Origin of the sequence: Pseudomonas putida (genome assembly GCF_028682395.1) — a bacterium.
In the GTDB taxonomy this organism is placed as follows: domain Bacteria; phylum Pseudomonadota; class Gammaproteobacteria; order Pseudomonadales; family Pseudomonadaceae; genus Aquipseudomonas; species Aquipseudomonas putida_AB.
Genome location: NZ_JANHLC010000001.1, coordinates 563,105 through 619,251, shown reverse-complemented (window position 1 = coordinate 619,251; position 56,147 = coordinate 563,105). Strand labels below are relative to the sequence as shown.

The 56,147-nt window shown below is 61.8% G+C and carries 50 protein-coding genes and 1 pseudogene (2 of these 51 running past the window's edge); 24 read left to right on the top strand and 27 right to left on the bottom strand.

Annotation, left to right across the window (positions count from 1 at the left end; translation table 11 throughout):
* From NPS46_RS02935 to bglX, 4 genes are all read right to left on the bottom strand, one after another.
* Positions 1–1,152, bottom strand: the 5' portion of a protein-coding gene (locus NPS46_RS02935) for an MFS transporter (RefSeq protein ID WP_425312676.1). It extends 171 nt beyond the left edge of the window; the window shows 1,152 of its 1,323 coding nt (coding positions 1–1,152); the start codon lies at positions 1,150–1,152; the stop codon falls past the left edge of the window.
* A 254-nt stretch (positions 1,153–1,406) separates the two neighbouring features.
* Positions 1,407–2,741: a sigma-54-dependent transcriptional regulator gene (locus tag NPS46_RS02930; protein ID WP_274104889.1), complete on the bottom strand. Its 1,335-nt coding sequence runs from the start codon at positions 2,739–2,741 to the stop codon at positions 1,407–1,409.
* Complete coding sequence (locus NPS46_RS02925) at positions 2,726–4,495, bottom strand: ATP-binding protein (RefSeq protein WP_274104888.1); 1,770 nt, start codon at positions 4,493–4,495, stop codon at positions 2,726–2,728. The genes NPS46_RS02930 and NPS46_RS02925 overlap by 16 nt, the downstream gene beginning before the upstream one ends.
* 105 nt (positions 4,496–4,600) lie before the next feature.
* Entirely contained in the window at positions 4,601–6,892 is a 2,292-nt protein-coding gene (bglX, locus tag NPS46_RS02920; protein WP_274104887.1) for a beta-glucosidase BglX, read from the bottom strand.
* A gap of 240 nt (positions 6,893–7,132) precedes the next feature.
* Between bglX and NPS46_RS02915 the strand changes: the two genes are divergently transcribed.
* From NPS46_RS02915 to NPS46_RS02895, 5 genes are all read left to right on the top strand, one after another.
* Entirely contained in the window at positions 7,133–7,741 is a 609-nt protein-coding gene (locus NPS46_RS02915; protein ID WP_274104886.1) for a LemA family protein, read from the top strand.
* A gap of 26 nt (positions 7,742–7,767) precedes the next feature.
* Positions 7,768–8,526 carry a TPM domain-containing protein gene (locus NPS46_RS02910; protein ID WP_274104885.1) on the top strand — a complete coding sequence of 253 codons (759 nt, stop codon included), beginning with the start codon at positions 7,768–7,770 and terminating at the stop codon, positions 8,524–8,526.
* A 27-nt stretch (positions 8,527–8,553) separates the two neighbouring features.
* A complete protein-coding gene (locus NPS46_RS02905) occupies positions 8,554–9,171 on the top strand; it encodes a TPM domain-containing protein (RefSeq protein ID WP_274104884.1) in 618 nt (205 codons plus the stop codon).
* A gap of 242 nt (positions 9,172–9,413) precedes the next feature.
* A complete protein-coding gene (locus NPS46_RS02900; protein ID WP_274104883.1) occupies positions 9,414–10,343 on the top strand; it encodes a hypothetical protein in 930 nt (309 codons plus the stop codon).
* A 334-nt stretch (positions 10,344–10,677) separates the two neighbouring features.
* Positions 10,678–11,895 carry a class I SAM-dependent methyltransferase gene (locus tag NPS46_RS02895; protein WP_274104882.1) on the top strand — a complete coding sequence of 406 codons (1,218 nt, stop codon included), beginning with the start codon at positions 10,678–10,680 and terminating at the stop codon, positions 11,893–11,895.
* Between the two features lie 90 nt (positions 11,896–11,985).
* On the opposite strand, the gene NPS46_RS02890 is transcribed toward NPS46_RS02895, so the two are convergent.
* The 3 genes from NPS46_RS02890 to NPS46_RS02880 all read right to left on the bottom strand — a co-directional run bounded on the left by NPS46_RS02890 (position 11,986) and on the right by NPS46_RS02880 (position 16,161).
* On the bottom strand, positions 11,986–14,550 hold the full coding sequence (locus NPS46_RS02890) for a TonB-dependent receptor (protein WP_274104881.1): 2,565 nt from the start codon (positions 14,548–14,550) through the stop codon (positions 11,986–11,988).
* A gap of 115 nt (positions 14,551–14,665) precedes the next feature.
* Complete coding sequence (locus NPS46_RS02885; RefSeq protein WP_274104880.1) at positions 14,666–15,625, bottom strand: FecR family protein; 960 nt, start codon at positions 15,623–15,625, stop codon at positions 14,666–14,668.
* A complete protein-coding gene (locus NPS46_RS02880; protein ID WP_274104879.1) occupies positions 15,622–16,161 on the bottom strand; it encodes an RNA polymerase sigma factor in 540 nt (179 codons plus the stop codon). Before NPS46_RS02880 ends, NPS46_RS02885 begins: the two co-directional genes overlap by 4 nt.
* A gap of 186 nt (positions 16,162–16,347) precedes the next feature.
* On the opposite strand from NPS46_RS02880, the gene NPS46_RS02875 reads away from it, so the two are divergent.
* A complete protein-coding gene (locus NPS46_RS02875; RefSeq protein ID WP_274104878.1) occupies positions 16,348–16,674 on the top strand; it encodes a YegP family protein in 327 nt (108 codons plus the stop codon).
* 73 nt (positions 16,675–16,747) lie between these two features.
* Here the strand turns inward: NPS46_RS02875 and NPS46_RS02870 are convergent, their stop codons facing one another.
* Entirely contained in the window at positions 16,748–17,635 is an 888-nt protein-coding gene (locus NPS46_RS02870; protein ID WP_274104877.1) for a dihydrodipicolinate synthase family protein, read from the bottom strand.
* 29 nt (positions 17,636–17,664) lie between these two features.
* Entirely contained in the window at positions 17,665–18,447 is a 783-nt protein-coding gene (locus NPS46_RS02865) for an aldolase (protein WP_274104876.1), read from the bottom strand.
* A 162-nt stretch (positions 18,448–18,609) separates the two neighbouring features.
* Between NPS46_RS02865 and NPS46_RS02860 the strand changes: the two genes are divergently transcribed.
* The gene (locus tag NPS46_RS02860; RefSeq protein WP_274104875.1) at positions 18,610–19,155 is read left to right on the top strand and encodes a helix-turn-helix domain-containing protein; all 546 of its coding nucleotides are present in this window, start codon (positions 18,610–18,612) and stop codon (positions 19,153–19,155) included.
* A gap of 1 nt (position 19,156) precedes the next feature.
* Here the strand turns inward: NPS46_RS02860 and NPS46_RS02855 are convergent, their stop codons facing one another.
* The gene (locus NPS46_RS02855; protein ID WP_274104874.1) at positions 19,157–20,164 is read right to left on the bottom strand and encodes a DUF4917 family protein; all 1,008 of its coding nucleotides are present in this window, start codon (positions 20,162–20,164) and stop codon (positions 19,157–19,159) included.
* 166 nt (positions 20,165–20,330) lie between these two features.
* On the opposite strand from NPS46_RS02855, the gene yiaY reads away from it, so the two are divergent.
* Complete coding sequence (gene yiaY, locus NPS46_RS02850) at positions 20,331–21,479, top strand: L-threonine dehydrogenase (RefSeq protein ID WP_274104873.1); 1,149 nt, start codon at positions 20,331–20,333, stop codon at positions 21,477–21,479.
* Positions 21,480–21,549: 70 nt separating this feature from the next.
* On the opposite strand, the gene NPS46_RS02845 is transcribed toward yiaY, so the two are convergent.
* On the bottom strand, positions 21,550–21,930 hold the full coding sequence (locus tag NPS46_RS02845) for a hypothetical protein (RefSeq protein ID WP_274104872.1): 381 nt from the start codon (positions 21,928–21,930) through the stop codon (positions 21,550–21,552).
* 310 nt (positions 21,931–22,240) lie between these two features.
* Positions 22,241–22,795, bottom strand: a complete 555-nt coding sequence (locus NPS46_RS02840; RefSeq protein ID WP_274104871.1) for a DMT family transporter — start codon at positions 22,793–22,795, stop codon at positions 22,241–22,243.
* Between the two features lie 77 nt (positions 22,796–22,872).
* On the opposite strand from NPS46_RS02840, the gene NPS46_RS02835 reads away from it, so the two are divergent.
* Complete coding sequence (locus NPS46_RS02835; protein ID WP_274104870.1) at positions 22,873–23,799, top strand: LysR family transcriptional regulator; 927 nt, start codon at positions 22,873–22,875, stop codon at positions 23,797–23,799.
* Positions 23,800–23,850: 51 nt separating this feature from the next.
* Here the strand turns inward: NPS46_RS02835 and NPS46_RS02830 are convergent, their stop codons facing one another.
* Positions 23,851–25,374 (bottom strand): fumarate hydratase, encoded by a 1,524-nt coding sequence (locus tag NPS46_RS02830; protein WP_274104869.1) that lies wholly within the window; start codon positions 25,372–25,374, stop codon positions 23,851–23,853.
* Positions 25,375–25,697: 323 nt separating this feature from the next.
* Here NPS46_RS02830 and NPS46_RS02825 point away from each other — a divergent pair, with 323 nt between their 5' ends.
* From NPS46_RS02825 to NPS46_RS02815, 3 genes are read left to right on the top strand one after another with little or no spacing between them, the layout of a single operon-like run.
* On the top strand, positions 25,698–26,804 hold the full coding sequence (locus NPS46_RS02825; protein WP_274104868.1) for a GGDEF domain-containing protein: 1,107 nt from the start codon (positions 25,698–25,700) through the stop codon (positions 26,802–26,804).
* Complete coding sequence (locus tag NPS46_RS02820) at positions 26,797–27,732, top strand: iron-sulfur-binding ferredoxin reductase (RefSeq protein ID WP_274104867.1); 936 nt, start codon at positions 26,797–26,799, stop codon at positions 27,730–27,732. Before NPS46_RS02825 ends, NPS46_RS02820 begins: the two co-directional genes overlap by 8 nt.
* A gap of 41 nt (positions 27,733–27,773) precedes the next feature.
* Positions 27,774–28,523 carry an enoyl-CoA hydratase-related protein gene (locus NPS46_RS02815; protein WP_274104866.1) on the top strand — a complete coding sequence of 250 codons (750 nt, stop codon included), beginning with the start codon at positions 27,774–27,776 and terminating at the stop codon, positions 28,521–28,523.
* 108 nt (positions 28,524–28,631) lie between these two features.
* Here NPS46_RS02815 and pyk read toward each other — a convergent pair whose 3' ends face one another.
* Positions 28,632–30,083 (bottom strand): pyruvate kinase, encoded by a 1,452-nt coding sequence (pyk, locus tag NPS46_RS02810; protein WP_274104865.1) that lies wholly within the window; start codon positions 30,081–30,083, stop codon positions 28,632–28,634.
* Positions 30,084–30,244: 161 nt separating this feature from the next.
* Between pyk and NPS46_RS02805 the strand changes: the two genes are divergently transcribed.
* Together NPS46_RS02805 and NPS46_RS02800 are read left to right on the top strand one after the other, a co-directional pair.
* Positions 30,245–30,616, top strand: a complete 372-nt coding sequence (locus NPS46_RS02805; RefSeq protein ID WP_274104864.1) for a tetratricopeptide repeat protein — start codon at positions 30,245–30,247, stop codon at positions 30,614–30,616.
* Positions 30,617–30,787: 171 nt separating this feature from the next.
* Positions 30,788–31,147, top strand: coding sequence for a PilZ domain-containing protein (locus tag NPS46_RS02800; protein WP_274104863.1), 360 nt, complete (start codon positions 30,788–30,790; stop codon positions 31,145–31,147).
* Between the two features lies 1 nt (position 31,148).
* Here NPS46_RS02800 and NPS46_RS02795 read toward each other — a convergent pair whose 3' ends face one another.
* The 6 genes from NPS46_RS02795 to NPS46_RS02770 are packed head-to-tail and all read right to left on the bottom strand — an operon-like array spanning position 31,149 to position 37,918.
* Positions 31,149–32,480, bottom strand: coding sequence for a DUF58 domain-containing protein (locus tag NPS46_RS02795; RefSeq protein ID WP_274104862.1), 1,332 nt, complete (start codon positions 32,478–32,480; stop codon positions 31,149–31,151).
* A 13-nt stretch (positions 32,481–32,493) separates the two neighbouring features.
* Positions 32,494–33,510 carry an AAA family ATPase gene (locus tag NPS46_RS02790; protein WP_274104861.1) on the bottom strand — a complete coding sequence of 339 codons (1,017 nt, stop codon included), beginning with the start codon at positions 33,508–33,510 and terminating at the stop codon, positions 32,494–32,496.
* The gene (locus NPS46_RS02785; RefSeq protein ID WP_274104860.1) at positions 33,507–34,670 is read right to left on the bottom strand and encodes a DUF4350 domain-containing protein; all 1,164 of its coding nucleotides are present in this window, start codon (positions 34,668–34,670) and stop codon (positions 33,507–33,509) included. The genes NPS46_RS02790 and NPS46_RS02785 overlap by 4 nt, the downstream gene beginning before the upstream one ends.
* A complete protein-coding gene (locus NPS46_RS02780; RefSeq protein ID WP_274104859.1) occupies positions 34,667–36,211 on the bottom strand; it encodes a DUF4129 domain-containing protein in 1,545 nt (514 codons plus the stop codon). The genes NPS46_RS02785 and NPS46_RS02780 overlap by 4 nt, the downstream gene beginning before the upstream one ends.
* Positions 36,198–37,178, bottom strand: a complete 981-nt coding sequence (locus tag NPS46_RS02775) for a stage II sporulation protein M (protein ID WP_274104858.1) — start codon at positions 37,176–37,178, stop codon at positions 36,198–36,200. The genes NPS46_RS02780 and NPS46_RS02775 overlap by 14 nt, the downstream gene beginning before the upstream one ends.
* Entirely contained in the window at positions 37,175–37,918 is a 744-nt protein-coding gene (locus NPS46_RS02770) for an RDD family protein (protein WP_425312691.1), read from the bottom strand. The genes NPS46_RS02775 and NPS46_RS02770 overlap by 4 nt, the downstream gene beginning before the upstream one ends.
* A gap of 135 nt (positions 37,919–38,053) precedes the next feature.
* On the opposite strand from NPS46_RS02770, the gene sbcB reads away from it, so the two are divergent.
* Positions 38,054–39,481, top strand: coding sequence for an exodeoxyribonuclease I (sbcB, locus tag NPS46_RS02765; protein WP_274104857.1), 1,428 nt, complete (start codon positions 38,054–38,056; stop codon positions 39,479–39,481).
* A gap of 110 nt (positions 39,482–39,591) precedes the next feature.
* Here sbcB and mvaT read toward each other — a convergent pair whose 3' ends face one another.
* Positions 39,592–39,969, bottom strand: a complete 378-nt coding sequence (gene mvaT, locus NPS46_RS02760) for a histone-like nucleoid-structuring protein MvaT (RefSeq protein ID WP_274104856.1) — start codon at positions 39,967–39,969, stop codon at positions 39,592–39,594.
* A gap of 342 nt (positions 39,970–40,311) precedes the next feature.
* Between mvaT and purU the strand changes: the two genes are divergently transcribed.
* Both purU and NPS46_RS02750 read left to right on the top strand, forming a co-directional pair.
* Positions 40,312–41,160, top strand: coding sequence for a formyltetrahydrofolate deformylase (gene purU / locus NPS46_RS02755; protein ID WP_274104855.1), 849 nt, complete (start codon positions 40,312–40,314; stop codon positions 41,158–41,160).
* A gap of 33 nt (positions 41,161–41,193) precedes the next feature.
* Positions 41,194–41,358 carry a hypothetical protein gene (locus NPS46_RS02750; RefSeq protein WP_274104854.1) on the top strand — a complete coding sequence of 55 codons (165 nt, stop codon included), beginning with the start codon at positions 41,194–41,196 and terminating at the stop codon, positions 41,356–41,358.
* A 25-nt stretch (positions 41,359–41,383) separates the two neighbouring features.
* Here the strand turns inward: NPS46_RS02750 and NPS46_RS25240 are convergent, their stop codons facing one another.
* Both NPS46_RS25240 and NPS46_RS25235 read right to left on the bottom strand, forming a co-directional pair.
* The gene (locus NPS46_RS25240; RefSeq protein ID WP_425312690.1) at positions 41,384–42,148 is read right to left on the bottom strand and encodes a methyl-accepting chemotaxis protein; all 765 of its coding nucleotides are present in this window, start codon (positions 42,146–42,148) and stop codon (positions 41,384–41,386) included.
* Between the two features lie 93 nt (positions 42,149–42,241).
* A pseudogene (locus NPS46_RS25235) lies at positions 42,242–43,273 on the bottom strand (HAMP domain-containing protein); the annotation flags it as partial.
* Positions 43,274–43,458: 185 nt separating this feature from the next.
* On the opposite strand from NPS46_RS25235, the gene NPS46_RS02740 reads away from it, so the two are divergent.
* The gene (locus NPS46_RS02740) at positions 43,459–44,946 is read left to right on the top strand and encodes a helicase HerA-like domain-containing protein (protein WP_274104852.1); all 1,488 of its coding nucleotides are present in this window, start codon (positions 43,459–43,461) and stop codon (positions 44,944–44,946) included.
* On the opposite strand, the gene NPS46_RS02735 is transcribed toward NPS46_RS02740, so the two are convergent.
* Positions 44,943–45,407 carry a DUF721 domain-containing protein gene (locus NPS46_RS02735; protein ID WP_274104851.1) on the bottom strand — a complete coding sequence of 155 codons (465 nt, stop codon included), beginning with the start codon at positions 45,405–45,407 and terminating at the stop codon, positions 44,943–44,945. The genes NPS46_RS02740 and NPS46_RS02735 overlap by 4 nt on opposite strands.
* Positions 45,408–45,714: 307 nt before the next feature.
* Here NPS46_RS02735 and secA point away from each other — a divergent pair, with 307 nt between their 5' ends.
* The 4 genes from secA (at position 45,715) to NPS46_RS02715 (ending at position 51,476) form a co-directional block, all read left to right on the top strand.
* Positions 45,715–48,450, top strand: coding sequence for a preprotein translocase subunit SecA (secA, locus tag NPS46_RS02730; protein WP_274104850.1), 2,736 nt, complete (start codon positions 45,715–45,717; stop codon positions 48,448–48,450).
* A gap of 123 nt (positions 48,451–48,573) precedes the next feature.
* Positions 48,574–49,791, top strand: coding sequence for a bifunctional glutamate N-acetyltransferase/amino-acid acetyltransferase ArgJ (gene argJ, locus NPS46_RS02725; protein WP_274104849.1), 1,218 nt, complete (start codon positions 48,574–48,576; stop codon positions 49,789–49,791).
* Positions 49,792–49,902: 111 nt separating this feature from the next.
* Positions 49,903–50,535, top strand: a complete 633-nt coding sequence (locus tag NPS46_RS02720) for a glutathione S-transferase family protein (RefSeq protein WP_274104848.1) — start codon at positions 49,903–49,905, stop codon at positions 50,533–50,535.
* Positions 50,532–51,476: a Nudix family hydrolase gene (locus NPS46_RS02715; protein WP_274104847.1), complete on the top strand. Its 945-nt coding sequence runs from the start codon at positions 50,532–50,534 to the stop codon at positions 51,474–51,476. Before NPS46_RS02720 ends, NPS46_RS02715 begins: the two co-directional genes overlap by 4 nt.
* A gap of 63 nt (positions 51,477–51,539) precedes the next feature.
* Here NPS46_RS02715 and NPS46_RS02710 read toward each other — a convergent pair whose 3' ends face one another.
* The 3 genes from NPS46_RS02710 to NPS46_RS02700 are packed head-to-tail and all read right to left on the bottom strand — an operon-like array spanning position 51,540 to position 55,121.
* Positions 51,540–52,118, bottom strand: a complete 579-nt coding sequence (locus tag NPS46_RS02710; RefSeq protein WP_274104846.1) for a cob(I)yrinic acid a,c-diamide adenosyltransferase — start codon at positions 52,116–52,118, stop codon at positions 51,540–51,542.
* 2 nt (positions 52,119–52,120) lie between these two features.
* Complete coding sequence (locus NPS46_RS02705) at positions 52,121–54,157, bottom strand: sensor histidine kinase (RefSeq protein ID WP_274104845.1); 2,037 nt, start codon at positions 54,155–54,157, stop codon at positions 52,121–52,123.
* Positions 54,158–54,203: 46 nt separating this feature from the next.
* Positions 54,204–55,121, bottom strand: a complete 918-nt coding sequence (locus NPS46_RS02700) for a putative 2-dehydropantoate 2-reductase (RefSeq protein WP_274104844.1) — start codon at positions 55,119–55,121, stop codon at positions 54,204–54,206.
* A 149-nt stretch (positions 55,122–55,270) separates the two neighbouring features.
* On the opposite strand from NPS46_RS02700, the gene NPS46_RS02695 reads away from it, so the two are divergent.
* Together NPS46_RS02695 and NPS46_RS02690 are read left to right on the top strand one after the other, a co-directional pair.
* The gene (locus NPS46_RS02695; protein WP_274104843.1) at positions 55,271–55,756 is read left to right on the top strand and encodes a YajQ family cyclic di-GMP-binding protein; all 486 of its coding nucleotides are present in this window, start codon (positions 55,271–55,273) and stop codon (positions 55,754–55,756) included.
* A 134-nt stretch (positions 55,757–55,890) separates the two neighbouring features.
* On the top strand, positions 55,891–56,147 hold the start of the coding sequence (locus tag NPS46_RS02690) for a mechanosensitive ion channel family protein (protein ID WP_274104842.1). Its footprint extends 586 nt past the window's final position; the window shows 257 of its 843 coding nt (coding positions 1–257); it begins with the start codon at positions 55,891–55,893; its stop codon lies off the right edge, out of view.

The window sequence follows — 56,147 nt, the reverse complement described above, 5'->3', positions numbered from 1 at the left end:
GGCATACGGCAGGCCGACGCCCAGCGCACGGATCTCGGTGGGGAACAGCTCGGCTTTCACCACGGCGTTGATCGAGGTGTAGCCACTGACGATGATCAGCGCCGCCATGATCAGGAAGAACGCGCCCCACCAGGTTTCGATGGTGTGCAGGGTGGTGAGGATCGGCACGGTGAACAGGGTACCGAGCACGCCGAAGGCGATCAGGATCGGTCGCCGGCCAATCTTGTCCGAAAGGGCGCCGACCAGTGGCTGAATGCACATGAACAGGAACAACGTGGCTGCCGAGATGGTGGTCGAGTCGGAAATGCTCATGCCGACCGTGTTCACCAGGTATTTCTGCATGTAGGTGGTGTAGGTGTAGAAAGCCAGGGTGCCGCCCATGGTCAGGCCGACCACGGTCATCAACTCCTTGGGATGGCGCATCAGGGTGCGCATCAGGCTTTCCTTGGGCTTGTCCTTCTTCTGGGTGAACGACTCGGTTTCTTCCATGCCGCGTCGTAGGTACAAGGCGACGACCGCGCACAGTGCACCGATGGCAAACGGGATCCGCCAGCCCCAGCTGTGCAACTGCTCAGTGGTCAAGGTCTGTTGCAGGATAATCAGCACCGCCAGCGCGATGAGCTGGCCGGAAATCAGGGTCACGTACTGGAAGCTGGAGAAGAAGCCGCGACGTTCCTTGGTCGCCATCTCGCTCAGGTAGGTGGCCGAGGTGCCGTACTCGCCGCCGACCGACAGGCCCTGCAGCAGGCGCGCCACGACCAGCAGGATGGGGGCTCCGACGCCGATGGTTTCATAGCCAGGAGTCAGGGCAATGATCAACGAGCCGAAGCACATCAACAGCACCGATACCATCAAGGCGGCCTTGCGGCCCTTGCGGTCGGCGTAGAGCCCCATCAGCCAGCCACCGATCGGGCGCATCAGGAAGCCCACGGCGAAGATCGCGGCGGTGTTCAACAGTTGAGCCGTGGTATCGCCCTGGGGGAAGAAGACTTTGGCGAAGTACAGCGAGAATGCGGCGTAGACGTACCAGTCGTACCACTCGACCATATTGCCGACGGAACCACTGAAGATCGATTTGAGGCGGCTGGCGGTGGTTTTTTGCGCAGCAGGCGCAACCGCCGACCCAGCAGGCAGGGTTTGGGAGTTATCCATGACGGATCCTTCGATTATTTGTTGTTGTGGAGCGCGCCGAAACGCAACCTGGCGGGGTAATAGCAGGAGCCGTGCCAGGCGCTGAAGGCCCGGTCTAGAAGGGTTTTGTCAGTGGGTTAAGCAAAAAACCGCTGATTATAAAAAATCCATAGGCAAGAATCCGCCGATCATCGGTGACGAGCTTGTTGGCGATTTTGACGAAGCGCCTGGCCGTCAACGCGCTCCTACGGGAGGGCGGGAGTGGCGGGTATCACTCACTGTTCCTGGAGAAACATTTCCCGCGTCAGCCCATGGCGTTGCATTTTTTCGTTGAAGGTACGCCGCGGCAGTTGCAGTTCGGCCAGCACGGCCTTGATGTCGCCCTGATGCCGAGTCATGGCCGCGCGCAGGCATTGCACCTCGAAGGCCTCCTGCTGGGCCGCCAGGGACTGTCCCGATTCAAGGTGTTCTGGCAGCGGTTCTTCCAGGCCCAGCACTCGGCGCTCGGCGGTATTGGCCAGTTCGCGGACATTGCCCGGCCAGTCATGGCTCAGGAGCTGCGCCAGTTGGGCGCCGCTGAGGGGCTGGTAACGACGCCCCAGGCGCTCGGCGGCGGCCTGGGCAAAGTGCTCGTACAACAGCGGGATATCTTCGCGCCGTTCGCGCAAGGCCGGCAGGCGCAGTTCGGCGACATTCAGGCGATAGGCCAGGTCTTCGCGAAAACGCCCGGCCCGGGCTTCTTCGAGCAGGTCGGGCTTGGTCGCGGCAATGATGCGCAGATCCACGGCGATACTCTGGTTCGAGCCCAGGCGTTCTATCTTCTGCTCTTGCAGCACCCGCAGCAGCTTGGCTTGCTGGGCCAGTGGCAGGCTTTCGATTTCATCGAGAAACAGCGTGCCGCCATGGGCGTATTCCAGCTTGCCGATCCGCTTGCCTTGGGCGCCGGTAAAGGCGCCGCTTTCATGGCCAAAGAGTTCGGCTTCGAACAATTGCTCGGGGATGGCCGCGCAGTTCAGGGCGACAAACGGCCGGGCGCTGCGTGGGCCGAAATCGTGCAGGCAGCGGGCGACCAGTTCCTTGCCGCTGCCGGTTTCGCCGCGCAGCAAGACATTGACCGGCACGCTGGCCAGGTCGAGGACTTGCCGGCGCAGGGTCTGCAAGCCGCGGGAAACGCCGAGCAGGCTGGCCTCGATCCGCGTCCGCGAGTCGGCCAGGCGATGCAGGCGGCGGTTTTCCAGGACCAGCCGGCGTTTGTCCAGGGCCCGGCGCAGGCTGACCAGCAGGGCATCGGGGCTGAAGGGTTTTTCGAGAAAATCATAAGCACCGTCACGCATGGCTTCCACCGCCATGGGCACGTCGCCGTGGCCGGTCAGCAGGATCACCGGCAGGTCGGCGTCGAAGGCTTGCAGGCGTCCCAGCAGCTCCAGCCCACTGATTCCCGGCATACGCACATCGCTGAGAATCACCCCGGGAAAATGTTCCGGCAATGCGCCCAGACAGTCCTCGGCGCGGCTGAACAGCTGGACGTCGAAGCCGGACAGGCTCAGCCATTGCTGCACTGCGCTGCGGATACCAGCTTCGTCATCGACGACCATCACGTGGTTGAGCATGTGACCTCCACGGCAATGGGCAGGGTCAGGGTGAAGATTGCGCCCTCCGGACCGTTGCTGGCCACCAGGCGTCCGCTCAGTTCATGGACGATGGCATAGGACACGGCCAGGCCCAGACCGAGTCCTTCGCCTACCGGCTTGGTGGTGAAAAAGGGATCGAAGACATGGGGCAGATGTTCGTCGGCGATTCCGCTGCCATTGTCGGTAACGCTGAGATGCCAGAGTTGCTGATCGGCCTCGATACGGATCGTCAGCCGCTTGTTCGGCGTATTGGCCATGGCGTCGAGGGCGTTGCGCAGCAGGTTGATCAGCACCTGTTCGAGGCGAATCGCATCGCCATGGACCCAGGCCGGGCGAGTCAGGTGCAGGGACACGCTGACATGCTCGTCGCGTAGCCGTGGCCCCAGGAGGTCCAGTGACTGGTCGACCACGTTTGCCAGGTCGATGCGTTCGCGCAAGCCGCTGGGGCTTTTGCGGGCATAGGTTTTCAGGTGCCCGGTCAGGGCGGCCATGCGTGCCAGCATTTGCTCCAGTGGCCCCAGTGCTTCGTAGGCGGCGTCGATCCGTCCGTGGTCGAGCAGCAGGCGCAGGGTGGCCAGTTGCATGCGTTGGGCGGTCAGTGGCTGGCTGATTTCATGGGCCAGGGCCGCGGACATCTGCCCCAGAGCCGCCAGTTTTGCCGATTGCACCAGGCCTTCCTGGGCGGTGCGCAGCTCGCGGGTGCGCGCTTCGACCAGGCGTTCCAGTTCTTCGCGGCTATGCTGGCGCAGACGGGCCAGGCGCCAGCGCTGGTTGAGAAACAACCCGAGAAACACCAGGGCCAGCCATAGGCCCACCGCCGCGAGCGCGGCATTGCGGCTGTCTTGCGCGGCGTTCTGTGGGCGGCGCAGCAAGTGCAGGGTCCAGCCTTCGGCGGCCAGCGGCAGGGATTCCCAGAGGTAGTTCGCGGCGCCGTCCGGGCCTTCGACGTGCATCAGTCGGCTGCTGTCGTCGAAACGGCGCAGTTCACGGTGTGCAAGCGGGCTCAGAGGCTGGCGATCGTACTGACGGGTCCGGTCCAGCTCGGCGAGATCGCTTGGGGACAGTGGCTGCAATTCCCGATAGCGCCAGCCGGGCTGGTTGGCGATAAATACGATGCCGCGTGCGTCGCTGACCAGCAGGATATCGCTGCCCTGGCGCCATTCACGCTCCAGTTCGGGGAACTCGAGCTTGACCACCATGGCACCGAGAAACTCGCCATGCTCGTCGGTCACCGCGCTGGACAGGAAGTAGCCGGGGATGCCAGTGGTGACGCCCACCGCGAAGAAACGCCCGTTGCCTTCGGTACGGGTCTGGCTGAAGTAGGGGCGAAAACCGTAGTTATTGCCGACATAGCTGCTGGGCAGACGCCAGTTACTGGCCGCCACGGCCAGGCCATCACGGTCGAGCAACTCCAGGGTGGAGGACTGGGCGGCGCCGTTGATGCGTTCCAGTTTCAGGTTCAGGTTCTTTTGCAGGTCAGGACTGATCGACCCGCGCAGGGCTTCGATAAACTGCGGGTCGAGGGCGAGTACCGAGGGCAGGGCGCGATAACGCTCGATCAGGGTGTGCAGCGAGTTCGCATAGAGTGCTAGTTGCTCGGTGCTGCGCGCGGCCTCGTCTTCCAGGCTGTGCCGCTCGGCCTGGCGCATGGCCCAGCCACCGGCCAGCAGTGCACCGGCCAGGATCAGCAGGGAAAAGAGGGTGAGACGCAGGGTGCGGGGCGTAGGCTGCATGCAAGGAACAACAGATTGGGCAGGGGCGGGCAAGATAGCATGGCCGCCCGCTGACCTGTATCGAGCGCGTCAGCAGGGCCGCTGGCGCGCTCGCAGGGCTTTGGCCTAGAGCAGTTCGAAGCTCTGCTGCTGGACATCCGCCGAGTCGAGGCCGATCTGCACATTGAAGGTGCCCGGCTCGGCCGCGAACTTGAGCTGGGTGTTGTAGAACTTCAGGTCGTTCTCCTCGATGGTGAAGTGAACGGCTTTCGCTTCACCGGCCTTGAGCATGACTTTCTGGAAGTTCTTCAGCTCTTTGATCGGACGAATCATCGAGCCGGTCACGTCCTGGATATACAGCTGCACCACCGTTTCGCCAGCGCGCTTACCGGTGTTTTTCACGATCACACTGGCGTCGAGCTTGCCGGTCTTGCTCAGGGTGGTCGCCGACAGGGCCATGTCCGAGAGACTGAACTGGGTATAGCTCAGGCCGTAGCCGAATGGGTAAAGGGGCCCGGTGGTGTCGTCGAAATACTGCGAGGTGTAGTTGCCCGGCTTGCCCGGGGTAAACGGCCGGCCGATGCTCAGGTGGTTGTAGTAGGTCGGTATTTGTCCAACCGAGCGAGGGAAGCTGATTGGCAGCTTGCCGGATGGGTTGTAGTCGCCGAACAGCACGTCGGCGATGGCGTTGCCGCCCTCGGTGCCGCTGAACCAGGTTTCCAGGATCGCGTCGGCCTGTTCGTGCTCTTCGAGAATCGACAGCGGCCGGCCATTCATCAGCACCAGCACCAGCGGCTTGCCGGTGGCTTTCAGGGCACGGATCAACTCGCGCTGGTTGCCCGGGATATTCAGGTCGGTGCGGCTGGACGACTCGTGGGACATGCCGCGTGATTCGCCAACGGCGGCCACGATCACGTCGGCTTGCTGGGCGGCCTTGACGGCCTCGTCGATCAGCACCTGGGCCGAGCGCGGATCGTCGACCACTTCCGGGGCATCGAAGTTGAGGAAGTTGAGGTAGCCGAGGATTTTCGGGTCGTCCGTGATGTTTGCGCCCCGGGCATAGATCAACGGGTTTTTATCGCCCAGGGCCCGGCTCATACCGTCGAACAGGGTGACCGACTGGGCCGGTACGCCAGCGGCGGCCCAACTGCCCATCATGTCGATAGGCGCCTTGGCCAGGGGGCCGACCAGGGCGATTTTCGCGGCCTTGCGCAGCGGCAGGGTGTCGTTCTGGTTTTTCAACAACACCAGGCTGCGCTTGGCCACATCGCGGGCCTCGGCCCGGTGCAGGCGGCTTTCTGCATTGGTGTCGGCCGGATCGTCCTCGGCCTTGCCGATACGGCGGTACGGGTCCGCGAACAGGCCCATGTCGTACTTGGCGGCGAGTACTTCACGCACGGCATTGTCGATATCGGCCTGCTGGATCTCGCCGGACTTGAGCAACCCCGGCAGTTCCTTGTTGTAGAGCGTGTCGTTCATGCTCATGTCGATGCCGGCCTTGATCGCCAGCTTGGCGGCTTCGCGCCCGTCCTTGGCGACCCCGTGCTTGATCAGCTCGAAGATGGCCCCGTGGTCGCTGACCACCAGGCCCTTGAAGCCCCACTCCTTGCGCAGCAGGTCGTTCATCAGCCAGGTGTTGGCGGTGGCCGGCACGCCGTTGATCGAGTTCAGCGCGACCATGACTCCGCCGGCACCGGCGTCGATGGCGGCGCGGTAGGGCGGCAGGTAGTCCTGGTACATTTTCACCGGGCTCATGTCCACGGTGTTGTAGTCGCGGCCGCCTTCGACCGCACCATACAGGGCGAAGTGCTTGACACTGGCCATGATGCTGTCGGCATTGCTGGGCGCGTCGCCCTGGTAGGCCTTGACCATCACCTTGGCGATGCGCGAGACCAGGTAGGTGTCTTCGCCAAAGCCCTCGGAAGTACGGCCCCAGCGCGGGTCGCGGGAGATATCGACCATGGGCGCGAAGGTGATGTCGAGGCTGTCGGCGCTGGCCTCGCGGGCGGCGATACGGCCACTGCGGCCGATGGCGTCCATGTCCCAGCTCGAGGCCAGGGCCAGGCTGATGGGGAAAATGGTCCGATGGCCGTGGATCACGTCATAGGCGAAGAACATCGGGATCTTCAGGCGGCTGCGCATGGCCGCATCCTGCATCGGCCGGTTCTCGGGACGGGTGATGGAGTTGAAGGTGCCGCCGATATTGCCCGCGGCGATTTCCTTGCGAATCATTTCCCGGGGCATTTCCGGGCCGATACTGATCAGGCGCAACTGGCCGATCTTTTCTTCAAGGGTCATCTGCTTCAGCAGGTTGCTGACAAAGGCGTCCTTGTCGGCGAGAGGGACCTGGGTGGTCGCGGCCAGGATCGGATGACTGGCCAGGCTGACAAGAAGGCCCAGCAAACACAGCTTCTTCATGAATGGTTATCTCGCGGGTCGGCGCAGTCGCTCACGGCAAGCACTGGACGGCCAAAGTTGAGGGAGCGGCTATTGTTGTTCGGGTAAATGCAGCAAACTTCGGAACGGTTTTTCGCGCTGGGAGTCTTTTAGCCGATTGGCCTTATACATTCCAGCGAACGGCGCCGATTATGCCCGAAGTCCTCGGGCTAAAGGATCGCCTTCGCGGTTCAACATGTGCTTTCAGGGAGCATCGCTACTATGCAGGTACACCATGTCTATCGGTCTGGCTGGAAAGTCGCGGCGCTGATGCTGCTGACCTCGCTGCTGGCGGGCTGCGGCATCAACACCATTCCGACCTACGATGAGCAGGTCAAGGCAGCCTGGGCCCAGGTGCAGAACCAGTATCAGCGGCGTGCCGACCTGATCCCCAATCTGGTGGAAACGGTCAAGGGCTATGCCAAGCACGAGCAGGACACCCTGACAGCGGTGATCGAGGCGCGGGCCAAGGCCACGTCGATCCAGGTCGATGCCAAGACCTTGGACAACCCGGAAAAACTCAAGCAGTTCCAGGACGCACAAAACCAGTTGACCGGTGCCCTGAGCCGCCTGATGGTGGTTTCCGAGCGCTATCCGGACCTCAAGGCCAACCAGAACTTCCTGGCCTTGCAGTCGCAACTGGAAGGGACCGAGAACCGCATCAGTGTCGCGCGCCGTGACTATATCCTTGCGGTCGAGCGCTATAACACCGAGATCCGTACCTTTCCTGGCCGCCTGTGGCACAGCCTGATGTACAGCGATCTGCCGGTGCGCCAGACCTTCGAGGCCACCAGCCCTGACGCCGATAAAGCGCCACAAGTGAAATTCTGATTGCCCCGGGCAAGGATGAACGGCTGATGGCTGCATTCAAACGTTGGATTGGCCTGTCGCTGGCAGGCCTGCTGTGGTTGCTGGCGACGACGGTGCCCGCGCAGGCCGAGCTGGTGTTTCCGGCGCTGACCGGACGGGTGGTGGATAACGCCGGGATGCTCTCACCGGTCCAGCGCGAGCAGTTGACGCAGCGCCTCGCGGCCCTGGAGCAGGCCACCAGCGATCAAGTGGTGGTGGTCACCCTGGCGGATCTGCAAGGTACGACCATCGAGGAGTTCGGCTACCAGTTGGGGCGGTACTGGGGCATTGGTCAGCGCGGCAAGAACAACGGCGCGCTGCTGATCGTGGCCAAGGCCGAGCGCAAGCTGCGGATCGAAGTCGGCTACGGGCTGGAGGATCGGCTGACCGATGCCCAGACCTCAGTGATCATCAACCAGGTCATCAGCCCGGCGTTCAGGGCCGGCGATTTTGCCCAGGGCATTATCGATGGCGTGGCGGCGATCCTCCAGGTATTGCAAGGTGAACCCTTGCCCGAGCCGCAGCCGATGGTGGCGGGGGCGGGGCAAAGCCAGGGGGATTTTCTTGCCGAGCATCCGGGCGTATTCCTGACCCTGGTGATTCTCTTTGTGCTGCTGGTCATGGCCTGCAATCTGCTGGGTATCTGTCATGGCGGCGCAGGCGGTGGCGGCGGGTATCGCTCCGGCGGCTTTGGCGGTTCCGGTGGCGGCGGTTTCAGCGGTGGCGGCGGTAGTTTTGGTGGCGGCGGATCGTCCGGCGGCTGGTAAGCGAACACTTAACGAGCATGGAACCCCATGGCATTACTCAGTGAATACGAACAACGCCAGGTCGCCGAAGCGATTGCGCGGGTCGAGCAGCAGACCGACGCCGAACTGGTGACGGTACTGGCGGCGCGTGCCGACGACTATGCCTATATCCCGCTGTTGTGGGCAGCCTTGATGGCGCTGGTGGTCCCGGGGGCGGTGCACTACTTCACTGGCTGGCTGAGCACCCACGGCCTGCTGGTGGTGCAGTGGGGCGGGTTTATCTTGCTGAGCTTGATCCTGCGGATCCCGGCGATCACCACTCACCTGGTCCCGCGCTCGGTCCGGCATTGGCGCGCCTCGAACCTGGCCCGGCGCCAGTTTCTCGAACAGAACCTGCACCACACCGTGGGCGGGACCGGCGTGCTGATCTTTGTCAGCGAAGCGGAGCGCTATGTCGAGATCCTGGTGGACCAGGGCATTTCCAGCCGCCTGGACAACAGCGTCTGGGAGCCCATTATCAAGACGTTCACCGAGCAGGTACGCCAGGGGCGCACGCTGGAAGGGTTTATCGGCTGTATCCAGGCCAGTGGCGAATTGCTCAAAAGCCATGTGCCGTTGACTCATGTGCGCAATGAATTACCCAACCGGCTGGTGCTGTTGGGTTGATGAACCTGCCCGCACGCGATGGGGGCTACTGGATGAGCTTGTGAGCCAACTGAGGGGAGCCAGTCATCTTGGACGGCTCCCAAGGTTTGTGTTGCCCGTCACAGAACTTGAGGTCGGCAGCCAGATTGCTGATGCAAGGTCAAGAAGTGCAAAAATAACACCTAGAAACGAAAGCCGACACAAAAATAGGACGTGTACCGTCATGACTAATAAGGTTGCAGTGTTTGAAGGAGAGCACAGTCATGGCGTCAATAGTGTTTGAGGGAAGTTGGTACGATAGAAGCATTAGCGATGCTGAGTTTGCAGCCATCAAAGATGCCAAGGACATCCGCGATGTGACGAGTGTCTGGGGGCGTATTCAGGACTGGTTCTGCGGCACGCGCAAAGAAGAAGCCAAACAGGCCTTGTTCATTTTCTTGAACGAAGAGCGTGAAGGTAGTGAGCGATTGGCCGCTTTTAATATGCTGTACAAACAGGTTGCGGGTCCCTATAAAGATAATTTTGACTGTAAGATTCTTGAGGGGAGTCAGCTTGCGGTTTCGATAACCTGCGGGAGTGAAGCGTTTACGTTGGAGCAGCCTTTTCAGGGTGAACTGTTCATTGAGCGTAATGCTATTGTGAAGAAGATAGATGAGGGGCTTACCAATGATCTTGCTAAAGGTGAAACCCCTGATGAACAATTCAAGAAAGATGTCCCCCGGCAGACTTGCTCCTTTTGTGGTGATGGCTATGATCTTAGCTATAAAGTGAATGATGGAAAAGTTAATAAGCTTGAGGAGGTAGGGCGTTTTTTAAATGGCTGTAAAAGTGCGTACCAAAAAAATATCTTGCAAATACTAGTCAGTCAGTCTGGAATCGCTGAATTGCTAGATTATAAGGTAAAGAAGGATAAGGAGGATAATAAAGCTAAGAACGTTCCCCCCGACGGGTCTGGTCGACTTTATAATATGGATGTCCGTAAACTACCCTCTGGTGATATGCGGGTTGATATTGTATTTGAGAATTCGTTAACTTCTGAGCTCCTACGCATAGACCAGGAGGCGAAGGCACAGGGGGAAGAGTTTCTGAGGGGGGAATATTACAAATCCGTCCAAGTCGAAGCATCTTTCGTCATCGGCTCCGAGCATACCGTTTGTCTTAATGCCGAATACTCATTTATGGACATGGAGTAGGCACTTGCCATCTAGAGCGAAGGTTTTCGCTGGGCTGAGCGGGAGATCGGGCAATGCTCGCAAAACTCACGATCATGAAGCCACTCAGGTTACCGAGCCGCATGGCGGGGAGCGCGCAAAGTCGGGCATTGCAAGTACGGGCCAAAGTTGGGCATGCGGTCGGGGGGGGGGCTTCACGCCCCGGCCGGGTTATGTGAAGGCGTGCTCACTTAACGGTGTGCTAGGCAGGCAAAACGGTTTGGGGGCAAAATAACTCCGTGCCCCCACGGCCCATCCCCCCTAAAATACCGATCACTCCCCCGATTCGACTTCCGCACGCCGAGGCTTTTTGTTCATGTCCGTTTCTGCTCCCAGCGCCCAGCCCGTGCCGGATCATCACGCGCAATTTCTCGACCTGCTGGACACCAGCCTGGCCCAGGATGCCTTTATCAAGCTGGTTCTGGCCAAGCCGGTCGGCAATGACGGCGACCTGCAACGTCTGATTATCAAGCCGGTTACGGTCAAGGACCTGGCGCACTTGTCGTTCGTGTACCGCTACAAGACTCGCGATATCACTAAGAACCTGCCGCTGCCCGAGGCCCAGGCGCTGATCGCCGAGCTTTTGCCGACGTCCTTCAAGAACGCCCACCTGCTGACGCTGACCGACGAAGTCCAGCTCGAGTACAGCAAGAAGGGCAAGAGCAGTCTGTTCAAGGGCAAAGCCCAGCAAACCCGTGAGGCGCCGTCGGCGGAACACAACCGCGAGAAAAATCGCTTCCTGGAACTGAGCCGTCCGTTTCTCGCCGACCTGGGCGTAACCAATCGTCAGCACGAGCTGATCCCGGCGATGTCGCGCAAATGGAAGCAGATCAATAAATTTATCGAGGTGTTCTCCCACGCCCTCGGCACTTCCTCGCTCAAGCTCGACCAGCCGATTCGCGTAGCGGACTTCGGTTCCGGCAAGGGCTATCTGACCTTCGCCATCCACGACTACCTGTGCCATACCCTCCAGGTCGAAGGCCGGGTGACCGGGGTGGAGCTGCGTGAGGACATGGTCACCCTGTGCAACGCTGCCGTCGCGCGCCTGGAGCATCCGGGGCTGGTGTTCCAGCAGGGTGACGTGCGCAGCGTGGCGCCGAGCGAGCTGGATGTGATGATCGCGCTGCACGCCTGCGATATCGCCACCGACTATGCGATCCATATGGGCATCCGCTCGGGCGCCGCGATCATCATGTGCTCGCCATGCTGCCACAAGCAGATTCGCCAGCAGATCCAGAGCCCGGCACTGCTCAAGCCGATGCTGCAATACGGCTTGCACCTGGGCCAGCAGGCGGAAATGGTCACCGACAGCCTGCGCGCGTTGTTCCTCGAGGCCTGCGGTTATGAAACCAAGGTCTTTGAATTTATCTCCCTGGAACACACCAACAAGAACAAGATGATTCTCGCGGTGAAACGCCCGGGAGCAGTAGACCCGGCGCCGCTGCTGGCGCGGATCGCCGAGCTGAAGGCGTTCTACGCCATCGAGGAACACTGCCTGGAAACCCTGCTGCGTGCCGACGGTTACCTGGGCTGAGCCTCTGGCCGTACATCGACACGGCCAGATTCGCGGCCATAAAAAAACCGGAGCCCGCTCCGGTTTTTTTACGCCTGACGCAACGAGGGCCTAGAAGTAGCGGGTGATGCTGACCTTGGCATTGCGACCCTGGCTGTAGGCGTTGTCGCCGCTCAGTGCCGGGCGATAGTCGCGGTTGAACATGTTATCCAGCGTGAAATTGACCTCGGTGCCCTTGAGGTACTGTTGGTGCGGCTTCCAGCTGGCGAACAGGCCCTGGACGTTGTAGCGGTCGTTGGCGTACTGGCTGTAGGAGGTGTCGCCGAGCACACTGCCGTAGCCTTTTGGATAGGAACTGGCCGGGGTGCGGTCGGTCTTGCGTGCCCATTGGCCCTGCCAGCCGATCTTCAGGTCCAGGCTCGGAATCTTCACGCCCAGTACCGAGTTCCAGGTGGCGGGCTGGATATCCCGCGCCCAGACATTCGGGCCCCAGGGGTTGGAGTAGGCGCCTTCATGCTTGCCGGTCATCCACGAATACGACAGCGAACCGAACAGGTAGGTCGAGTCGTAGAAGCTTTCGACTTCGAAACCCTTGATCGTCAGGTCACCGATATTGCGGTACATGGAAATCGGCGAGTTGGGCGCCAGTGCGGTACAGGTGGCGAACTTGCCGTCGCCCTGCAATTGCTCCAGGCAGCCAATGCCGACGTTCTTGAAGATCTCGTCCTTGATCTTGTTCTGGTACACGGTGGTGCGGATCAGCGCACTGTCGGTGTCGGTAAAGATATTCGAGAAGTTGTTGATGGTGCCGCCGCGCAGCGCGGTGATGCGTTCCGGGTCGAGGTTGCGACTGGTGCCCGAACGCGAGGAACCGGGGCCCTGGACTTCATACTGCTCGTCGATCACCGGGGCGCGCCAGGTCTGGCTGTAGTCGGCGAACAGGGCCATGGACGGGGTGAGTTTCCAGAAGGCTGCCAGGCGCGGCGACCAGCCCGAATAGGCCTTGTCACTGTAGTCGTGACCGTCCTTGGGGTCGGGACTGTTGTAGTTGGGCGCATCGTTTTTTTCGCCGCGGTTAAGCACGTGGTCGTAGCGCAGCGACGGCGTCAGGGTGAAGTCGCCCAGCGTCACCGCATCCTGGATATAGAAGCTGTTGGTGTCGGTTTTGCCATGGGGCATAAACCCGGGTTGGAAGACGCCATTGTTGAAGGCCGGCGTTTGGTAGCGCGCTTCCGGCAGCCACATTTCCACTTCGCGGGCATGTTTGCGCAATTGCACGCCGCTGGTCACCACATGCTCCAGCGGGCCGCTGTCGAAGCGGCTGATATTGCGTACTTCCAGAATCCGGTCCTTGTAGCCGGTGGTGTTTTCCTTGCCGCCGCTGGCCAGTTGGAAGAAGTAGTCGCGGGTGTCGGTCTGGACGGTATTGGATTCCGAGTAGGTGACCTTCAGGTCAACCAGGGGGTTGTCGATGGGCTGGTACTGATACTTGACCGACCAGGTGCTATCGATCGTTTCGCGTTGCGCCAGCAGGCGGCGTGAAGCCATCCAGTACCCATATTGGTTGATCGCCGAGGCCAGCGGCGGCGTTGGGTAGCTCACCGCCGAAAACGGCGCCCAGAGATTGTTTTGCGAACGCGAGTACGAGCCGCCGATGCGGTGCTCGTCGTTGACCTGCCAGTTCACTTTGAACAGCTGGGCATCCATGTCCTGGGCAGTATTGGGCCGGCGCTTGGTATTGATCGGGTAGCGGCGGTTCGGGTCGGGAATAGAGCTGGCCAACTTCATATCGTCGCCATCGCGCTTGGTGTAGTAGACCAGCGCATCGGCCCGGCCGTCGTCGCTGCGTCCGTACACCGCACCGGTGTAGGACTGCTGGTGATCGTTGCTGCTGTAGCCGTACTTGAGCATGGCGCCGCTGTTACGTCCGTCTTCGAGCAGGTCCGGGGCGTCCTTGGTTTCCATGTGCACGATACCGCCGAAGCCGCCGTTACCATTGAACGGCGAGTGCGGGCCTTTCTCGACCTCAATGCTTTTGATCAGCTCCGGCTCGATGAAAATCGTGCCTTGCTGGTAGCGCTCGAAGCCGCTTTTGGTCGCCCCATCGACGGTCATCGGCACGTCTTCGGCTTCGCCCAGGCCCCAGATATTGATCTTCTGGCCGCCGGGTTTCAGTGACCCGCCAAGGGCGACGCCAGGCAGCGTGGCGATCAGGCTAGGGATGTTGTTGGCCTGGTGCCGATTGATTTCGGCCTGGTTGAGGGTCGAACGACCGACGTTGCTGGAGTCAACTTCCTGGCCGTCACCGACCACGCTCAGGGCCCCTAGCTGGAGTGCGCCACTGGAGGTGGTATGGGTTTCGGCGGGGCGCACGATGTAGGTGTTGTCGACCTTGACCAGGCTGAACTCGCTGGTGCCCAGAGCTTGGCGAATGGCCTCTTCCGGACTGAACTCGCCATTGAGCGCGGGGGCGCGCAAGTTGCCTAGCAAGGCTTCGTCGAACAACAACTGGATCTTGGCTTGCTGGGCAATCTGGCTCAGCGAGGTGGCGAGCGGTTGCGCCGGCAGGTGCAGGTTGAACGACTGAGCCTGGGCCTGCAGGCTGAGTGCCAGGCAGGCAGCAATCAGCGTTGGGCGGGAACAGGCAGGCAGGAAGCGGCAAGACGCATGGAACATTGAATCCCCCAGTACGGCCAAAAGGGCCAAAAGACTGCGTGCAGAGCACGAACGGGGAAGAAGACGCCTAGCCTGGAAAAATCCTCATATGCGAATGAAAAATATTCTCAAAAAATCAGTTACGGTTTTCGATCCGTACGCTGCCATCGGCCTGGGCCACGGTTTTGACCGGCAACAGGGCGGGCAGGGCCTTGATCAGCGCATCGGGATCGTTGATATCCAGGCTGCCGGAGACTTTGTAGCGGGTCAGTGGACCGTCGCCCAACAGGACCGAACCGGGGCGGTACAGCTCCAGCTCGTCGATCAGGCTGGCCAGCTCGCGGTTACGAAACGAGAGATGGCCGCTACGCCAGTCGGCGACCTCCTCGGGGTTCACTGTCTGCTGGCGCAGAGTGCCCCGGGCGTAGTCCCAGGTGGCGCGCTGGCTGGCGCCGAGCATCTGCGCGCTGTCCTTGCGCCGATCCGTCGCGAAGGCTACCTGGCCATGGGCGACGCTGACCACCAGTTGCCGCGCGCCTCGGCGTACGTCGAAGGCAGTACCGACGACACGCACGGTCGCTTCGCCGGCCTGCACCAGGAGCGGGCGTTCCTTGTCTGGCGCAACCTCCAGATAGAGCTGGCCCTGGTCCAGGTAAACGGTACGCTGCTGGCGGTCAAAATCAATGCGCAGGCGCGTATTGGCATTGACGAACAAGCGGCTGCCGTCGGGCAGGTCGAATTGTCGGCTGCCTTTGGTCTGGGCCTGGATGTGTTGCTGGTAGAGCTCGCCGGGTGGCCCCAGGTTGAAGGCCAGCACGGCGCAGACCAGCGCCGCCGCCACCGCCAGGGCGGGGCGCAGCCATTGGCTCGGGCGCTGGCGCGCGGGCAGGGCGGTCGGGTGGTTCAATTGCTTGAGGGCATTGAGGTCAGCCCATAGTTCTTCGAATTCAGCATAGGCGCGGGCGTGGGCCGGCTCGGCCAGCCAGGTGGCAAAGGCCTTGCGCGTGGCGCTGTTCTGATGGTTGCGATTGCGGGCGAACCAGTGGGCTGCCTGGGCCTCGATGCCATCGGGATCGAGGTCGGAAAAACGGGTCATTCTGGCTGCTCCTTGCCGTTCAAACGCTGTAGTCGCTGCTTGCAATGCAGTAGGGCAAAGGCAATGTGCTTTTCCACCATGCTGACGGAAACCCCCATCCGTTCGGCAATCTGCGCCTGACTCAGGCCTTCGAAGCGATGCAGCATAAGGGCTTCGCGCCGCTTGGGCGAGAGTTCGGCAAGCACTGCCTTGAGTTGTTGCAGATGCTGCAGGCGTTGAGCGGCTTCCAGGGGCTCGTTTTTTTCGTCGCTGTGCTCGACGTCGACGTTTTCATGCTGCTCGACGTTGACCGTCTGGCGGACCTTTTGCCGACGCCAGTGATCGCGCAGCAGGTTGCGGGCCATCTGGAACAGATAGGCCCGCGGTTGCTCGATCAGGCTGTGATCGCGGTGGTCGAGCCACTGGGTGAAGACATCCTGGGCCATATCCGCCGCATCGCTGGGGTTGTCCGTGCGTTTGCGCAGGAAATGCAGGATTTCCCCGTAGAACCCGCGATAGGTTTCGGTCGCCAGCGGGTCGGGCTTGGAGCGGGACATGGTGATCCTTCATCGAGCGGCGGGTGGCAGAAAGGTTGCGAATGATATCGAGAACTATTGCTATTTGTCTTGAGAAGTTTTTTGCGTGACACACATTCTTGAGAATGGGTTCACTGTGCCGCTGGAGAATTGCCGCTCAGCAGCTTTACTTGCAGGTTCGTATGGAACCTTCGAGGGAGCGCGATCATGTCGGGATGGTATCAACTGAGTCAGGGCAGCACGGGTAAGTGGCGTTTCGTGCTCAAGGCGGCCAATGGTGAACCGATTCTGGCGAGCGAGCATTACAACTCGCGCGCGGCGGCGGAAAAGGGGATCGCCTCGGTCCAGGTCAATAGCCCGAAAGACGAGCGCTACGAGAAAAAAGTCGCCAAGGACGGCAAGCCTTATTTCAATCTCAAGGCGGCCAATCACGAAATCATCGGCACCAGCGAGCAGTACTCCTCCGAAGCCGCCCGTGACAAGGGTATCGCCAGCGTCAAAGCCAATGGGCCGAGTACCGTTATCAAGGAGTAACCCCGGCCCCATGCAGCCATGAAAAAGCCCGAACGGTGGGCGCCGTTCGGGCTTTTTCATGGCGGGTCGCCGATCAGTGCAGTCGCTCCAGCAGGCCCTGCAACTGGGCACGGCTCGCCTCGGCCAGGGGGAAGACCGGCAGGCGCGGGTCGCCCGCTTCCAGGCCGTTCATGCGCAAACCGGCCTTGATGGTGGCCGGCAGGCCGCCCTTAAGGATGAACTCCAGCAGCGGCAACTGGCGGTAGAACAGCGCCCGTGCACTCTGCAGATCATTGGCCAGGACCGCGTGGTACAACTCGATATTGAGCTGGGCGATCAGGTTCGGGGCTGCGGTGCACCAGCCTTTGGCACCGGCCGCGAAGGCTTCCAGGGCCAGTGGGTTGCAGCCGTTGTAGAAGGGCACCCGGCCTTCGCCGAGCTGGTGCAGGCGGTGCATGCGCTGGATATCGCCGGTGCTTTCCTTGACCAGGCTGACGTTGTCGACCTCGTTGAAGATCCGCAGGATCAGTTCCACCGACATATCCGTGCCGCTGGTGGCCGGGTTGTTGTAGAGCATGATCGGCAGGTCGATGCTCAAGCCAATGGCGCGGTAGTGGGCGAGGATTTCGGCCTCGCTGAGTTTCCAGTAGGACGTGGGCAGCACCATCACCACGTCTGCACCGTGGGCCTGGGCAAAGCGCGCGCGGCGAATGGCCTTGGCGGTGGTCAGGTCGGACACGCTGACGATGGTCGGCACCCGCTGGGCGACGTGGGCGATGCTGAATTCGGCGACCTGGTTCCATTCCTCGTCACTGAGGTAGGCCCCTTCGCCAGTGCTGCCCAGGGGCGCGATGGCGTGGACGCCGCCATCGATCATGTGGTCGATGGACCATCCCAGCGCGTCAAGGTCCAGGCCTTCGCCGTGTGTGCCGAAGGGGGTAATGGTGTAGCCGATGATGCCGTGGATGTTCGGGGTGCTCATGGTGAGGCTCCAGTCGGGCGGGCGAAGGGTCAGTTCAGGCAATCGGCGTGTTGGCGCAGATTCTGGCGAACGTAATAGTTGAACGCCGCGACATGGCGCTTGGGCTTGCTGATCCAGTCATGGGCTTCACGGCCCAGCTCCGGGCGGATCGGCTGGATGTTACCCGCCGACATGGCCAGCAATTGCAGCTTGGCGGCCCGTTCGATCAGTTGGGCAATCACGCACGCCTCCTCGATGCTGGCGCCAGTGGAGAGCTGGCCGTGGTGCGACAGCAGGATCGCGCGCTGGTCGCCCAGGGCCTCGGCGATGATCTCGCCTTCTTCGTTGCCGACCGGAACCCCTGGCCAGGGCTTGAGAAAGCCACAGTCCTCGTAAAGCGGGCAGAGGTCCATATGGGAAATCTGCAACGGCACTTCCAGCATCGACAAAGCGGCCACGTGGGTGGGATGGGTGTGAATGATGCAGTTCACATCCGGCCGTGCGCGATAGACCCAAGTGTGAAAGCGGTTGGCCGGGTTGGGCATGCCGTGCCCTTCGAGGACCTCCAGGTCTTCGTTGACCAGCAGCAGGTTACTGGCGCTGATTTCGTCAAAGCCCAGGCCCAGTTGCTGGGTGTAATAGGTGCCGGGTTGGGGCCCGCGGGCGGTGATCTGGCCGGCGAGGCCCGAGTCATGGCCGTTTTCGAACAGAATGCGGCAGGTCAGGGCCAGCTTTTGTCGGTCGGTCCACGTATTATCCGCCAGCGCCGTTTGCATACTGGCAAGTGCTTGCTGGATCAGTTGGTCCTTGGGGAGTGCTAATGTCTTGGCCATATCGGGAGTCCTGTGCAGTCATCGATGGGACGTCGGATTTGCCACCCCCGCCGCTCGCAAGGTCGTTGGGTGGATCAGCAAATGACACTAAAGATGCTATATGACACAAAGTGTCATTGGCAAGGAATAACCGCTGGCTCCTTGATGGATTAATCGCTACGCATGTCTATCCGTTTGAAAATACTCAGGAAAAAACTTGGCGTGACGCTGGAGGCCCTGGCCGAAAAGTCGGGCATGACCAAGAGCTATCTGTCCAAGGTTGAGCGGGGCTTGAATACGCCGTCGATTGCGGCGGCGCTGAAGTTGGCCAAGGCCTTGAACGTCAAGGTCGAGGAACTGTTCAGCGACGATACGCCCAGCCTCGACAGCTACAGCCTGGTGCGCCATGACCAGCGCCAGTCCCTGTCAGCCAACGATCAGGCGCCGGGCTATGCGGTGCTGGCCCACCAGGTCAGCGAACGCAGCCTGTTGCCTTTTATCATCTACCCGCCGCGCGAGTTCACCGACAAGAGCTTCAAGGAACACCTGGGCGAGGAGTTCCTGTTTGTGCATGAGGGCCAGGTGGAAGTCGACTTCATGAATGAGCGGATCATTCTCGAGCGGGGCGACGCCTTGCACTTCAATGCCCAGAAACCCCATCGCCTGCGCTCGGTCGGCGAGGTGCAGGCGCAGTTGCTGGTGGTGGTGCACAGCCCCGAAGGGGCCTGATCTAGTCTTCGGCTGTGACCGCCAGGTCCGGGCTGCCCAGCGGGTGACTGGTGGCATCGAAGAAGTGCAGGGTGATATCACGGCCGACAAACAGCCCGGCGTAATGGCGTTTCTGATGCTGGATAAAGGCCTGGCTGCGCGGGTAGATCGAGATGGCCAGGGTCTTGACCTGCGCGTCGAGCAGGGCCTGGACGATATGCTTGTCCTGGCTGCCCAGGCCGTGGCCGAAGATGCACAGGGCACCGTGGTGCTCGGCCAGTTGGCTGTAGCAGAACGACAGGTAGTCCGAGTTGCGAATGGCCTTGAGCTTGTCCTCGGCGCTGCCCTCGCTGATAAACAATGGCACGTCGCCCAGCGTGTTGATGGCGAAGCTGCCCAGCAGTGTGCTTTCCGATGACGTCAGTTTGCGGGTGCTGCCATCGAGGTTCTTCACCAGGTGCAGGCCGCCGTGCAGATAGAGAATGCGCGTGCCTTTGGTTTCGGTATTGCCCAGGTCGAAGGTCGAGTCTGCGTTCCAGAACAGGTCCTTGAATTTCTGCGGCGCCTGCATGATGGCCCAGTAGTTGAGCAGGTCGTAGTTGGTGGTGTAGACGCTGCGGTATTCGCCCAGGGCCTGGTTGATCCGCAGCAGGCTCTCGGCCTGCACCTGTTTCCAGGGGATGTGCACCGAACGCACGGCGTGGATCAGGGCTTCCTTGATGGCGAAGTAGCGATTGCGCGGTGACGAGGAGCTGATGGTCAGGGCCGCGTTCACCTTGATCGTGGTCTTGAGGGCGCTGAGCACCTGCTCGAAATTGCAGGTGTCCATGGCCTTGAACACGCTGAGTTCGCTCAGGCCCAGGGGGCGATTGCGGGTGGTCTGGGCCTTCTCGAACAGCGAGTCGTAGGAGAACGCCGGCCACAGCGCCATGCTTGCGCCATTGCCGACCAGCAGGCCACTGAAGGGCGTGGTTGCGCGCAGTGCGTTCCAGTCCTGCAGATGGGCGTCGAATTCCTGGAATTGCATCATGCGGTTCGTCGTCTCGAAGCGTGTGGGAGGGCAGGGCGCGACTTTATCACGACCGGGTGTTGAGCCAGGTCAAGATGCCCCAGGGACTGTAGGACGATCCTAAATCCAACCGCTGGATTTCCCCCGAATCAGCGCAAAGGTTTGGTTTTCGCAAAGAGGATTCGTCATGAGCAGCACGTTTTTTATCCCCGCCGTTAACATCATGGGCATCGGCTGTCTGGATGAGGCCATGACGGCCATTCGCAATTATGGATTTCGCAAGGCTCTGATTGTGACCGATACCGGCCTGGCCAAGGCGGGAATGGCGACCCGGATCGCCGAGATGCTGGCGATGCAGGATATCGATTCGGTGGTGTTTGACGGTGCCAAGCCCAACCCCAGCGTGGCGAATGTCGAGCAAGGGCTGGAGGTGCTGCGCCAGGGCCGGTGCGATTTCGTGATCTCCCTGGGCGGCGGCTCGCCCCATGATTGCGCCAAGGGCATTGCCCTGTGTGCCACCAACGGCGGCAGCATTCGCGATTATGAGGGCGTCGACCGTTCGGCCAAGCCGCAGTTGCCGCTGATCGCGATCAACACCACGGCCGGTACGGCCAGTGAAATGACCCGTTTCTGCATCATCACCGACGAAGTACGCCATGTGAAAATGGCCATTGTCGACCGCAATGTGACACCGCTGTTGTCGGTCAACGACCCGGCCCTGATGGTCGCCATGCCCAAGGGGCTGACCGCGGCCACCGGCATGGATGCCCTGACCCATGCGGTCGAGGCCTATGTGTCCACGGCGGCGAACCCGATTACCGATGCCTGTGCGATCAAGGCCATCGAACTGATCAGCGCCAACCTGCGCACGGCGGTCAGCGACGGCCACGATTTGCAGGCCCGGGAGAATATGGCCTATGCGCAATTCCTGGCGGGTATGGCGTTCAACAATGCCTCGCTGGGCTATGTGCATGCCATGGCGCACCAGTTGGGCGGCCTCTATGACTTGCCGCACGGGGTCTGCAATGCCGTGTTGTTGCCCCACGTGCAGAGTTTCAATGCGCTGGTCTGCCCGCAACGGCTGAAGGATGTGGCCAAGGCCCTGGGGGTCGAGGTGAGCGGCATGAGCGCCGAAGAAGGCGCCCAGGCGGCCATTGGTGCGATTCGGGTATTGGCCAAGGATGTTGAAATCCCGGCAGGTTTGCGTGAGTTGGGTGCCAAATTGGCTGATATTCCGTTACTGGCCAGCAATGCCCTCAAGGATGCCTGCGGCCTGACCAACCCGCGCCCGGCGGACCAGCGGCAGATTGAAGAGATCTTCCGCAACGCGTTTTGACGCTCGCCGGCTTTGCCTGTAAACGCCATCGCCCCTTCAGGTGGAATGCTTGAAGGGGCGATGGCTTTTTTTAGGTGGCGTTTGCGTGGGAGTAGTCGTGCTTCGGCGACTCATCGAGCAGTGCGTCGACGATGGCTCGGGCCATTTCCACGCCATGTACCAGTGCGCCGATCAAGCCACGCTCGACGCCGCTCCCCAACTCTGTCACTTCGTCGCAGATCTCTTGCGCGCCTTTGAGCAATAGTGACGCCTGGAGCAGGGCTTCTTCAGCGCTGATACCGGGACGAACGGCAAAGAATGCACTGGCGGGCCGTGCGGTGGTGGAGCCCAGGCTGTCGAGCAGGGTTGGGCTGTCGGGGTGGTTGGCAAGCCTTTCGCGGACGCGCTCAAGTTCGATATCGAGGCAATGATCGATCTGGATAAGGGGAGGATCGGGAACGATTTTTTTCATGGCGTAGCTCCTGACTTGAGTAAGGAACCATCACCGTCCGTGACCAAACGAAGGGTGGTGGTCTGTACGCGGGTTGGTCAACCGGAAAGTCAGGCACCCGGCGCACCCGAAGGTGCCCCACGCACAGCCCACCATAAAGCTACAAACGAAAGTAAACGTTATGGGTAGAGATCGCGCTTGTTTGCCTGAGTCGGGTGACCAAACCCGGTCACTGATTGTGCAATGACGGACGAAGACTAGCCATGACCCTAGCCAGGCACAAGCGCCGAGGATTCTCTAGGAAAATTCCCGCGAACGAAAGGAAAACGGCTCACTTCAGAATGACAGCAGGTGTCGATGTGTCGGCAGTCGTGACCGGGGCGCTGTCATGCTGGGGAATCGCTGTGGGCTGTTGCACCGGGCTGCGAGGACCGCCAAACTGGATCAACAGCAACGCGCCGATCAGCAGTGCAACTCCCAGTAACTGCTGCAAACTGATCGGCCGTTGAGTCAGGCCAAACAGGCCGAAATGGTCCAGGGCGAGGGAGGCGATCAGCTGCCCGCTCAGTGCCAGGGCAATAAACCCCGCCGCTCCCAGGCGTGGCAGCAGGATCAGCGCCAGGGAGATAAAGCACACGCCAAACGCGCCACCGGCCCACCACCACAGTGGCGCCTTGGCCGCAAAGCCCAGGCTCGGTAACGGCAGGCGCAATGCCAGGATCACCGGTAGCAAGACGGCAATGCTGACCAGCAACGAAGCGAGCGTTGCCCACAGCGGATGCCCCAGGCCTCGGCCCAGATTGGCATTCAGTGCACTCTGGAACGGCACGACGGCCCCGGCAATCACCGCCAATATCAACAATCCAGCCCAGTGCAAGGTACTCATCGCGCGTCTCCAGCAGGTTTTTCTGGACTCTAGGTCATTCGCCGCGCAAATTTAAATTCCCTATTCATATCCAGAACATGCATCAAATGAATGATCTGCGCCGTATCGACCTCAACCTGCTGGTGATCCTCGATGCACTGCTTGGCGAGCAGCACGTCACCCGTGCTGCCGAGCGCCTGCACTTGAGCCAGCCGGCGGTCAGCCATGCCCTGGCGCGCTTGCGCGACCTGTTGGGCGATCCACTGTTGGTCCGGGTCGGTGCTAGCCTGGTACCCACCGCCCGGGCGCTGGAGCTGGCCGGCCCGCTGCGTGAAACCCTGGTCCAGGTGCAGGCGCTGCTGGCGCCCAACGCCTTCGACCCCGCTTCGGCCCGGCGGCGTTTTCACCTGGCAATGTCGGACTACGGTGCGGCCTTGCTGTTGCCGGGTCTGGTGCGCCTGTTGCGCCAGGAGGCGCCGGGCATCGATCTGCAGATCACCCAGGCCAGCCGCGAAGGCATGGTCGAGCTGCTGCTCAATGGCGATATCGACCTGGCGGCCGGGGTCTTTCCCGATATTCCCAATGAGCTGCGCTGCACCCAGCTATTCGAGGAGCACTACGCCTGTCTGGTGGATCGACGCACGCTGGAGGTCGACCAGACGTTGAACATGGCGCTGTACCTGAAACGGCCCCATGTGCTGTTGGAAATGCGGGGCAGCGGCACGGCGGAAATCGAGCGGGCGCTGACGGCCATTCATCAGCGTCGCCATGTGGCAATCAGCTTGCCCCACTGGAGCGTGGCCCCGCAGTTGATTGCCGGCACGGACCTGATCCTGACGGTGGCCTCGCGCACCCTGCGCAGTATCGACGACCCCGAACTGGTGGTTGTGCCGCCACCGTTCCGGCTGCCGTCGTTTGCCTTTGTCTTGGCCTGGCATAAGCGCCGTGATGGCGATCAGGCCTTGAACTGGCTAAGCCAGCAAATGGCCAGGGTCCTGGCGGCCAGTGAGAAACCGGCGGGATAAAAAAAGGCGAGCGGGATAACCCGCTCGCCTTCTGTCCTTTCGGGAACGTGCTTACTGCACTTCCACCGCCAGGCTTTCACTGATTTTCTTCTGCCAGATGGCCGGGCCGGTGATGTGTACCGACTCGCCGTTGCTGTCGACGGCAACGGTCACGGGCATGTCCTTGACGTCGAACTCGTAGATCGCTTCCATGCCCAGCTCGGCAAAGGCCACGACACGGGATTTCTTGATCGCCTGGGCCACCAGATAGGCTGCACCGCCAACGGCCATCAGGTACACGGCTTTGTGTTCCTTGATGGCGTCGATAGCGGTCGGGCCGCGCTCGGACTTGCCGATCATGCCCAGCAGGCCGGTCTGGTCGAGGATCTGGCGGGTGAATTTGTCCATCCGCGTAGCCGTAGTCGGACCGGCAGGGCCCACCACTTCGTCACCGACCGGATCGACCGGGCCAACGTAGTAGATAAAGCGCCCCTTGAGGTCCACCGGCAGGGTTTCACCCTTGTTCAGCATCTCGACCATGCGCTTGTGCGCCGCGTCGCGACCGGTGAGCATCTTGCCGTTGAGCAGTACGGTTTCGCCCGGCTTCCAGCTCTGCACATCTTCCGGGGTCAGGGTGTCGAGGTTGACGCGACGGGCCGACGGGCCGGCTTCCCAGACGATTTCCGGGTAGGCGTCGAGTGGTGGCGCTTCCAGCGAGGCCGGGCCGGAGCCGTCAAGCACGAAGTGCGCGTGACGGGTGGCGGCGCAGTTGGGGATCATGCAGACCGGCAGCGAGGCGGCATGGGTCGGGTAGTCCATGATCTTCACGTCGAGCACGGTGGTCAGGCCACCCAGGCCCTGGGCGCCGATGCCCAGTTGGTTGACCTTCTCGAACAGCTCCAGGCGCATTTCTTCGATGCGGTTGGACGGGCCGCGAGCCTTGAGCTCGTGGATGTCGATGGATTCCATCAACACTTCCTTGGCCATGACCGCGGCTTTCTCGGCGGTGCCGCCGATGCCGATGCCGAGCATGCCCGGTGGGCACCAGCCAGCGCCCATGGTCGGAACGGTCTTGAGCACCCAGTCGACGATCGAGTCGGACGGGTTGAGCATGGCCATCTTCGACTTGTTCTCGGAACCGCCGCCCTTGGCCGCCACGTCCACTTCCACGGTGTTGCCCGGGACGATGGAGTAGTGGATCACGGCCGGGGTGTTGTCCTTGGTGTTCTTGCGCGCACCGGCCGGGTCGGCCAGGATGGAAGCACGCAAGACGTTTTCCGGCAGGTTGTAGGCGCGACGCACGCCTTCGTTGATCATGTCGTCCAGGCCCATGGTCGCGCCATCCCAGCGCACATCCATGCCCACGCGCACGAACACGGTGACAATACCGGTGTCCTGGCAGATCGGCCGGTGGCCGGTGGCGCACATGCGCGAGTTGATCAGGATCTGAGCCATGGAGTCGCGGGCTGCTGGCGACTCTTCGCGCAGGTAGGCCTCGTGCATGGCCTGGATAAAGTCCACGGGATGGTAGTAGGAGATGAATTGCAGGGCGTCGGCAACGCTCTGAATCAGGTCGTCTTGCTTGATCACGGTCATGGGTCGCGCTCCTCTATAAGACGGGAACATTAAATAAGGTGTTTGCGACCTGGGTATGTCTGGTCTGTCGAAAACATCTTTCAAGGCTGGGCTGGCACGAGGCCGGCACAAAAAGGCGCGGTAGTATAACCCGCCACGCTGTAGGACACATCCGCGAGCGTCTCAAACGAAGGTCGCGCAGCCGGGCGGCACTGTTTTTGCGTGGCTGACGTGCCAACTTGTACACGCGACCAAATTTGAATAGTTATTTTTTGGATACCTCTCTAAAGTGGCAAGTGGCTTCTACGGGTAGGAAACCCTTTCTCAGCATGGTGAGCCAACGAGTGACTCATAACGCGATACAGCAGTTGCTGTTGAAGCGCTTCGCCTTGGCGGCGGGGACTTATGTGCTGGTCCTGACCCTGGTTTGGGTGGCGATTTTGACGGATCACTATCGCGCTCCCACGCATACCGCCCTGTTCAGTAGCGGTCTGGTACTGCTTTGCCAATTGGTCCTGGGCGTGGTGTTCTACAGCGGCTGGAACCTGCGTTTCGCCGACCCGAGCCTGACCCAGGTGCAGATCGTCCTGGGGATCTTCTGGCAGACCTACCTGCTGAGCCATTTGCAGGAGGCGCGGGGGATCTTTCTGGCACTTTACCCGCTGATTCTCTTGTTCGGTCTGTTCCATCTCACGCGGCGCGCCTTTATCGGGTGTGCGGCGCTGGCTTTTTTCTGCTTTGCGTCACTCAATCTTTGGGAGGGTTATCACTTCCAGTTGGCAGCGCCGAGCCTGGCGCTGTTGCAGGTGTGCGTGCTGCTGGTGGTGCTGATCTGGCTTTGCCTCTATGCCATCTATGTCCAGGCTTCGCGGCAGCGCATGCGCCAACGCCGCTTTGCCCTGCAGGCGCATCAGGACACGCTGCGCGGGATGATGCGCCAGCTGGAAGACCTGGTGGCCACCGATGAACTGACCGGCCTGTTCAATCGCCGGCATTTCCTGCGCCTGGCTTCCCGGGCGCTGGAGAGTATGGAGAACCGGCAGGCCCATGGCCTGGCGCTGATCGACCTCGACCATTTCAAACGTATCAACGATGTGCACGGCCATGCGGCCGGCGACCAGGTTTTGCAGGCGTTCGCGGGCGTGGCCAGTGCCTGCCTGCGCCAGGGCGACATCCTGGCGCGCTACGGTGGTGAGGAATTTGTGCTGTTGTTGCCCGATGCCACGCCCGAGCGCCTGACGGCATGTTGCGAGCGCTTGCGGCTGGCCTTTGCCGAGGTGGTGTTGGTGGGCTTCACGATCAATGACTTGAGCCTCTCGGTGGGCATGACCCTGCTGCAGGTCGGGGATGACCTCGACAATGCCTTACACCGTGCCGACCAGGCGCTGTATCGGGCCAAGCGCGATGGGCGCAATCGCTGTGCCGCGGCCTGGGAACACAGTGATGCCTGAGTTGGTGGTCGGTGAGCGACGCTGGTCGGTGGCTTCGGGCAGCAACCTGCTCGATGCCTTGAACCAGGCTGGGGTGGCGGTGCCCTATAGCTGCCGGGCTGGCAGTTGCCATGCCTGCCTGGTGCATTGCCTGGAGGGTGAGCCCCGGGACAATCGCCCTGAGGCCCTGGCCGCCGGACAGCGTCGGCTGGGCTGGCGCCTGGCCTGTCAGTGCGAGGTCGACACGGACCTGCGGGTGGCGGTGTTCGATCCACTGCGCGATGGCTTGCCTGCGACGGTGCTCGCGCTCGACTGGCTGAGCCCGAGCGTGTTGCGCCTACGCCTTGCGCCTCAGCGCCCGCTGCGCTACCAGGCCGGTCAGCACCTGGTGCTCTGGGCCGGTGCAGTGGCGCGCCCGTATTCGCTGGCCAGCTTGCCGCAGGAAGACGGTTTCCTGGAGTTTCATCTGGATTGCCGTCTCCCGGGCGCCTTTAGCGATGCGGCGCGGGCCTTGGTGGTGGGTGATCGCCTGAGCCTGGGCGAACTGCGCGGTGGCGCACTGCACTATGACCCCGACTGGCAGAATCGGGCGCTATGGCTGCTGGCGGCCGGTACGGGGCTGGGCCCGTTGCTGGGGGTACTGCGCGAAGCCTTGCGCCAGGATCACCAGGGTGAAATCCGTCTGATTCACCTGGCCCGCGATGCCAGTGAGCACTATGCCCGCGAGCCCTTGGCGGCCTTGGTCGCCCGCCATGGCAACCTCCAAGTGGACTACTGGACGGCGGCCGAGCTACCGGCTGCTTTGGCGCAATTGCGCCTTGTTTCCCGGCAAACCCTGGCTTTACTCTGCGGGGCGCCAGACAGTCTCGAGGCTTTTTCCCGACGGCTGTTCATGGCGGGATTGCCCCGTAGCCAACTACTGGCCGATGCGTTTCTGAACGCGGGCTGAGACGGCTGCTCAAGACTCAATAACAATAAGCGAGCCACTGGATGAGCGACGCCGTAATCCTCGAGCGCGAAAGTGGGCTGCTGTCCTTGCGCCTCAATCGCCCTGATAAAAAGAATGCCCTGACGCGCGAAATGTACAGCCAGCTGGCCATTGCCCTGCAACAGGCCGACGCGGACCCGACCGTCAGGGTCGTGTTGATCAGTGGCAGCAGTGAGTGTTTTACCGCCGGTAACGATATTGCCGACTTTCTCGAAGATCCTCCCAGCGGACCGCAGAGCCCGGTATTTGTGTTTATGCGCAGCGTGCTGGCGTGTCGCAAGCCTTTGGTCGCGGCGGTGGCAGGCTCAGCCGTGGGCATCGGCACCACGCTGTTGCTGCACTGCGACCTGGTCTATATCAGTGCCGATGCCCGGTTGCGCATGCCGTTCGTCAATCTTGGCTTGTGCCCCGAGTTTGGTTCCAGCCTGATTTTGCCGAGGTTGCTGGGCCAGGCCCGGGCGGCGCAACTGTTGCTGCTGGGCGAGGGGTTCAGTGGCGAACAGGCAGGCGCCTGGGGCTTGGCCAGTGAAGTTCTGGCCAATGGACCGGCGGCTCTGGCGCGGGCGCGGGAGATGGCCGGGCGGTTGGCCGAACTGACGCCGACGGCGGTGCAGATCAGCAAAGCGCTGATGAAGGCGCCTGATCGCGAGCAATTGCTGCAGGTGATTGCGCAGGAAGGCGAGTTGTTTGTGCAGCGCTTGCATTCACCCGAGGCACTGGCGGCCTTGTCAGGCTTTTTGAGCAAGCGCTAGCCGCTTGTCGCCGCAGTCACGACAAAGGCATGGCTCAGCAGTTGCCCTGATAGCAAAAAGCCCCGCGGTGTGCGCCGCGGGGCTTTTTAATGGGCAAGGACCTGGGCCTTAGACCATCGGGTCGCCGACATGCAGGATCTTCATGCCATTGGTGCCACCGGTGGTGTGGTAGCTGTCGCCCTTGGTCAGGATGACCCAGTCGCCTTTCTCGACCACGCCCAGCTTGAGCAACTCGTCGATGGCCGCCTGGCTGACCTGCTCTGGCGGCAACGAGGCCGGGTCAAATGGCACGGTGTACACGCCACGGAACATGGCCGCGCGCGCCTGGGTTTCACGGTGGGGGGAGAATGCGTAGATCGGCACCGAGGAGCGAATCCGCGACATGATCAGTGGCGTATAGCCGCTTTCGGTCAGGGCAATGATCGCCTTGACGCCAGGGAAGTGGTTGGCGGTGTACATGGCCGCCAGCGCAATGCTCTGGTCGCAGCTTTCAAATGTGGTGCCCATGCGGTGGCTGGAGGTCTTGCTGGTCGGGTGCTTTTCGGCACCGACGCAGATCCGCGCCATGGCCTGTACCGCTTCGAGCGGGTAGGCACCGGCGGCACTTTCCGCCGACAGCATCACGGCGTCGGTGTAGTCGAGCACGGCGTTGGCCACATCGGACACTTCGGCGCGGGTCGGCATCGGGTTCTGGATCATCGACTCCATCATCTGGGTCGCGACGATCACGGCCTTGTTATGACGGCGGGCGTGCAGAATGATTTTTTTCTGGATGCCCACCAGCTCGGCATCGCCGATTTCCACACCCAGGTCACCCCGGGCAACCATCACCGCATCGCTGGCCTTGATCAGGCCGTCGAGGGTTTCATCATTGGCCACGGCTTCGGCGCGTTCGATCTTGGCGACCAGCCAGGCGGTACCGCCGGCCTCGTCGCGCAGGCGGCGGGCGTATTCCATGTCGCTGGCGTCACGTGGGAAGGAGACGGCCAGGTAGTCCAGGTCCATCTCGGCAGCCAGCTTGATGTCGGCCTTGTCTTTCTCGGTCAGGGCTGGCGCCGTCAGGCCGCCGCCGCGACGGTTGATGCCTTTGTGATCGGACAGCGGGCCGCCGATCAGCACGGTGCAGTGCAGGGCGTCAGCGGTCGCGGTGTCGACACGCATGACCACGCGGCCGTCGTCGAGCAGCAGCTCGTCGCCGACACCGCAATCCTTGACCAGGTCCGGGTAGTCGATACCGACGATATCCTGGGTGCCGTCTGTCAGCGGATGGCTGGTGGAGAAGGTAAAGCGATCACCGACCTTGAGTTCGATGCGCTTGTTGGCAAATTTGGCGATACGGATTTTCGGGCCTTGCAGGTCACCCAGCAGTGCGACGAAGCGCCCGTGCTTGGCGGCGAGGTCGCGTACTAGCTGGGCGCGAGCCTTGTGCTCATCGGGCGTGCCGTGGGAGAAGTTCAGACGGGCAACGTCCAGGCCTGCAAGGATCAACTGCTCCAGCACTTGCGGCGAGTTGCTCGCAGGGCCAAGGGTGGCGACGATTTTGGTACGACGAACAGACATGCAAAGACTCCTGAGTTCAAGCGCAGCGAAAGGCTACTATGGTCCGTTGCTGTAGTCATTGTTCCTACGCACTACTTTTTGCTGATCCGATTGTTTGCTTGATACGGCCTTGAAGATTTCCGCCCAGGGGTCGATACACTGCTGTGAACAGGAGATACCCCATGCGAATTTTGCTCGTTTTAATGATGGCGGCCAGTGTCGTCGGTTGCACCCGTTGGGCGATGAACCAACACCTGAACAATGCCTATTACGCCTATGACAAGGGCGATTGCGACCGCGTGATGATCGAATTGTCCAAGGTCGACCGTGATAGCCGGGCGCGCCGCTATATCCAGCCGGAAGTCTCGATGCTGCGCGGCCAGTGCCTGGAGCGCCAGAAACTGTTCCTCGATGCTGCCCAGACCTATCAGTACATTCTGGCCCAGCACCCCAGCAGCGAGTATGCCTACCGTGCTCGTGCGCGCCTGGAGACCTTGCAGCAGCTTGGCCATCTGCGTGCGATGCCAGCGCAACCCAAGCCCGCACCGCTGTAAGCGCGGCGTTCGATGACGGGTGAAATTTAATCGGGTCGAGTCGCCGGGCTGGACTAAGATCTGATCTGCACAGGGCTGTGCGCCCCAAGCGTGTCTCGGCGCTATCGTCGGGGCGCGCGCCATGCACTAGCGCGGTCATGCTGAATGGCCTTTGAGCAAGTGATGACCGCCATGTTGACTCATCGCCGGATCGAACGCCGGCAATTGCCCGGTTTTCTGCGCGTTTTCAACCGTTTCACGGACAGCACCGTGGGCTATCTCGGCAATGTCTCCGAGCAGGGCCTGATGCTGATCAGCCAGTTGCCACTGCTGGTCGGTGGCCACTTCCAGCTGCGCCTGAAGGTGCCCGGCCTGGATGGCAGTCTTCTGTTTATCGATCTGGAGGCCGATTGCCTGTGGTGCCGCGAAGATGCCACGCCCGGCTACTTCGATTCGGGCTTTGTGTTGCGTGAGGCACCGGGTGACTACGTGCAACTGATCCGCGCCTTGTCCTGCTATTTCAGCTTTCGCCCACTGCCAGCCTCGGCCTGACTCACAGCGTGCCGGCTTTTTTCCAGCTTAGATAACGGCTCACCAATTCGGCGCCAAACTCGCTCGGCAAGGCATCGAGCACGGCGATGCCGTGGGCGGCAAGGCGCTCGTGCTGGATGGCGCGGGCGTTCAGATAGTCGATGGAGCCGCAGTAGGCGAGCGCCTCGGGCAGGGTTTGCACGGGCGCCTGGCGCAGTTGGTCGAGGACTTCTTCACGCAGGCTGGCGACCAGTACCCGGTGCTGGCGGCCGATGCGCTTGGCCGCGCCGAGCAGTTCTTCTTCATCTTCATCGCCCAGGTTGGTCACTAGCACCACCAGCGCCCGGCGTTTCTGGCGGGCGAGCAACTGGCTGGCGGCGGCCTGGAAGTCCGCCGGGCGCTGGCTGCTGTCCAGGTCGTAGACCGTATTGAGCAACACGTTGAGTTGGCCGCTGCCCTTGACCGGCGCCAGGTAGCGCGGCTGCTCGCTGGCAAAGGTCCCCAGGCCCACGGCATCGCCCTGGCGCAAGGCCACATAGCTGAGCAGCAGGCAGGCGTTGAGGGCGTGATCGAAGTGCGTCAGTTCGCCGTCCTGGCTGCGCATACGGCGTCCGCAGTCGAGGAGAAAGACGATCTGCTGGTCGCGTTCATCCTGGTATTCACGGGCGATGGGGGTGCGCTGGCGGGCGGTGGCTTTCCAGTCGATCTGGCGCAGGCTGTCGCCTTCGCGGTACTCACGCAACTGGTTGAACTCCAGTCCCTGGCCGCGGCGCTGGCGTTGGCGCACGCCGAGCTGGCTCAGCCAGTTGTCCACGGCCAGCAGCCGGGCGCCGTATAACCGGGCGAAGTCGGGATAGACCCGGGTGGCGTCCGCCACAGCCAGGTAACGGCGTTGGCGCCACAGCCCAAATGGGCTGGGCAGGCTGATTTCGCACTGGGTGAAGTTGAAATGCCCGCGCTTGAGCGGGCGCAGTCGGTAGCCTAGTTGGCTGTCTTCGCCGGGGTTGAGTGGCACGGTCTGCGGCAGATGTTCGAAAGTCAGGCCTTCGGGTGGGTGATCGAAGAGGTCGATGGCCAGGGGCTGGCGGTAGTCGTGCTGCACCTCGAGACGCACTTCGCTCCAGCGGCCCAGGGCCAGGCTGCCAGGCATCTGCCGGCGCAGGCGCGGTGACGGCAGGCGGCGCAGGCGCAGGGCATCGAGGGCGGCGAGCAGCAACAGCGCCAGGAGCAGGCCCCAGCCAATCGGCTTGAGGCGCTGTGCGAAGGCGATATCGAGCAGCTCCAGCGTGCCCTGCAGCAACCCGAAGGCGGCCAGTACGGCGAGCCAGATCAGCAACAGACGGGACGGCTTCATCGACGAAGGCTACTCATAGTCGCGGTGCCGGGACCTGGTCGAGCAACTGCCTGAGCACTTGCTCGGCCGAGAGGCCTTCGATATCCAGCTCCGGCGCAACGCGCACGCGGTGGCGCAACACTGCCAGCGCACAGCCCTTGATGTCGTCGGGCAGGACAAAGTCGCCGCCGCGCAGTAGGGCTCGGGCACGACCGCCGCGTACCAGAGCGATGGAGGCGCGCGGCCCGGCGCCCAGGGTCAGGCCCGGCCAGTCGCGGGTGGCGCGCGCCAGGCGCACGGCGTAGTCGAGCACGTGCTCATCCAGCGGCAGGTCACTGGCAATGCGTTGCAGGGCCAGGACGTCCTTGGCCTGGAGCACGGTGCGCAGGGGTTGCACATCGAGCATATCGGCGCGGGTCGAGTGGGTGACCTGGCGGACCATCTCCAGCTCCTCGTCGGCGGCAGGGTAGTCCATCCGCAGCTTGAGCATAAACCGGTCGAGTTCGGCTTCGGGCAGCGGGTAGGTACCTTCTTGCTCGATTGGGTTTTGCGTCGCGAGCACCATAAAAGGCTGGGCGATGGGCAAGGCCCGGCCTTCAAGGGTGACCTGGCGTTCCTGCATGGCTTCGAGCAGGGCGGCCTGGGTCTTGGCCGGTGCCCGGTTGATTTCGTCGGCCAGCAACAGGTTGGTGAACAGCGGCCCCTTGCGCAGCTTGAACTGCTCGCTTTGCAGGTCGTAGACCGCATGGCCGGTGACATCGCTGGGCATCAGGTCGGGGGTGAACTGGATCCGGGCGAATTCACCGCCAAAACATCGGGCCAGGGCGCGGACCAGCAGGGTCTTGCCCAGCCCCGGTACACCCTCAAGCAGCACATGACCACCGGCGATCAGCGCGGTCAGCACATCGTCGATCACGGCCTGTTGGCCGATCACTGCCTTGTTCAGTTCCACCCGCAGGGCCTGGGCCAGGTGGCTGGCCCGCTGGCGCTGCTGGGCGGCATGTTCCTGCGGGTCGAGGGCAGGCGGGGTGTGCGGCAATTCTTCGCTCATAAGGCATTCCTGAGGGTTTGCAGGTGCGCGACCTGGCGGCAGAAGTCGGCGCTGGACAGGCGCTCCTTCGGTCGTGGGCGCAGGGCCTGGCTGATGGCGCTGGTCGGTTGGCGGGTCAGGCGCGACAGCACCTGCCATTGTTCGGCCACGGGCAGGCGTTCAAAGCCGGGATAACGCAGCCGGGCACGGCGCTGGATATCTTGCTGCAGGTTATGCAGCAAGGTTGTCTGGCCGCTGCGGCGCAGGAGAAAGTCGGCACTGGCGCGCAAATGCTCCAGCAACTGGCGTCGGGCCAGGGGCGTGGGGGCCTGCAACGGGCCCTGGCGCAGGCCGATATGCCAGAGCCACAGGCCGACCAGGGCCAGCAAGGCCAGTAGGGCCTGGGGGAAATAGCGCCACAACTGGCTGAGCAGATTGTCGTGGGCAGTGTTTAAGACCAGGGTCACGTTACTGTCCTGGGTCAGGTACCAGAGCAGCCAGGCATTGTCGTACTGGGCGATGGTCGGGTTTTTCCAGAGGTTGGCGTCACTGACCACGGTGATGGTTCCCAGGCCATGGTCCAGTTGCATCAAATGGGTCGCGCCTGCGCTGTTGGCCCAGGCCCGGGCCTGGTTATCCGGGTCCTCGAGGTGCAACTCGGGGATAAAGCCGAAGTAGGCGGGGGTAGGTTCGTGTTCCAGATAGAGCTTGGTCAGGCTCGGGAATGGCTCGTCAGGCACCTGGGCGGGGTCGTCCTTGAGATCCTTGCTGAGCCAGAGTTGCACGCCCAGGCGGTCGAGGAGCGGGTCGCCGCTTTGGCCGCTGTCCGGGTCCCAGTTTTTCTCGGCGGCCACAAGAAGGCGCCCGCCGGTCGTGACCCACTGGAGCAGGTCATCGACCTGGCGGGCCGACAGATTACCGCGCGGGCCCAGCAGCAACAGGCTCTCCTGGCGGGTTTCGAGTCGAGAGAGCACACCCAGGCTGCTGGCGTGGGTGACATTGAGCCCGCGCCCGCGCAGGAAATGTTCGGCGGCCAGGTAGGGGTTGCTCCTGGCTTCGGGCGCCGGACCGTGGTCGATGACTTGTTGATAAGGCTCGATGTGCTTGTACAGGAACAGCCCCAGGCAGGCGGCCAGCACCAGGAGCAACAGGCCGAGTAGCGTCGCCGTACGCCGGGTCATGGGCGTGGCTCCCGGTCGAACAGTTGCCGCCAGCCGGCGCAGAGTTGTTGCTGCACGTGCGCCGAGGGCAGGCGATGGCCATAGGCAAGGTTTTGCCAGTGCTGGGTCAGGGCCTGGCTGTACTCCTTCAGTGCCGGTTGCTGGAGCAAGGCGACCCGCTGCAGCACCTGGCCTTCGGTGTCGGCGTCCTTGAGGGGCAGGTGCCAGTCATGCAACAGATGGCTCAACAGCCCGCGGTACAACAGCCCCAGCGCCTCGCGCGGTTGGCTGGCCCACAGGCGCTCGGCGGTGCTGGCGATATCGTCCGGTAGGGTTTCGGCGCCGACGGCCAGCCCGAACAGTTGGGGTGGTGTCTCGCGCCGGGTGTTCAGTCGTGGTTTCGGGCGGCGGCTGACAAAGGCCTGTAGCCACTCACGGTAGCGATAGACCACTAGGGCAAGGGCGGCGATCAGGCTCCCCCAAAGCAGCACTTCAATGGCTTTGGCCAGAGTGGCCAGCCACTGGCCGTCGAAGCCTTCGAGCCAGCGTTTCAGCCATTCGGGTGGCGGGCTGTCCTGGGGCTTTTCGGCCGGCTTGGCGGTTTCGATCAGGCGCCAGCGGGTGACGGTCTGCGGGTTCTTGAAGGGCGGGGCGGCGAGGATGTTCTCGATGGCCTGGCGCGCAGCCTGGCTGTTCAGCGGTTGTTGTAGCAGGCGCGGGCTGTCCGGTCCTTCGGGTTCAGCGGCCCAGGCGGCAGGCGGTGGTGTGAGCAGGCACAGGCTCGTGGCGATCAGCAAGGCAGCGGCCACGCCACTGAGGCGCTGGCGCAGGCGGCGAAAGACCAGTTCGATATCCCAGGCTTCGAGGGCGGTGCGTCGGTTGAGGTACAGGCTGAAGCCGCAGGCCACGTAGATCGGCTCCCAAATCACCAGGACCAGGGCGTAGAGACTGTTGCTCAGGTGTTCGAGCCAGCGCCATTGCTGGTCGCTGCCGGCCAGCAGTTTTTGCCAGCTCCAGTCCTGCTCGACCTGTGACGGCAGGAACAGGTAGAGCAGGCCAATCAGGCCAATCCAGAACACGCCCTCCAGGTGCAGGCCGATCAGCGTCAGCCAGCGTGGCGCCTGGATATTGCCCCGGCGCAGCACCGCCAGACGCTGCTGGCGGGCATTGCCAGACAGGCCTTCGAGTTGCTGGACCGGCAGGGTGAAGCTGCGGCTCAGGCTGAACCGACGCCAGGTCAGGCTGGCCAGCCATTGCGGTTTGAGCAGGCGCGGGAATTCGCGCAGGGCCTGGCCCAGAGTCGGCGTTTCGCCGAACAGGCTGGTGGAGAGAATATAAAGAGGCAGTCGCTCGAAGGCCGGCTTGAGCCACCAGAACAGCAACATGGCCGTCGACGGCGATTCCCAGAACACCAGGCTGAGCAGGAGAAACACCGGCAGGCTGACCAGCGCCCAACTGGCCATCAGCAAGCGCCGCTGCTGCTGTGCCATCAGGACGCCCAGGTCCATGGCTTCCCAGGTACTGCGCGGGCGAATCGCCACGCTGGCGTCAGACAGGCGCATGGCGTTGGCGTCCGGCGCCGATCAGATAGGCCGCGACCAGCAGCCAGAGGGCGGCGCCGACCAGGTACTTGAGGCCCGGTGAGGGCGCGGTCATGGAGGACCAGTAGGCTTCTATAAAGGCCGCGATCAGGAGAAACAGGGTGACCCCGCCGATCATCCGCACCCCCTGCCTGGCGGCCAGGCGCAGGGCTTCGCTGCGGGGCAGGCGGCCGGGCGCCAGCAGTGCCCAGCCCATCTGCAGGCCGGCGGCACCGGCCAGGGCGATGGCGGTCAGTTCGAAGGCGCCGTGGCCGATCACGAAGGACCAGAACGTCTGGCCATAACCGATCTGTGTCAGATGGCCGGCAATCGCCCCGATCGCCAACCCATTGAACAGCAGGAAGAAGCCGCTGCCCAGGCCGAACAGCAGGCCGCCGGCGAAGGTCTGAAAGGCGATGCCGATGTTGTGCATGATGTAGTAGCCGAACATCATCCAGTCTTCGCTGGCCGCCCGCTCGGCCGAGCGCCCCAGGCGGCTGGAAGCGGGGTCGTACATGTTTTGCATCTGCTCGACCTGCGCGGTGTCCACCACGCTATAGACCAGGTCGGGATAGAACTGGATCAGCAGGGCAATGCTTAGCAGGCTGCCGAAAAACAGCAGGCTGGAGGCCAGTACAAAGCGCCACTGCTGGCGGACCAACTGCGGAAAACCGGCGAGTACAAAACCGAGCAACTGCGCGCCGGCCTGGCTGCGATGGCGATAGAACTGCTGGTGGCCACGCAGGGCCAGTTGCTCCAGCGGGTCGACCAGGTAACTGCTGTAGCCGCGTTCGCGGGCCAGGGCCAGGTGTTGGCAAAGGCGCCGGTAGTCCTGGGGAAACTGGCGGCATTCATCGGCCCGGGCCTTGCCTCGCTCCAGCCGGCCCAGCAGTTGCTCGAAGCGCTGCCACTGGGGCTGGTGTCGGGTTTCGAACTGGCTTTGCTTCACGTCGGCCCCAGGAGGCCGCGGGCCAGGCTGTTGATTTCGTTGGGCGCTTGTTCTGCAGGCACTGCCAGTGGTTCGGCGAGGATGGCCGCCAGCTCGCGGGCCCGGGCCGCAGATAGCTGGCTCTGGCGCTCGGCAAAACCGAGAATGGCCCGTTGCTCCTCGAGCTTGAGCACGAAGGGGGCTTGGCGTGGCGGTGCTTGGGGCAGTTGTGGGCGCGGCTTGGGCCGCTCGCGGTAGATCACCAGCGTGCCGGCGGCGAGGTCGCCGAGGCGCTTGAAGTTGGGGTGTTGCAGGCAGGTGATGGCACCCAGGCAATAGCCGAACGGCAGCATATCAACCACGCGTAGCAGATTGCGGATCAGCGAGGCGGGCCAATCGATAGGCGTGCCATCGTCGTGTACGACCCGCAGGCCCATGATCTGCTTGCCGGGCGAACTTCCCTGGTTGAGTACTTCGAACAGCACCATGTACCACCAACTGAGTATAAACAGCAGGATCGAGCCCAGGCCAAGCCCCAGATTACCCAGCCAGGCTAGCGCAAAGAGCAGTCCGGCAAAAATCCCTGCGCGCAGGCCTAAATCAATGGCGAAGGCCATCGCCCGGGACATCAGTCCGGCGGGGTGCAGGCGTAGATCGATGCCTTCGGGCGTTTCGACCTGATAGCGGGTATCGAGGGGAGCTGGCAGCGTGGCTTTCCTTGGCGGGACCTGAGTGCGGGTCGGTGCGACGGGGCTGAGCAGGCAGGCCGATGCTAGCCAGCAGCGGCGCGTGAAGCAACTTAACTTGCATCGTATCGATATAGCAGTACGCCATGGATTGAGCTGGTCATCCCCAGCCCCTAGACTTCCCCGCACTTTCAAATGCAGGACAGGCCCGTGACTTCGATCTTCTGGTACGACTATGAAACCACCGGCATCACGCCGCGTTGCGACCGTGCGTTGCAGGTCGCGGGCATTCGCACGGATGCCGAGCTCAATGAAATTGAAGCGCCCGTGAATCTGTACTGCCGGCCCAGCGACGATATTCTGCCGCACCCGATGGCCAGCATGATTACCGGCATCACGCCCGATTGCCTGGCCGAGCGGGGCCTGGTCGAGGCGGACTTCATCACCCGCGTCCATGCCGAGCTGGCCCGCCCCGGCACCTGTGGCGCCGGTTACAACACGTTGCGGTTTGACGATGAGGTCACGCGCTACAGCCTGTATCGCAACTTCTTCGATCCCTATGCGCGCGAGTGGCAGGGCGGTAATAGCCGTTGGGACCTGATCGACGTGGTGCGCACTGCCTATGCGCTGCGTCCCGAAGGCATTACCTGGCCCGAAGAGGAGGGGCGGGTCACCCTGCGGTTGGAGCGTTTGACTGCGGCCAATGGCATTGACCATGGCCAGGCCCACGATGCGCTGTCCGACGTGCGCGCGACCATCGCCCTGGCGCGGCTGATTCGTGAGCGGCAGCCGCGCCTGTATGACTGGCTGTTTCAACTGCGCAGCAAGCAGCGGGTCATGGATCAGATCCGGCTGCTGCAGCCCATGGTGCATATTTCCGGGCGTTTTTCTGCCGCGCGGCATTTTCTGGGAGTGGTCCTGCCGCTGGCCTGGCACCCGCGCAACCGTAATGCACTGATTGTCTGTGACCTGGGGCTCGATCCGCAGCCCTTGCTGGAACTGGATGCCGAGAGCCTGCGCCAGCGCTTGTATCAGCGGCATGACGACCTGGCGCCGGGGCAATTACCGGTCCCGCTCAAACTGATTCATATCAACCGTTGCCCGGTCGTGGCGCCGCTCACTGTGTTGCGTGCGCAGGATCAGCAGCGCCTGCAGCTTGATATGGCGGTGCAGCAGCGTCGGGCTGAGCAATTGATTGAGCAGCAACAAGTTTGGCAAGAGAAACTAGCGGCGCTTTATGCGCAGGAAGACTTTACCCCCAGTGAAGATCCCGAGCAGCAGTTGTACGACGGATTTCTGGGGGACCGAGACCGGCGTTTATGCGAGCAAGTGCGTGTGGCCGACCCGCAGCAATTGGCCCAGAGTGCTTGGCCATTTGATGATGAACGTTTGCCCGAGTTGTTATTTCGTTATCGGGCGCGCAACTTTCCCGAGACCCTCGATATTCAGGAGCAACAGCGCTGGCTGGAATTTTGCCGGCAGCGTTTGACGAAGCCCGAATACGGTGCACCGAATACCTTGGATAGTTTTAGCGAGGCCATGGCTCAATTACGCGCTAGTGCGACTGCCGAGCAGGGTCAGGTACTTGATCAGTGGCAGGCCTATGCACGCTCATTGCGCGAAAGATTGGGGCTTTGAACGGATAAGGCCCGCCGAGCGAGAAAAGGCGGGAATAAAAAAACGCCAGTGAACTGGCGTTTTTTTTGAAGAGCTGCGCGTCGCGAGTCGGCGTCGCACGCCTCTGGCATTTAGCCCAGCAGGGTTGCCCAACCTTCAACGACGTCGCTGCCCCACTTGGCTTTCCACTCTTTCAGCGTCTTGTGGTTGCCGCCTTTGGTTTCAATGACTTCGCCATTGTGTGGGTTCTTGTACTGCTTGACCTTACGGGCACGCTTGGTGCCGGTAGTTTTGGCGGCGGCGCGTGGTGCTTTGCTGGTTTTTGCATCCGGATCCAGCAAGGCAATGATGTCACGCAGCGACTTACCGTTTTCCGCCATCAGTTTGCGCAGCTTTTCTTCGAACTCCAGCTCAGCTTGAAGTTTGCCGTCTTGGGACAGGCTTTCCAGGCGGGCCTTCAGCTCTTTGATAGCTTCTTCTGTGGCGCGATATTCGTTGATCAGGGACATGGGGCTACCTTATGTTGGAGGCGGGTTATAGGGGGATGTGGCGTAATAATAGTCAGACAGTTTCAGCAAGTAAACAAAATAACGGCCTCTATATTAAATGTTTGAAAAAACCTTACACTCCTAACTGATATGCCAAATTAATTAGAAGGCCTATTGTGCTGGTTAATCGGTGCGGGCATTTCAGTGCGGCGACTAACAGCTTGGTCGTCCGGCACGGGGGCTAAGAGTAACTAGCGCCGACCGCTCAGGCGGGCGGGGCGATTAATGCTCATTGAGTACTGCAATTTTGCTGGCGTAATCGCTAGAATGGCCGCCTTTGCGAAGTTCTGGAGTTTCCCCCTCATGCGCACTTTTCGGCTGGTGATTGCTTGCCCAGACGGTGTCGGTATCGTTGCCAAAGTCAGTAACTTTCTGGCGTCCCACAACGGCTGGATCACTGAAGCGAGCCATCACTCGGACACCCACAGCGGTTGGTTCTTTATGCGTCACGAGATTCGTGCCGACTCTCTGCCGTTCGGCCTGGAGGCCTTTCGTGAGGCGTTTGCGCCGATCGCCGAAGAGTTTTCCATGGTCTGGCGCATCACCGACACCGCACAGAAAAAGCGTGTGGTGTTGATGGCCAGCCGCGAATCGCACTGCCTGGCCGATTTGCTGCACCGCTGGCACAGCGACGAACTCGATTGCGATATCGCCTGTGTGATCTCCAACCACAATGACCTGCGCAGCATGGTCGAGTGGCATGGCATTCCTTACTACCATGTACCGGTCGAGCCGCAGAACAAGGAGCCGGCCTTTGCCGAGGTCTCCCGCCTGGTCAAGCACCATGACGCCGAAGTGGTCGTACTGGCGCGTTACATGCAGATCCTGCCGCCGGCGCTGTGCACCGAGTACGCACACAAGGTCATCAATATCCACCACAGCTTCCTGCCTTCGTTCGTAGGTGCCAAGCCTTATCACCAGGCGTCCCTGCGTGGCGTCAAGTTGATCGGCGCAACGTGCCACTATGTGACCGAAGAGTTGGATGCCGGTCCGATCATCGAACAGGACGTGGTGCGTGTCAGCCACAGCGACAGCATCGAGGATATGGTGCGGTTTGGTCGTGACGTCGAAAAAATGGTGCTGGCGCGCGGCTTGCGCTATCACCTGGAAGACCGCGTGCTGGTGCATGGCAACAAGACCGTGGTGTTCTGATAGCCCCCAGCGGGCTTGCAGGGAGGGGTTTCCATGAGTGATCCACTCGACAAGGCCACTGCCCAGGCCCCGCCCACCCTGGGCGAGGGCTGCCTGAGCCGCTTCGATCCCGAGGCGCTCGATCAGGACGACGGCACCGAGTTTCCCGGTGCCGCCGAACTCTGGAAGCAACTGCAGGACACGCCGCCGGAGCCTTGACTCGCGCCGGCGCCTCCTACGCCACTTAGATGCGGAACGTCCCGACCAGATGCTTCAGGCGTGCAGCCTGCTGCTCCAGGTCGGTACAGGCGCGCAGCGTCGCTTGCAGGTTCTCCACGCCCTCCTGGTTGAGGGTGTTGATCTCGTTGATGTCCATGTTGAGCGACTCGACCACGCAATGCTGCTCTTCCGTGGCGGTGGCGACCGACTGGTTCATGCCATCGATTTCACCGATGCGCTGGGTCACGCTGCTCAGGCGCTCGCCGACCAGATTGGCGATTTCCATGCTTTCCTGGCTATGACGCTGGCTGTCGCCCATGGTGCTGACCGACTCGCGGGCCCCGATTTGCAACTCCTCGATCATGTTCTGCACCTGTTGCGCCGACTCCTGGGTGCGATGGGCCAGGTTGCGTACTTCATCGGCCACCACAGCGAAGCCACGGCCGGCTTCGCCTGCGCGAGCGGCCTCGATGGCGGCGTTGAGGGCCAGCAGGTTGGTTTGTTGGGAGATGCTGGTGATGACCTCCAGAATCTGGCCGATGTTCACGGTCTTGCTATTGAGCGATTCGATATTGGTACTTGAAGCACTGAGCATCTGCGACAGTTGATTCATCGCGCCGATGTTGCGCTCGACCACTTGTTGGCCCTGTTCGGCCAGGCCGCGTACATCGCTGGCCTGATGCGAAGCCTGGGCGGCGTTGCGGGCGATCTCCTGGGCGGCAGCCCCCAGCTCGTTGATGGCGGCGGCAACGCTATTGGTGCGGCTGGCCTGCTCATCGGAGTTGTGCATCGAGGAGTTGGACGCACTGACCACGCGCAGGGCGACTTCATTGACATGCTCGGTGGCCGAGGCGACTTCACGGATCGAGCCATGGATACGCTCGACAAAGTGGTTGAACGCCTTGGCCAGGGTGCCGAACTCGTCGTGATTGTGGATCGTCAGGCGACGGGTCAGGTCACCCTCGCCGTCGGCGATATCGCGCATCGCCCGGGTCATGGTGTGCAGCGGGCGGATCAGCAGGCTGATCAGCATACCGAGCAGGGTAATGCAGGCCGCGACGGCGACCACGGTGGCAATCAAGGCGGAGGTGCGGAACGTCGACAGGCCGGCAAAGGCTTTGTCCTTGTCGACGGACAGGCCGACGTACCAACTGACCGAGGAAAGCCCCTTGATAGGCGTAAAGGCAATGATGCGTGGCTTACCGTTGAGCTGTACTTCGCTAATGGTATCGCCGATGCGCGGCGTGTCTTGGGGAAAGAGCTCCTTGAGCTGCTTGGTGGTCATGTTTTTGTCCGGGTGGACCAGGATCTTGCCGTCGGCACTGATCAAAAACGCATAACCCATGCCATTGAAGTCGAGCGCATTGATGGTGTCGGTGATGGCTTGCAGGCTGACATCGCCTCCGACCACCCCCAGGCTTTTACCGGCCTGGCGCACGCTGTCGACAATAGCGATCACCATTTGCCCGGAAGAAAGGTCCAAATAGGGTTCGGTGATGGCCGAGCCGCTGCTGCTCTCGGCGATCTTGTACCAGGCGCGGACGCGGGGGTCATAGCCTTCGGGCATCTTGCTGTCGGGGCGAGTGGTGAACTGGCCTTGCGTGGTGCCCAGGTAGGCGCCGATGAAGGTCTGCTTGATCGCCTCCTGTTCCAGCAACTGATTGACATGGCCGAGTTCGGGGTTGAGGGCGATCGACTGTGCCAGGTTCTCGATCAGCAAGCTGCGCCCGGCCAGCCAGGTCTGGATGGTGTGGGCAGTGGTGTCACCCATATCGTGCAGGTAGTTGTGCAGATTGCTGCGAATGGCGTTGCGTTGCAGGTAGTCGTTGTACAGCGTGAACAGCGCAAAGGTGGCGATCACGATCAGGGACGCAGCAAGCAGGATCTTGTGTCTGAAGCTGAGATTTGTGTTCATGGCTTGTGGGGTCCGCTAAGGTCTTTATATGTTCGGGGTTGCAGTCAGCGTGAGCTGGCGATGTCGTGAAAGTCAGGGGCTAGTGCTTCCCTGCTTGGAGACTTATCCGACATGATTCTTAATGTTTCTGGTTCGCCGCCTGAACTATCGACCGCGCGAGGGAAAGCTTAACCATGGGTGATGAAATGGCTGATACATCGCAACTTATGCTGGGTGCCAATCTGTCCGGGCAGCCGATTGCCCAGGCCATGCGCCTGGCTAACCGGCATGGCCTGATCGCGGGCGCCACCGGCACCGGCAAGACCGTGACCCTGCAACGTTTGGCCGAGGCCTTCAGTGATGCGGGCGTCGCGGTATTCGCCGCCGATATCAAGGGTGACCTCTGTGGTCTGGGCGCCGCGGGCCAGCCACAGGGTAAAATCGCTGAACGTATCGCGGGCATGCCCTGGCTTAATCATCGACCCCAGGGGTATCCGGTGACGCTGTGGGATGTTCACGGACAATCCGGTCATCCATTACGGACCACCCTGAGTGAAATGGGGCCTTTATTACTGGGCAGCCTGCTCGAGTTGACCGATAGCCAGCAGGCCGCACTCTATGCGGCATTCAAGGTCGCCGACCGTGAAGGGTTGTTGTTACTGGATTTGAAGGATCTCAAGGCACTGCTCAATCACCTCAAGGAACACCCGCAATTGCTTGGCGAGGACAGTGCGTTGATGACCACCGGTTCCAGCCAGGCCCTGATGCGCCGGCTGGCGACGTTGGAGCAGCAGGGCGCCGAAGCCTTGTTCGGTGAGCCGGCCCTGCAACTGGAGGATCTGCTCCAGCCGGCCAGCGATGGGCGCGGGCGCATTCATCTGCTTGACGCCAGCCTCCTGGTGCATGAAGCACCGAAGGTCTATGCGACTTTTCTGCTCTGGTTGCTGGCCGAGCTGTTCGAACAACTGCCCGAACGAGGCGATGCGGACAAACCGTTGCTGGCGCTGTTTTTCGATGAGGCGCACTTGTTGTTCGCCGATACCCCGAAAGCCCTGCAGGATCGCCTGGAACAGGTGGTTCGCCTGATTCGCTCGAAAGGGGTCGGCGTCTATTTTGTGACTCAGTCGCCCAGCGATTTACCAGACGCCATTCTGGCCCAGCTCGGCCTGCGGATTCAGCACGGTCTGCGGGCGTTTACCGCCAAGGAGCAGAAATCCCTGCGGGCAGTCGCCGACGGGTTTCGGCCCAACCCGGCGTTTGACAGCCTCGCGGTACTGACCGAGTTGGGAATCGGTGAGGCACTGGTCGGGACCCTGCAGGACAAAGGCACGCCCGCCATGGTCGAGCGCGTGCTGATCGCGCCGCCGCAGTCGCGCATCGGTCCTTTGAGCGAGGCCGAGCGTGCGGCCTTGATTCGCACCTCGCCGCTTGCGGGGCGCTACGACAAACCGATTGATCGCGAATCAGCCTATGAAGTCCTGATGGCGCGCAAGGCTTTGGCCCCGACCGAACAGGCGGCGCCAGGCAAGCCGCAACCCGAGGAAGAAAGCCTGGCCGACAAGGCCGGCGAGTTTTTGGGCAGTACGGCGGGGATGGCGCTCAAGTCGGTGGTGCGCCAGGCGGCCAACCAGTTGGGGCGCCAGTTGGTGCGCGGGCTGATGGGGTCGTTGCTGGGTGGCAATAAACGCCGTTAGCGGCTGGGATCCTTGGGCCGGGCATGGCTGGCCAGGCGTTCGAGGGCGGCGCGCAGGTTGGGGTCGCTGATGCCCTCGGCCGTTGCCTGGAGGGTTTCGGCGGCCTGGTTCGACAGGTCCATGGTATGGCCGGCAGCGCCTTGCTGGACCGTTGGCGGCTGTACCTTGAACAGGATCCGCGTGAGGTTGGCGAACTCTTCAAACGCCTGCAATTGACGTTGCAGGCGTTTTTGCTGATAGCGCAGGCGCGTGGCCCAATGCCCGTCGGTGACGATCAGCAGCAAGGTGCCTTCGCGCCAGGAGGCGACGTGACAATGTTCGCGGGCCGCCGGTTGCAGCTGGCTGTCGAGCAGGCGCTGCCAATGGGACAGACGCTGGGCCTGGACAAAAATGGCCTTGAGCGGCTTGGCTTCACGCAACAGAACGGCGGGCGCCCGGGCCGGAAGAGGGCGGAATGCCATAATTAGACACCTCGGGTAACAAGGCGCCATGGTAGCAGAAACCCCCTGCGACACTGGGTTGCATCGATCGCGTGCGGGGTTTGTCAGACAATGAGCCAGCAACTTCTCGCGTTTATGGCTTGAAGTTCGGCCAAAAGGCCTTATTTTAACCAGGCCCCAGTAACAGCGCTGTGCCAGCATCGTGGAATAACGCCACTTTCCTCACCATCGTTTCCGGGTAGAATGCTCGTTCGCATGCGGCCATAAGGGCTGCTCGGGCGACTCACGGGGCCGCCCTCCATCCCTATGTGTGGAAGAACCTGCCGATATGTTTGCGCCTTTGTTAAAGAAACTTTTTGGAAGCAAGAACGAGCGCGAAGTCAAACGCATGCTCAAGACGGTACAGATCGTCAATGCGTTGGAAGAGCAGATGGTGGCTCTTTCAGACGAGCAATTGCGCGCCAAGACCCAAGAGTTCAAAGACCGCATAGCTAAAGGCGAGACCCTCGATCAATTGCTGCCCGAAGCCTTCGCGGTTGCCCGTGAAGCCGGCAAGCGCGTCATGGGCATGCGCCACTTCGACGTCCAGTTGATCGGCGGCATGACCCTGCATGAAGGCAAGATCGCCGAAATGCGTACCGGTGAAGGCAAGACCCTGGTGGCGACCCTCGGCGTGTATCTCAACGCCCTGTCCGGCAAGGGCGTGCACGTGGTCACGGTCAACGATTACCTGGCCCGCCGCGACGCCAACTGGATGCGCCCACTCTATGAGTTCCTCGGCCTGACGGTCGGTGTCGTGACACCGTTCCAGCCACCGGAAGAGAAGCGTGCGGCCTACGCTGCCGACATCACCTACGGCACCAACAACGAATTCGGCTTCGACTACCTGCGCGACAACATGGCTTTCAGCATGGAAGACAAGTTCCAGCGCGAGCTCAACTTTGCCGTGATCGACGAAGTCGACTCGATCCTGATCGACGAAGCCCGTACACCGCTGATTATCTCCGGCCAGGCCGAAGACAGCTCCAAGCTGTATATCGAGATCAACAAGCTGATCCCGCAGCTCAAGCAGCATGTGGAGGAGGTCGAGGGTGAGGTGACCCAGGAAGGGCATTTTACCGTTGACGAGAAGACCCGTCAGGTCGAGCTCAACGAAGCCGGTCACCAGTTCATCGAAGAGATGCTGACCCGTGTCGGTCTGCTGGCCGAAGGCGAGAGCCTCTACTCGGCACATAACCTGGGCCTGCTGACCCACGTGTATGCCGGCCTGCGTGCCCACAAGCTGTTCAATCGCAACGTCGAATACATTGTCCAGGATGGTCAGGTCGTACTGGTCGACGAACACACCGGCCGTACCATGCCGGGTCGTCGTTTGTCCGAGGGCCTGCATCAGGCTATCGAAGCCAAGGAAAACCTCAATATCCAGGCGGAAAGCCAGACCCTGGCTTCGACCACGTTCCAGAACTACTTCCGTCTGTACAACAAGTTGTCCGGCATGACCGGTACGGCCGACACCGAAGCGTTCGAGTTCCACCAGATCTACGGTCTGGAAGTGATGGTCATCCCGCCGAACAAGCCGTTGGCGCGTAAGGACTACAACGACCTGGTTTTCCTCACCGCCGAAGAGAAGTACGCGGCGATCATCGCCGATATCAAGGAATGCATGGCCCAGGGCCGTCCCGTCCTGGTCGGTACCGCCACGATTGAAACCTCGGAGCACATGTCCGCCCTGCTGCAAAAGGAAGGCATCGAGCACAAGGTTCTGAACGCCAAGTTCCACGAAAAAGAAGCGGAAATCATTGCCCAGGCGGGTCGTCCCGGCGCGCTGACTATCGCCACCAACATGGCTGGTCGTGGTACTGACATCCTGCTGGGCGGCAACTGGGAAGTCGAAGTGGCCTCCCTGGAAAACCCGACCCCTGAGCAGATCGCGCAGATCAAGGCCGACTGGCAGAAACGCCACCAGCAAGTGCTGGAGTCGGGTGGCCTGCAGGTGATCGCCTCCGAGCGTCACGAATCGCGTCGTATCGACAACCAGTTGCGTGGTCGTGCGGGGCGTCAAGGTGACGCTGGTTCCAGCCGCTTCTACCTGTCGCTGGAAGACAGCCTGATGCGTATTTTCGCTTCGGATCGGGTGAAGAACTTCATGAAAGCCCTGGGTATGCAGCCAGGCGAGGCGATTGAGCACCGTATGGTGACCAACGCAATCGAAAAGGCACAGCGCAAGGTTGAAGGGCGCAACTTCGACATCCGTAAGCAATTGCTCGAGTTCGACGACGTCAACAACGAACAGCGCAAAGTGATCTATCACATGCGTAACAGCCTGCTGGCCGCCGACAACATCGGCGAGACCATCGCAGACTTCCGTAAAGATGTGCTCGATGCCACCGTCAGCGCCCATATTCCTCCACAATCGCTGCCCGAGCAGTGGGACGTGGCGGGCCTGGAAGCCGCGCTGCAGAGCGATTTCGGGGTGAAACTGCCGATCCAGCAATGGCTCGACGAAGACGATCACCTGTACGAAGAAACCCTGCGCGAAAAACTGCTGGCCGAACTGGTTGCCGCCTACAACGAGAAGGAAGAGCAGGCCAGTGCCGAAGCCCTGCGCACCTTCGAGAAGCAGATCGTCCTGCGCGTACTGGACGACCTGTGGAAAGACCACCTGTCGACCATGGACCACCTGCGCCACGGTATCCACCTGCGTGGCTACGCCCAGAAGAACCCGAAGCAGGAGTACAAGCGCGAGTCGTTTACGCTGTTCTCCGAGCTGCTCGATTCGATCAAGCGCGACTCGATTCGCGTGCTGTCCCACGTACAGGTGCGCCGCGAAGATCCGGCCGAAGAAGAGGCCCGCCTGCGTCAGGAAGCCGAAGCCCTGGCCCAGCGCATGCAGTTCCAGCACGACGAGGCCCCGGGTCTCGAGCAGCCGGAGTTGCTGGGTGAAGAAGTCGACGTCGCCCTGGCCAGCGCCCCGGTTCGCAATGAGCAGAAACTGGGTCGCAACGAACTGTGCCACTGCGGTTCGGGCAAGAAATTCAAGCATTGCCACGGGCAGATCAACTAAGGTCATCCCACCGATGTTGTAATACCCGCGCCGCGACCGGCTTTAGCCGTCGCGGCGTTTTACCATTATTGAGCAGGCCACCCGCCAGCGGGCGGGGCCTATATTTTGTTGAGGAGCGCATTCATGGCTGTTGGTCTTGGTCCTTTGCCCACGTTGCACCCGGTTGCCGGTTTTGAACTCGGTATTGCTTCGGCCGGCATCAAACGCCCGGGGCGCAAGGATGTGGTAGTGATGCGCTGTGTCGAGGGCTCGACCGTGGCCGGCGTGTTCACCCTCAATGCGTTCTGCGCCGCGCCGGTGATCCTGGCCAAGCAGCGTGTCCAGGGCACGGTGCGTTACCTGCTGACCAATACCGGCAATGCCAACGCCGGTACCGGCGAGCCAGGCCTGGCGGCGGCTGCGCGGACCTGCGAGAAGCTTGCGGCGCTGACCGGCGTCGATGCCAGTGCCGTGCTGCCGTATTCCACGGGGGTGATCGGCGAGCCATTGCCGGTGGAAAAAATCGAAGGTGCGCTGCAGGCTGCCCTGGATGATCTGTCCGTGGATAACTGGGCGGCCGCGGCCACCGGGATCATGACCACCGATACCCTGCCCAAGGGGGCCAGCCGCCAGTTCCAGCACGATGGCGTCACCGTCACCGTCACAGGGATCAGCAAGGGCGCGGGCATGATTCGGCCCAATATGGCCACGATGCTCGGCTATATCGCCACCGATGCCAGCGTTTCGCGTGAAGTGCTCCAGGACCTGCTGCTCGATGGGGCCAACAAGTCGTTCAACCGCATCACGATCGACGGTGATACCTCGACCAACGACTGCTGCATGCTGATCGCTACCGGCCAGGCCAAGCTGCCAACCATCACCGAAGCCAGCGGCCCGCTGTTTGCGGCACTGAAGCAGGCGGTGCTGGAAGTCTGCATGGAAGTGGCCCAGGCCATTGTTCGTGACGGTGAAGGGGCGACCAAGTTCGTCACCGTTGAAGTCAATGGTGGCGCCAATCACCAGGAATGCCTGGATGTGGGCTATACCGTGGCGCATTCGCCGCTGATCAAGACGGCGCTGTTCGCTTCCGACCCGAACTGGGGCCGCATCCTGGCGGCAGTCGGCCGTGCCGGTGTGCCGGACCTGGATGTCAGCAAGATTGACGTGTTCCTCGGTCCGGTCTGTATTGCCAGCCAGGGCGCTCGCGCGGCCAGCTACACCGAAGCCCAGGGCGCAGCGGTCATGCAGCAGGAAGAGATCACCATCCGTATCGAACTGGGCCGTGGTGCGTGCAGCGAGACCATCTGGACCACCGACCTGTCCCACGAATACGTGAAGATCAACGCCGAATACCGCACGTGATGGGCTGCTGAACGCTTTCGCGGGCCAGCTCGCTCCTACAGATACAGCCCCACCCCCTGTAGGCGCGAGCAGGCTTGCGATGGCCCCCTTTAACTAACAAAGGATCCGGCCATGAGCCTTCATCTGATTATTGGCGACAAACTGTATTCCTCCTGGTCCCTGCGTGCCGCCCTGGCACTGGAGCTGACCGGCGAGCGCTACACCGAACAACTGATTCGCCTGAATCAGCCGGATAGCCGCCAGCAAATGCTGGAGCATTCGAGCACCGGCAAAGTCCCCGTGCTCAAGAGCGAGCATGGTGTGGTCGCCGACTCGCTGGCGATTATCGAATACCTCAATGACCGTTTCCCTGACGCCTGCCTGTGGCCCGCCGATATCGCGGTTCGAGCGTTTGCACGTTCGGCGTGTGCGCAGATGCACAGTGGCTTTTTCGGCCTGCGGGGCAACTTGCCCTTTGATTTGAGCCGCGACCAGGCGTTGGTGCCAATGCCGGATGAGGCCCAGGCCGATATCGAGCGTATGGTCGCGCTGTGGGCCGAGTGTCGGGCGGTAGCCACCGAGAGCGGTCCTTATCTGTTCGGGCGCCTGACCCTGGCCGATGCCTTTTTCGCACCGGTCGCGGTGCGCTTGCGCACCTATCGGGTAGCGTTGCCAGCCGATGCGCTGGCCTATATCGAGGCCATCTACCAATGGCCAGCATTTCAAGCCTGGCAACGGGCTGCTTTGGAGGAAATCGGCAAGTGAAGCGTGTGCATGTGGCAGCCGCCGTTATCCGCGGGCTCGACGGGCGGATTCTGATCGCCCGGCGTGCCGACACTCAGCACCAGGGTGGCCTCTGGGAGTTTCCGGGGGGTAAGGTCGAGGCGGGCGAGAGCGTTGAGGTGGCGTTGGCTCGGGAGTTGAGCGAAGAGCTGGGCATCGGCGTGACGACGGCCCGTCCGCTGATCGCTGTGCGCCATGATTATCCGGATAAGCAGGTTCTGCTGGATGTCTGGGAGGTTTCGGCCTTTACCGGCGAGCCCCATGGCGCCGAGGGGCAGCCGCTGGCCTGGGTAACCGCTCGGGAGCTGAGCGACTACGCGTTTCCCGCGGCCAACCAGCCGATTGTGGCCGCTGCGCGTTTGCCGGCCGAATACCTGATTACGCCTGACGGTCTGGAAACGCCGCAGTTGTTGCGGGGTATGCAGAAGGCCATTGCCGGTGGCATCAAGCTGATCCAATTGCGGGCGCCCAATGGCTACGACCCGAAGTACCGCGACCTGGCGGTAGATGCGGTCGGACTGTGTGCGGGCAAGGCGCAGTTGATGCTCAAGGGGCCGCTGGAGTGGCTGGGCGATTTCCCGGCAGCGGGTTGGCATTTGACCGCCAAGCAGTTGAGCAAACTGGCCAGTGCTGGCCGGCCGTTTCCAAAAAATCGCTGGCTGGCGGCTTCCTGCCACAACGCGCAAGAGCTGTCGCTGGCCCAGCAGATGGATGTGGATTTCGTCACGCTGTCGCCAGTTCAGCCCACCCAGACCCATCCGGATGTCGAGCCTTTGGGTTGGGAGCGGGCGACGCAATTGATCGAGACGTTCAATAAGCCTGTGTATCTGCTCGGCGGTGTGGGGCCGCAAGAGCGCCAGCAGGCCTGGACCAGCGGCGCACAAGGGGTTGCCGGCATCCGGGCGTTCTGGCCTGGGGAATAAGCTCGTCGCTCTTTCCTACAAAGTGAAGCGTTGATTTTGTAGGCAAGAGCTGGCTCGGGCGCTTCAGGCGGGCTTGGTCGCTGCCTGCCAAAGGATTTCCTCGACGCCCTCGCGCCGGGCAATCAGGCGCGCCGTCACAAACAACAGATCCGATAGCCGATTGATATAGGCCAGCCCCACGCCTGTCATCGGCTCCAGCGCATTCAACTGCTGGCAGCGCCGCTCTGCGCTGCGGGCCAGGCTGCGGCAGATATGGGCATGGGCAACCAGGGTCGAGCCGCCCGGCAGGATAAAATTTTCCAGCGGGCCCAATTCTTCGTTCCAGTCATCGATCACGCGTTCCAGGCGTTCAATTTCAGCTTGATCGAGGGCCTGGTAGGTCGGCATCGCCAGCTCGCCACCCAGGTCGAACAGTCGATGTTGGCAGGGACTGAGCACCTCGATGATTTCATCCAGGCGCTGATGAATCACGCTCTGTTCTTCCAGCGCCGCCAGCAGCAGGCCCAACTGGCTGTTGAGGCTATCGACTTCGCCAATGGCCTCGATGCGTGGGTGGTCCTTGGGCACGCGGCGACCGTCGCCCAGGCCGGTTTCGCCGGCATCGCCGGTGCGGGTGTAGATCTTCGAGAGGCGAAAGCCCATGGTCACGACTCCGTGTTGTGTAGTTCGGGAAGGGGAATCTGGCTACCACTCAAGGGCAGGCGCAAGGTGAAGCAGGTGCCCTGACCGAGGGTCGATTGCACCTCCATCTGGCCTTTGTGGTTGTTGGTGATGATGAAATACGAGACGGACAGTCCCAGCCCTGTGCCCTGGCCAATCTCCTTGGTGGTGAAGAACGGCTCGAAGGTGCGCTTGCGAATATGTTCCGGCATGCCGACACCGTTGTCTTCGACCTGGATTTCCGCCCAGGGCGGATTCAGCCGAGTGCGCAGGGTAATGCGCCCGGGCTCGTGTTCATCGTCGCGCTGGTGAATGGCCTGGGCGGCGTTCTTCAACAGATTGAGCAGCACCTGCTCCAACTCGTTGGCGGTGCCCATGACTGGCCCCAGTTGCGGGTCGAACTGGCGGACGATGGCCTGGCCCTTGAAGTCGAAGCCAATCGCCAGGTCGAAATCGTTGCCCGCGATCTCTACCGCCTGGTCAATCAGGGCGGGCAGGTCGCAAGGCGCCATCTGGCGGTTGCTGCGGCGGCTGAAGCTGAGCATATGGGTCACGATCTTTGCTGCCCGGGCGCCGGCTTGCTGGATATCGTCGAGCAGTTTCGGGACTTCGCGGCCTTCCAGGTAGCGGTTGACGGTGTCCAGGTCGATATTATTTTGGGTCGCCAGCTCCAGGTTCTTGGGTAATTCGGGCGACAGCCGCCGGCGAATGTTCTGCACATTGTGCAGGATGGCGCCCAGGGGGTTGTTGATCTCATGGGCCATGCCGGCCGCCAGGCCGCCGACCGAGAGCATTTTTTCCGACTGCACCATCATTTCTTCCAGGGACAGGCGTTGGGAAATGTCGTCGATACGGATCACCACGCCTCGCCCGGCACCGCCCATCAGCGGGTAGAACGTCAGCGCATAGTGGCGCGCCTCGTCGTCCTTGATCCACGTGACGCGCTCGATCTTCGCCACACTGTGGCGTTCAACGGTGTCCTTGAGCTCCGGCAGAAACGGTTTGAGTGGCTCGAAAGCCAGGAAAATTGGCTGGTTCAGGGCTTCATCTAGCGGCGTGCCGGAAAGCAAGCTGGCTTCCTGGTTCCACTGGGTCACATACAGCTGTTCATCGAGGGCGATCAGTGCCGAGGGCATCGAGTCGATAATGCTGTTGAGGTAGTTCTGAAAGCCCGTCAGTTTTTTCTCGATCTTGCTGCGAACCTGGACTTCCAGCTCCAGCTTGCGGTTGGTATGCCGGGTTTCCTCGGCGAGGGCCTGGGCCTGGTCGTACGCCGCCTGGGAGTCATCGCTGGCCCGTTTGAGCTGCTGTTCGCGGGCTTCGATGCGCGACAGCATGGTATTGAAGGCCTCGGCCAGGCTGCCGATCTCATCGTTATTGCCCGGCTGGGCGCGCAGGGCGTAGTTCTCTTCACGGGTGACCTGGCGCGAAAGGACTTCGAGCTGGTGGATCGGCTGCGTGATCAGGCGCTTGATCTGGCGGGCGATGACCAGCCAGAGCAGCACACTGAAAATCAGGATGCCCAGGCTGGCAGTCAGGGTGCCGGTGTAGAAGGCCATTGGCAGTTCGCTGCTGGCGACCAACAGCAAATGCCCTGGCGGATGACCGGGGCGTGGCAGGCTGACCAGTTGGCTGGTGCGAAACTCGGTCAGGCGCCAGCTTTCGATATGACGGTAGCGCTCCGGCAGTTTCAGGTGTTCGCCGTGCTGCAATTGGGCCAGGCGATTGCCGTTGGCGTCGTACAGGGCGGCGGCCCGCAGTGGGGTATAGCTGTTCAATTCGTCGAGCAGGGCTTCGGCGGCCTCGGGCGAATCGAGCGCGTGGGCGGAAATCTCCGGGTTGGACACCAGTCGACCAATGGTCTGCAAGGCCTGGGGCGCCATGCTTTCCTGGGAGATCCAGTAGGCGGCGCTGATAAAGGTCAGGTTGGCGACCAGCAGGACGGTCGTCAGCAGGACCAACAGGGCGGCCAGCAGTTTCTGGCCGACCGGCAGGTTTTCAAGGCGCTGGCGCAGAGGCATAGGACGGGGTCGCACAAAGGAACGAGTGGGCAGGGTAGCGCGCTGTTCAGTCGCTGGGCAATCCACGTTGGCGCAGTTGGCTGATCAGGCGCTGCAGCAGTTGCTCCAGATGGGGCAAGACCCGTTGGTGGCGCGTAGCCGCAGCACAGGCATAGCCCAACAGATAGCTGATTTCGGTGCGTCGGCCGCTGTCGACATCCTGGAACATGGACGAATAGTTGGCCGCCGTGGCCTGGATCACCCGTTCCACCTCGGCCTGCAGTTGCTCGGCCGCCGCGGGCTGGCCGCAATGTTCGAGCAGCTCGCTCAATTCGAGGCACAGTGTTGCCACCTCGCAGTGATGCTCCAGCAAACCGCCATTGCGGCATTGGTACAACACGGTCAGCGGGTTGATTGCGCAGTTGAGTGCCAGCTTGCGCCACAGCCGGGTCAGGATATCGGCGCTCCATTCGTGGCGGATGCCGGCCTGCTCCAGTTCGCCCAGCCAGCTCGGAGCCTGGGGCTGGCGAACATCGCCCAGCCAGTTGTAGCCGTGGCCGGCGAACACCACGCGCCAGTCGTCTTCGCGGAATGCGCCTTCGGTGCTGGAGGCAAAGATGCACCGTGCCTGCGGGACTCGGTTAGCCACCCTGTCCTGGCTGCCGAGGCCATTCTGCAGCAGGATCAACTCCGCCTGTGGGCTCAGGCGCGGTGCCAGCGCATCGATGGCCGCTTCGGCGTCGTAGGCCTTGCAGGCGAGCAGCAGGCGATCAATGGGTTCATGGCAGGTCAGGGTCTGGGCGGGGATGGCGTACAGCTGCGCTTCACCCTGTTCGACCAGGGTTAGTCCGCCTGCGGCCTGATAGCTTTTCAGCCGTTGTGCGTCGCGCAGGATCAGTGTCACCGGCAAGCCGGCGCGGGCCAGGCGGCAGGCCCAGAGGGTGCCCAGGCTGCCGACGCCGAGGACGTGCCAGGTGGTGCTCATCAGCGTTGTACCCGGCAAGTGCGAAGATTGAGAACCGACATGGGGAGCTGCCCGTGAATGAGTGGGAAGAATCGCTATAATGAGCCCGCATTTTAACCCCGGCCGCGCTCCATCTGTATCGAGCCGTGCCTTATGACAGGAGAAATTACATGCCGTCGTTCGACGTGGTATCCGAACTGGACAAGCACGAAGTCACCAATGCGGTCGAAAACGCCGTCAAGGACCTGGACCGTCGCTACGACCTGAAGGGCAAGGGGACGTTCGAGTTCAAGGAAAAGGAACTGACGGTCAGCCTGACCGCCGAGGCCGAGTTCCAGCTTGAAGCGATGATCGAAATCCTCAAGCTGGCCCTGGTCAAGCGCAAGATCGATGTCAAAAGCCTGGAAGTCAAGGAAGCCTACGCCTCCGGAAAGCTGATGAAGCAGGACGCGGTTCTCAAGGAAGGTATCGACAAGGAGCTGGCGAAAAAGATCGTGGCGCATGTCAAGGACGCCAAGCTCAAGGTCCAGGCGGCGATTCAGGGCGAGCAGGTACGCATCACTGGCAAGAAACGCGATGACCTGCAGGAAGCCATTGCGGCCTTGCGTGCGCGGGATTTCGAGATGCCGCTGCAGTTCAACAATTTCCGGGACTGACCGAACGCCTTGGGAACCTCTGCCGGTATACGGCGTCCCAGGCCCGAGGCGCGTTGAATGCGATGTGTTCCACGGCATTGAGCTACGCGTGAGATGAGTAAGTGAGCCGGGCTCCCGGTGATCAGGAGAGATAGATGGATTTAAATGCTGAAGTGGATCAACTGATCAAGGCGTCCCAGGCCTGGATTCCGATGATCATGGAATACGGTAGCCGTGTGCTGCTGGCCATCATTACGCTGGGTATCGGTTGGTGGCTGATCAATCGCCTGACCGTGCGCCTGGGCCGTCTGTTGGCCCTACGCAGCGCTGACCTGGCACTGCAGGGCTTTATCAGCAGCCTGGCGAACATCGCCCTCAAGGTGATGCTGATCGTCAGTGTGGCCTCGATGAT

Coding starts and splice junctions, on each gene's coding strand:
- NPS46_RS02740 (WP_274104852.1), top strand. CDS start 43,459: ATGGCTGATACATCGCAACTTATGCTGGGTGCCAATCTGTCCGGGCAG.
- NPS46_RS02705 (WP_274104845.1), bottom strand. CDS start 54,157: ATGCCTCTGCGCCAGCGCCTTGAAAACCTGCCGGTCGGCCAGAAACTG.
- NPS46_RS02925 (WP_274104888.1), bottom strand. CDS start 4,495: ATGCAGCCTACGCCCCGCACCCTGCGTCTCACCCTCTTTTCCCTGCTG.
- NPS46_RS02905 (WP_274104884.1), top strand. CDS start 8,554: ATGGCATTACTCAGTGAATACGAACAACGCCAGGTCGCCGAAGCGATT.
- NPS46_RS02855 (WP_274104874.1), bottom strand. CDS start 20,164: ATGATGCAATTCCAGGAATTCGACGCCCATCTGCAGGACTGGAACGCA.
- mvaT (WP_274104856.1), bottom strand. CDS start 39,969: ATGTCCCTGATCAACGAATATCGCGCCACAGAAGAAGCTATCAAAGAG.
- NPS46_RS02870 (WP_274104877.1), bottom strand. CDS start 17,635: ATGAGCACCCCGAACATCCACGGCATCATCGGCTACACCATTACCCCC.
- NPS46_RS02800 (WP_274104863.1), top strand. CDS start 30,788: ATGTTGACTCATCGCCGGATCGAACGCCGGCAATTGCCCGGTTTTCTG.
- NPS46_RS02695 (WP_274104843.1), top strand. CDS start 55,271: ATGCCGTCGTTCGACGTGGTATCCGAACTGGACAAGCACGAAGTCACC.
- purU (WP_274104855.1), top strand. CDS start 40,312: ATGCGCACTTTTCGGCTGGTGATTGCTTGCCCAGACGGTGTCGGTATC.
- NPS46_RS02865 (WP_274104876.1), bottom strand. CDS start 18,447: ATGGCCAAGACATTAGCACTCCCCAAGGACCAACTGATCCAGCAAGCA.
- pyk (WP_274104865.1), bottom strand. CDS start 30,083: ATGTCTGTTCGTCGTACCAAAATCGTCGCCACCCTTGGCCCTGCGAGC.
- NPS46_RS02890 (WP_274104881.1), bottom strand. CDS start 14,550: ATGTTCCATGCGTCTTGCCGCTTCCTGCCTGCCTGTTCCCGCCCAACG.
- NPS46_RS02805 (WP_274104864.1), top strand. CDS start 30,245: ATGCGAATTTTGCTCGTTTTAATGATGGCGGCCAGTGTCGTCGGTTGC.
- NPS46_RS02795 (WP_274104862.1), bottom strand. CDS start 32,480: ATGAAGCCGTCCCGTCTGTTGCTGATCTGGCTCGCCGTACTGGCCGCC.
- NPS46_RS02790 (WP_274104861.1), bottom strand. CDS start 33,510: ATGAGCGAAGAATTGCCGCACACCCCGCCTGCCCTCGACCCGCAGGAA.
- NPS46_RS02780 (WP_274104859.1), bottom strand. CDS start 36,211: ATGCGCCTGTCTGACGCCAGCGTGGCGATTCGCCCGCGCAGTACCTGG.
- NPS46_RS25240 (WP_425312690.1), bottom strand. CDS start 42,148: ATGCACAACTCCGATGAGCAGGCCAGCCGCACCAATAGCGTTGCCGCC.
- NPS46_RS02895 (WP_274104882.1), top strand. CDS start 10,678: ATGTCCGTTTCTGCTCCCAGCGCCCAGCCCGTGCCGGATCATCACGCG.
- NPS46_RS02885 (WP_274104880.1), bottom strand. CDS start 15,625: ATGACCCGTTTTTCCGACCTCGATCCCGATGGCATCGAGGCCCAGGCA.
- NPS46_RS02930 (WP_274104889.1), bottom strand. CDS start 2,741: ATGCTCAACCACGTGATGGTCGTCGATGACGAAGCTGGTATCCGCAGC.
- bglX (WP_274104887.1), bottom strand. CDS start 6,892: ATGAAGAAGCTGTGTTTGCTGGGCCTTCTTGTCAGCCTGGCCAGTCAT.
- NPS46_RS02840 (WP_274104871.1), bottom strand. CDS start 22,795: ATGAGTACCTTGCACTGGGCTGGATTGTTGATATTGGCGGTGATTGCC.
- NPS46_RS02875 (WP_274104878.1), top strand. CDS start 16,348: ATGTCGGGATGGTATCAACTGAGTCAGGGCAGCACGGGTAAGTGGCGT.
- NPS46_RS02830 (WP_274104869.1), bottom strand. CDS start 25,374: ATGACCGTGATCAAGCAAGACGACCTGATTCAGAGCGTTGCCGACGCC.
- yiaY (WP_274104873.1), top strand. CDS start 20,331: ATGAGCAGCACGTTTTTTATCCCCGCCGTTAACATCATGGGCATCGGC.
- NPS46_RS02845 (WP_274104872.1), bottom strand. CDS start 21,930: ATGAAAAAAATCGTTCCCGATCCTCCCCTTATCCAGATCGATCATTGC.
- NPS46_RS02915 (WP_274104886.1), top strand. CDS start 7,133: ATGCAGGTACACCATGTCTATCGGTCTGGCTGGAAAGTCGCGGCGCTG.
- NPS46_RS02860 (WP_274104875.1), top strand. CDS start 18,610: ATGTCTATCCGTTTGAAAATACTCAGGAAAAAACTTGGCGTGACGCTG.
- NPS46_RS02900 (WP_274104883.1), top strand. CDS start 9,414: ATGGCGTCAATAGTGTTTGAGGGAAGTTGGTACGATAGAAGCATTAGC.
- NPS46_RS02700 (WP_274104844.1), bottom strand. CDS start 55,121: ATGAGCACCACCTGGCACGTCCTCGGCGTCGGCAGCCTGGGCACCCTC.
- NPS46_RS02720 (WP_274104848.1), top strand. CDS start 49,903: ATGAGCCTTCATCTGATTATTGGCGACAAACTGTATTCCTCCTGGTCC.
- NPS46_RS02910 (WP_274104885.1), top strand. CDS start 7,768: ATGGCTGCATTCAAACGTTGGATTGGCCTGTCGCTGGCAGGCCTGCTG.
- NPS46_RS02820 (WP_274104867.1), top strand. CDS start 26,797: ATGCCTGAGTTGGTGGTCGGTGAGCGACGCTGGTCGGTGGCTTCGGGC.
- NPS46_RS02785 (WP_274104860.1), bottom strand. CDS start 34,670: ATGACCCGGCGTACGGCGACGCTACTCGGCCTGTTGCTCCTGGTGCTG.
- NPS46_RS02735 (WP_274104851.1), bottom strand. CDS start 45,407: ATGGCATTCCGCCCTCTTCCGGCCCGGGCGCCCGCCGTTCTGTTGCGT.
- NPS46_RS02880 (WP_274104879.1), bottom strand. CDS start 16,161: ATGTCCCGCTCCAAGCCCGACCCGCTGGCGACCGAAACCTATCGCGGG.
- NPS46_RS02750 (WP_274104854.1), top strand. CDS start 41,194: ATGAGTGATCCACTCGACAAGGCCACTGCCCAGGCCCCGCCCACCCTG.
- secA (WP_274104850.1), top strand. CDS start 45,715: ATGTTTGCGCCTTTGTTAAAGAAACTTTTTGGAAGCAAGAACGAGCGC.
- NPS46_RS02815 (WP_274104866.1), top strand. CDS start 27,774: ATGAGCGACGCCGTAATCCTCGAGCGCGAAAGTGGGCTGCTGTCCTTG.
- NPS46_RS02710 (WP_274104846.1), bottom strand. CDS start 52,118: ATGGGCTTTCGCCTCTCGAAGATCTACACCCGCACCGGCGATGCCGGC.
- NPS46_RS02835 (WP_274104870.1), top strand. CDS start 22,873: ATGCATCAAATGAATGATCTGCGCCGTATCGACCTCAACCTGCTGGTG.
- argJ (WP_274104849.1), top strand. CDS start 48,574: ATGGCTGTTGGTCTTGGTCCTTTGCCCACGTTGCACCCGGTTGCCGGT.